General features: G+C 60.1%; 57 protein-coding genes (2 of these 57 running past the window's edge). 29 read left to right on the top strand and 28 right to left on the bottom strand.

All coding sequences use genetic code 11. The annotated features are described in order from the left end of the window. The 7 genes from N1078_RS01355 to N1078_RS01325 form a co-directional block, all read right to left on the bottom strand. Nucleotides 1-65, bottom strand: the 5' portion of a protein-coding gene (locus N1078_RS01355) for a peptide ABC transporter ATP-binding protein (RefSeq protein WP_274086408.1). Its footprint begins 907 nt before the window's first position; 65 of the gene's 972 nt are visible here — the first part of the coding sequence; its start codon is at nt 63-65; the stop codon falls past the left edge of the window. After that, entirely contained in the window at nt 65-1,039 is a 975-nt protein-coding gene (locus N1078_RS01350; RefSeq protein WP_274086407.1) for an ABC transporter ATP-binding protein, read from the bottom strand. Before N1078_RS01350 ends, N1078_RS01355 begins: the two co-directional genes overlap by 1 nt. Beyond that, nucleotides 1,036-1,176, bottom strand: coding sequence for a hypothetical protein (locus tag N1078_RS01345; RefSeq protein WP_274086406.1), 141 nt, complete (start codon nt 1,174-1,176; stop codon nt 1,036-1,038). Before N1078_RS01345 ends, N1078_RS01350 begins: the two co-directional genes overlap by 4 nt. Nucleotides 1,177-1,186: 10 nt before the next feature. Further along, nucleotides 1,187-2,098, bottom strand: a complete 912-nt coding sequence (locus N1078_RS01340; protein WP_274086405.1) for an ABC transporter permease subunit — start codon at nt 2,096-2,098, stop codon at nt 1,187-1,189. A 152-nt stretch (nt 2,099-2,250) separates the two neighbouring features. After that, nucleotides 2,251-3,261, bottom strand: coding sequence for an ABC transporter permease subunit (locus N1078_RS01335; RefSeq protein WP_274086404.1), 1,011 nt, complete (start codon nt 3,259-3,261; stop codon nt 2,251-2,253). 120 nt (nt 3,262-3,381) lie between these two features. Then, nucleotides 3,382-4,980, bottom strand: a complete 1,599-nt coding sequence (locus N1078_RS01330; RefSeq protein ID WP_274086403.1) for an ABC transporter substrate-binding protein — start codon at nt 4,978-4,980, stop codon at nt 3,382-3,384. Nucleotides 4,981-5,203: 223 nt separating this feature from the next. Then, entirely contained in the window at nt 5,204-5,932 is a 729-nt protein-coding gene (locus N1078_RS01325; RefSeq protein WP_274086402.1) for an SIMPL domain-containing protein, read from the bottom strand. 274 nt (nt 5,933-6,206) lie between these two features. On the opposite strand from N1078_RS01325, the gene N1078_RS01320 reads away from it, so the two are divergent. From N1078_RS01320 to N1078_RS01310, 3 genes are all read left to right on the top strand, one after another. Further along, a complete protein-coding gene (locus N1078_RS01320) occupies nt 6,207-7,460 on the top strand; it encodes an ATP-binding protein (protein ID WP_274086401.1) in 1,254 nt (417 codons plus the stop codon). A 12-nt stretch (nt 7,461-7,472) separates the two neighbouring features. Further along, complete coding sequence (locus N1078_RS01315; RefSeq protein WP_090243369.1) at nt 7,473-8,033, top strand: response regulator transcription factor; 561 nt, start codon at nt 7,473-7,475, stop codon at nt 8,031-8,033. Nucleotides 8,034-8,137: 104 nt separating this feature from the next. Beyond that, nucleotides 8,138-9,079 carry an AEC family transporter gene (locus tag N1078_RS01310; protein WP_274086400.1) on the top strand — a complete coding sequence of 314 codons (942 nt, stop codon included), beginning with the start codon at nt 8,138-8,140 and terminating at the stop codon, nt 9,077-9,079. Nucleotides 9,080-9,148: 69 nt separating this feature from the next. On the opposite strand, the gene pcaC is transcribed toward N1078_RS01310, so the two are convergent. The 6 genes from pcaC to gatC all read right to left on the bottom strand — a co-directional run bounded on the left by pcaC (nt 9,149) and on the right by gatC (nt 14,452). Then, nucleotides 9,149-9,526: a 4-carboxymuconolactone decarboxylase gene (gene pcaC, locus N1078_RS01305; protein ID WP_274086399.1), complete on the bottom strand. Its 378-nt coding sequence runs from the start codon at nt 9,524-9,526 to the stop codon at nt 9,149-9,151. A 23-nt stretch (nt 9,527-9,549) separates the two neighbouring features. Further along, nucleotides 9,550-10,641 carry a calcium/sodium antiporter gene (locus N1078_RS01300; protein WP_274086398.1) on the bottom strand — a complete coding sequence of 364 codons (1,092 nt, stop codon included), beginning with the start codon at nt 10,639-10,641 and terminating at the stop codon, nt 9,550-9,552. A gap of 100 nt (nt 10,642-10,741) precedes the next feature. Beyond that, nucleotides 10,742-11,113, bottom strand: a complete 372-nt coding sequence (locus tag N1078_RS01295; RefSeq protein WP_274086397.1) for a septal ring lytic transglycosylase RlpA family protein — start codon at nt 11,111-11,113, stop codon at nt 10,742-10,744. Between the two features lie 127 nt (nt 11,114-11,240). Next, on the bottom strand, nt 11,241-12,686 hold the full coding sequence (gene gatB / locus N1078_RS01290) for an Asp-tRNA(Asn)/Glu-tRNA(Gln) amidotransferase subunit GatB (protein WP_274086396.1): 1,446 nt from the start codon (nt 12,684-12,686) through the stop codon (nt 11,241-11,243). A gap of 11 nt (nt 12,687-12,697) precedes the next feature. Further along, nucleotides 12,698-14,149: an Asp-tRNA(Asn)/Glu-tRNA(Gln) amidotransferase subunit GatA gene (gatA, locus tag N1078_RS01285; RefSeq protein ID WP_274086395.1), complete on the bottom strand. Its 1,452-nt coding sequence runs from the start codon at nt 14,147-14,149 to the stop codon at nt 12,698-12,700. Between the two features lie 15 nt (nt 14,150-14,164). Then, a complete protein-coding gene (gene gatC, locus N1078_RS01280; RefSeq protein ID WP_274086394.1) occupies nt 14,165-14,452 on the bottom strand; it encodes an Asp-tRNA(Asn)/Glu-tRNA(Gln) amidotransferase subunit GatC in 288 nt (95 codons plus the stop codon). Nucleotides 14,453-14,690: 238 nt separating this feature from the next. Between gatC and mreB the strand changes: the two genes are divergently transcribed. From mreB to tldD, 8 genes are all read left to right on the top strand, one after another. Next, nucleotides 14,691-15,731, top strand: coding sequence for a rod shape-determining protein MreB (gene mreB, locus N1078_RS01275; protein ID WP_274086393.1), 1,041 nt, complete (start codon nt 14,691-14,693; stop codon nt 15,729-15,731). A gap of 183 nt (nt 15,732-15,914) precedes the next feature. Further along, the gene (mreC, locus tag N1078_RS01270; protein WP_411912090.1) at nt 15,915-16,811 is read left to right on the top strand and encodes a rod shape-determining protein MreC; all 897 of its coding nucleotides are present in this window, start codon (nt 15,915-15,917) and stop codon (nt 16,809-16,811) included. Next, nucleotides 16,811-17,296, top strand: coding sequence for a rod shape-determining protein MreD (gene mreD, locus N1078_RS01265; protein WP_443218076.1), 486 nt, complete (start codon nt 16,811-16,813; stop codon nt 17,294-17,296). The genes mreC and mreD overlap by 1 nt, the downstream gene beginning before the upstream one ends. A 44-nt stretch (nt 17,297-17,340) precedes the next feature. Beyond that, entirely contained in the window at nt 17,341-17,943 is a 603-nt protein-coding gene (locus tag N1078_RS01260; protein ID WP_274086392.1) for a Maf family protein, read from the top strand. Nucleotides 17,944-18,022: 79 nt separating this feature from the next. Beyond that, the gene (gene rng / locus N1078_RS01255) at nt 18,023-19,480 is read left to right on the top strand and encodes a ribonuclease G (protein ID WP_274086391.1); all 1,458 of its coding nucleotides are present in this window, start codon (nt 18,023-18,025) and stop codon (nt 19,478-19,480) included. Between the two features lie 31 nt (nt 19,481-19,511). Beyond that, nucleotides 19,512-23,345 (top strand): YhdP family protein, encoded by a 3,834-nt coding sequence (locus tag N1078_RS01250; RefSeq protein ID WP_274086390.1) that lies wholly within the window; start codon nt 19,512-19,514, stop codon nt 23,343-23,345. Nucleotides 23,346-23,432: 87 nt separating this feature from the next. Then, entirely contained in the window at nt 23,433-24,281 is an 849-nt protein-coding gene (locus tag N1078_RS01245; protein WP_274086389.1) for a carbon-nitrogen hydrolase family protein, read from the top strand. Between the two features lie 2 nt (nt 24,282-24,283). After that, entirely contained in the window at nt 24,284-25,741 is a 1,458-nt protein-coding gene (gene tldD, locus N1078_RS01240; protein ID WP_274086388.1) for a metalloprotease TldD, read from the top strand. A 57-nt stretch (nt 25,742-25,798) separates the two neighbouring features. On the opposite strand, the gene yjgA is transcribed toward tldD, so the two are convergent. Further along, complete coding sequence (gene yjgA, locus N1078_RS01235) at nt 25,799-26,317, bottom strand: ribosome biogenesis factor YjgA (RefSeq protein WP_274086387.1); 519 nt, start codon at nt 26,315-26,317, stop codon at nt 25,799-25,801. A gap of 103 nt (nt 26,318-26,420) precedes the next feature. Here yjgA and pmbA point away from each other — a divergent pair, with 103 nt between their 5' ends. Beyond that, nucleotides 26,421-27,767 (top strand): metalloprotease PmbA, encoded by a 1,347-nt coding sequence (pmbA, locus tag N1078_RS01230; RefSeq protein WP_274086386.1) that lies wholly within the window; start codon nt 26,421-26,423, stop codon nt 27,765-27,767. Nucleotides 27,768-27,831: 64 nt separating this feature from the next. Here pmbA and N1078_RS01225 read toward each other — a convergent pair whose 3' ends face one another. The 10 genes from N1078_RS01225 to N1078_RS01180 all read right to left on the bottom strand — a co-directional run bounded on the left by N1078_RS01225 (nt 27,832) and on the right by N1078_RS01180 (nt 34,966). Beyond that, nucleotides 27,832-28,104, bottom strand: a complete 273-nt coding sequence (locus N1078_RS01225) for an HPr family phosphocarrier protein (RefSeq protein WP_274086385.1) — start codon at nt 28,102-28,104, stop codon at nt 27,832-27,834. Nucleotides 28,105-28,116: 12 nt separating this feature from the next. Further along, on the bottom strand, nt 28,117-28,974 hold the full coding sequence (gene rapZ / locus N1078_RS01220; RefSeq protein WP_274086384.1) for an RNase adapter RapZ: 858 nt from the start codon (nt 28,972-28,974) through the stop codon (nt 28,117-28,119). A 2-nt stretch (nt 28,975-28,976) separates the two neighbouring features. Next, nucleotides 28,977-29,450, bottom strand: coding sequence for a PTS IIA-like nitrogen regulatory protein PtsN (ptsN, locus tag N1078_RS01215; protein WP_108488228.1), 474 nt, complete (start codon nt 29,448-29,450; stop codon nt 28,977-28,979). Between the two features lie 15 nt (nt 29,451-29,465). Beyond that, nucleotides 29,466-29,774: a ribosome hibernation-promoting factor, HPF/YfiA family gene (hpf, locus tag N1078_RS01210; protein ID WP_274086383.1), complete on the bottom strand. Its 309-nt coding sequence runs from the start codon at nt 29,772-29,774 to the stop codon at nt 29,466-29,468. Nucleotides 29,775-29,965: 191 nt separating this feature from the next. Continuing rightward, nucleotides 29,966-31,480 (bottom strand): RNA polymerase factor sigma-54, encoded by a 1,515-nt coding sequence (locus tag N1078_RS01205; RefSeq protein WP_274086382.1) that lies wholly within the window; start codon nt 31,478-31,480, stop codon nt 29,966-29,968. A gap of 137 nt (nt 31,481-31,617) precedes the next feature. Next, the gene (gene lptB / locus N1078_RS01200; RefSeq protein WP_090243414.1) at nt 31,618-32,343 is read right to left on the bottom strand and encodes an LPS export ABC transporter ATP-binding protein; all 726 of its coding nucleotides are present in this window, start codon (nt 32,341-32,343) and stop codon (nt 31,618-31,620) included. Between the two features lie 2 nt (nt 32,344-32,345). After that, nucleotides 32,346-32,888, bottom strand: coding sequence for a lipopolysaccharide transport periplasmic protein LptA (gene lptA, locus N1078_RS01195; protein ID WP_274086381.1), 543 nt, complete (start codon nt 32,886-32,888; stop codon nt 32,346-32,348). Next, complete coding sequence (gene lptC / locus N1078_RS01190; RefSeq protein WP_274086380.1) at nt 32,875-33,444, bottom strand: LPS export ABC transporter periplasmic protein LptC; 570 nt, start codon at nt 33,442-33,444, stop codon at nt 32,875-32,877. The genes lptA and lptC overlap by 14 nt, the downstream gene beginning before the upstream one ends. Nucleotides 33,445-33,452: 8 nt before the next feature. After that, a complete protein-coding gene (locus N1078_RS01185) occupies nt 33,453-33,992 on the bottom strand; it encodes a KdsC family phosphatase (RefSeq protein WP_274086379.1) in 540 nt (179 codons plus the stop codon). Then, the gene (locus N1078_RS01180; RefSeq protein WP_274086378.1) at nt 33,992-34,966 is read right to left on the bottom strand and encodes a KpsF/GutQ family sugar-phosphate isomerase; all 975 of its coding nucleotides are present in this window, start codon (nt 34,964-34,966) and stop codon (nt 33,992-33,994) included. The genes N1078_RS01185 and N1078_RS01180 overlap by 1 nt, the downstream gene beginning before the upstream one ends. Before the next feature lie 236 nt (nt 34,967-35,202). On the opposite strand from N1078_RS01180, the gene N1078_RS01175 reads away from it, so the two are divergent. The 10 genes from N1078_RS01175 to hisC all read left to right on the top strand — a co-directional run bounded on the left by N1078_RS01175 (nt 35,203) and on the right by hisC (nt 43,090). Continuing rightward, the gene (locus N1078_RS01175) at nt 35,203-36,012 is read left to right on the top strand and encodes an ATP-binding cassette domain-containing protein (protein ID WP_274086377.1); all 810 of its coding nucleotides are present in this window, start codon (nt 35,203-35,205) and stop codon (nt 36,010-36,012) included. Then, nucleotides 36,012-36,809 (top strand): lipid asymmetry maintenance ABC transporter permease subunit MlaE, encoded by a 798-nt coding sequence (mlaE, locus tag N1078_RS01170; RefSeq protein WP_274086376.1) that lies wholly within the window; start codon nt 36,012-36,014, stop codon nt 36,807-36,809. The genes N1078_RS01175 and mlaE overlap by 1 nt, the downstream gene beginning before the upstream one ends. Next, nucleotides 36,809-37,279: an outer membrane lipid asymmetry maintenance protein MlaD gene (gene mlaD, locus N1078_RS01165; RefSeq protein WP_274086375.1), complete on the top strand. Its 471-nt coding sequence runs from the start codon at nt 36,809-36,811 to the stop codon at nt 37,277-37,279. Before mlaE ends, mlaD begins: the two co-directional genes overlap by 1 nt. Before the next feature lie 14 nt (nt 37,280-37,293). Then, complete coding sequence (locus N1078_RS01160; RefSeq protein WP_274086374.1) at nt 37,294-37,926, top strand: MlaC/ttg2D family ABC transporter substrate-binding protein; 633 nt, start codon at nt 37,294-37,296, stop codon at nt 37,924-37,926. Beyond that, nucleotides 37,923-38,231, top strand: a complete 309-nt coding sequence (locus tag N1078_RS01155; protein ID WP_274086373.1) for an STAS domain-containing protein — start codon at nt 37,923-37,925, stop codon at nt 38,229-38,231. Before N1078_RS01160 ends, N1078_RS01155 begins: the two co-directional genes overlap by 4 nt. 131 nt (nt 38,232-38,362) lie before the next feature. Continuing rightward, the gene (locus tag N1078_RS01150; protein WP_274086372.1) at nt 38,363-38,602 is read left to right on the top strand and encodes a BolA family protein; all 240 of its coding nucleotides are present in this window, start codon (nt 38,363-38,365) and stop codon (nt 38,600-38,602) included. A 12-nt stretch (nt 38,603-38,614) separates the two neighbouring features. Continuing rightward, a complete protein-coding gene (gene murA, locus N1078_RS01145; protein WP_274086371.1) occupies nt 38,615-39,880 on the top strand; it encodes a UDP-N-acetylglucosamine 1-carboxyvinyltransferase in 1,266 nt (421 codons plus the stop codon). A 4-nt stretch (nt 39,881-39,884) separates the two neighbouring features. After that, nucleotides 39,885-40,520: an ATP phosphoribosyltransferase gene (hisG, locus tag N1078_RS01140; protein ID WP_274086370.1), complete on the top strand. Its 636-nt coding sequence runs from the start codon at nt 39,885-39,887 to the stop codon at nt 40,518-40,520. 123 nt (nt 40,521-40,643) lie between these two features. Continuing rightward, nucleotides 40,644-41,954, top strand: coding sequence for a histidinol dehydrogenase (hisD, locus tag N1078_RS01135; RefSeq protein WP_274086369.1), 1,311 nt, complete (start codon nt 40,644-40,646; stop codon nt 41,952-41,954). An 83-nt stretch (nt 41,955-42,037) separates the two neighbouring features. Beyond that, nucleotides 42,038-43,090, top strand: a complete 1,053-nt coding sequence (gene hisC, locus N1078_RS01130) for a histidinol-phosphate transaminase (RefSeq protein ID WP_274086368.1) — start codon at nt 42,038-42,040, stop codon at nt 43,088-43,090. Nucleotides 43,091-43,198: 108 nt separating this feature from the next. Here the strand turns inward: hisC and algW are convergent, their stop codons facing one another. Beyond that, nucleotides 43,199-44,341: a Do family serine endopeptidase AlgW gene (algW, locus tag N1078_RS01125; protein ID WP_274086367.1), complete on the bottom strand. Its 1,143-nt coding sequence runs from the start codon at nt 44,339-44,341 to the stop codon at nt 43,199-43,201. Between the two features lie 112 nt (nt 44,342-44,453). Here algW and N1078_RS01120 point away from each other — a divergent pair, with 112 nt between their 5' ends. From N1078_RS01120 to cysN, 3 genes are all read left to right on the top strand, one after another. Beyond that, nucleotides 44,454-45,212, top strand: coding sequence for a Nif3-like dinuclear metal center hexameric protein (locus tag N1078_RS01120; RefSeq protein WP_274086366.1), 759 nt, complete (start codon nt 44,454-44,456; stop codon nt 45,210-45,212). 256 nt (nt 45,213-45,468) lie between these two features. Continuing rightward, nucleotides 45,469-46,386: a sulfate adenylyltransferase subunit CysD gene (gene cysD / locus N1078_RS01115; RefSeq protein ID WP_274086365.1), complete on the top strand. Its 918-nt coding sequence runs from the start codon at nt 45,469-45,471 to the stop codon at nt 46,384-46,386. 1 nt (nt 46,387) lies between these two features. Beyond that, a complete protein-coding gene (gene cysN, locus N1078_RS01110) occupies nt 46,388-48,283 on the top strand; it encodes a sulfate adenylyltransferase subunit CysN (protein WP_274086364.1) in 1,896 nt (631 codons plus the stop codon). 84 nt (nt 48,284-48,367) lie between these two features. Here cysN and N1078_RS01105 read toward each other — a convergent pair whose 3' ends face one another. After that, nucleotides 48,368-48,805 (bottom strand): YhcB family protein, encoded by a 438-nt coding sequence (locus tag N1078_RS01105; protein WP_274086363.1) that lies wholly within the window; start codon nt 48,803-48,805, stop codon nt 48,368-48,370. 129 nt (nt 48,806-48,934) lie between these two features. Here N1078_RS01105 and N1078_RS01100 point away from each other — a divergent pair, with 129 nt between their 5' ends. The 4 genes from N1078_RS01100 (at nt 48,935) to N1078_RS01085 (ending at nt 53,863) form a co-directional block, all read left to right on the top strand. After that, a complete protein-coding gene (locus tag N1078_RS01100) occupies nt 48,935-49,564 on the top strand; it encodes an alpha/beta hydrolase (RefSeq protein ID WP_274086362.1) in 630 nt (209 codons plus the stop codon). A 40-nt stretch (nt 49,565-49,604) separates the two neighbouring features. Further along, complete coding sequence (locus N1078_RS01095) at nt 49,605-50,951, top strand: tryptophan--tRNA ligase (protein WP_274086361.1); 1,347 nt, start codon at nt 49,605-49,607, stop codon at nt 50,949-50,951. A 185-nt stretch (nt 50,952-51,136) separates the two neighbouring features. After that, nucleotides 51,137-52,231 (top strand): cell division protein ZapE, encoded by a 1,095-nt coding sequence (zapE, locus tag N1078_RS01090; RefSeq protein ID WP_274086360.1) that lies wholly within the window; start codon nt 51,137-51,139, stop codon nt 52,229-52,231. Between the two features lie 282 nt (nt 52,232-52,513). Continuing rightward, the gene (locus N1078_RS01085) at nt 52,514-53,863 is read left to right on the top strand and encodes a DEAD/DEAH box helicase (protein WP_274086359.1); all 1,350 of its coding nucleotides are present in this window, start codon (nt 52,514-52,516) and stop codon (nt 53,861-53,863) included. A 2-nt stretch (nt 53,864-53,865) separates the two neighbouring features. Here the strand turns inward: N1078_RS01085 and N1078_RS01080 are convergent, their stop codons facing one another. Together N1078_RS01080 and N1078_RS01075 are read right to left on the bottom strand one after the other, a co-directional pair. Then, nucleotides 53,866-54,327, bottom strand: a complete 462-nt coding sequence (locus tag N1078_RS01080; RefSeq protein WP_274086358.1) for a PAS domain-containing protein — start codon at nt 54,325-54,327, stop codon at nt 53,866-53,868. 11 nt (nt 54,328-54,338) lie between these two features. Continuing rightward, on the bottom strand, nt 54,339-54,900 hold the 3' portion of the coding sequence (locus tag N1078_RS01075) for a response regulator (RefSeq protein ID WP_274086357.1). It continues 440 nt past the right edge of the window; 562 of the gene's 1,002 nt are visible here — the last part of the coding sequence; its start codon lies beyond the right edge, outside the window — the gene reads right to left on this strand; its stop codon occupies nt 54,339-54,341.

The following is a 54,900-nucleotide window of genomic DNA, read 5'->3' as shown; positions in this document are numbered from 1 at the left end:
TGGAACAACCCGCGGGAAATGTCGTAGTGGCGGGTGAGGTCGCGAGCAGTCAGAACGGCGCTCATCAGGCCACCTCCGCAGTCAGGTTGAGCGGGTAGAAGCAGCGCGCCGCGCCGCGTGCATGCGTATCCAGGCTTGGCCGCTGGTCGTGACAGCGAGGTTCGGCATAAGGGCAGCGCGGTGACAGCAGGCAGCCGGTTGGCCGGTCATAGCGGCCAGGGACAATGCCGGGCAGGGTGGTCAGGCGGCGCTGGCCCTGGCTGTGCTCAGGAATCGCCTTGAGCAGCGCTTCGGTATAGGGGTGCGTCGGGGTATCGAACAGCTGCGGCACGCTGCCGATTTCCACCGCTTGCCCGGCATACATCACGCAGACCCGTTGTGCGGTTTCGGCTACTACGGCGAGGTCATGGGTGATCAGGATCAGGCCCATGTCCTGTTCGCGTTGCAGCCCGACCAGCAGCTCCATGATCTGCGCTTGGATGGTCACATCCAGCGCCGTGGTCGGCTCGTCGGCAATCAGCAGTTTCGGTTCGGCGGCAATCGCCATGGCAATCGCCACGCGTTGGCTCATACCGCCGGAGAGTTGATGCGGGTAAGCATTCAGGCGGCTGGCGGCGGCGGGGATTTCCACCCGGTCGAGCAGTTGCAGCGCGCGCTGGCGAGCGGCCTGGCCTTTGAGGTGTAGGTGCTGACGCAGCACTTCCTCGATCTGATAACCCACGGTAAAACTGGGGTTGAGGGCGGTCATGGGGTCCTGGAAAACCATCGATAGGTCTTTGCCGACGATATGCCGTCGCTGCCGTCCTTTGAGGCGCAGCATGTCGGTGCCATCGAATTGCAGGCTGTCTGCCGTGACGATGCCGGGCGCGTCAACCAGGCCCATCAGCGCCAGCATGGTCACTGATTTACCCGAACCGGATTCACCGACAATCGCCAGCACTTCACCCTTGGCCACGCTCAGGTCGAGGCCGTCGACTACGGGTGCCGCGCCAGCGCCGCCGAAGCGCACGGACAGGTTCTTGATATCCAGTAAGCTCATGCGGCGGTCTCCGGGCGTGCATTCGGACGCCGGTAGGATGGGTTGAGTCGTGCGATACCCATGCTGTTGGTCGAGCGGCGATGATGGGTGTCGCTGTGCTCTACCCATCCTACGAAATGTTCTGCAGGGTGGCTCATGCTCGTCTCCTCACTGCGCATTTTTCAGCTTAGGGTCGAGTGCATCACGCAGCCCGTCGCCCATCAGATTGATTGCCAGCACGCTGAGCAGAATGGTCAAGCCGGGCAGGCTGACCACCCACCAGGCGCGTTCGATGTAGTCGCGCGCTGAGGCCAGCATGGTGCCCCACTCAGGCGTTGGCGGTTGTACGCCGAGGCCGAGAAAGCCCAGGGCTGCGGCATCGAGAATGGCCGAAGAGAAACTCAGGGTGGCCTGCACAATCAGCGGTGCCATGCAGTTGGGCAGCACGGTGATAAACATCAGCCGCGGCAGGCTGGCACCGGCCAGGCGCGAGGCGGTGACGTAATCGCGGTTCAGCTCGCCCATCACTGCGGCGCGGGTCAGGCGGACGTAGGAAGGCAGCGAGACGATGGCGATGGCGAAGATGGTATTGATCAGCCCCGGGCCGAGGATGGCGACGATGGCCACCGCCAGCAGCAAGGATGGCAGGGCCAGCATGATGTCCATCAGGCGCATGATCGACGGGCCAAGCAGTCGCGGAAAGAAGCCAGCAACCAGGCCCATGAGAATGCCGGGGATCAGCGACATCAGCACCGAGGCCAGACCAATCAGCAACGACAGCCGCGCACCATGGATTAGCCGCGAGAGCAGGTCGCGGCCGACTTCATCGGTGCCCAGTAGGAATTGCACTTGACCGCCCTCCAGCCAGGCCGGCGGGGTCAACATAAAGTCGCGGTATTGCTCGCTGGGGTCGTGCGGGGCGATCCACGGCGCAAACAGCGCGCAGATCACCAGCAAAATCATAAACAGCAGGCCGGCGACCGCGCCTTTGTTGTGGGCAAAGGCTTGCCAGAACTCTTTGAGTGGCGAGGGGTAGAGCAGGCTCTGGTCGAGAGTGGTGCTTAGGGTTTCAGTTGTCATAGTGGGCTCCGTAGAACCTGTACATGGCCTCGCGAGCTAGCGCGAGACAAGGAAAAAGCGGCTGAGGAAGCGGAGTGTGCTGTTGCACATGAGCATTCCGAAGCTGGTTTTGACGCGGTATCGCCGACGCGTAGCAGGCCATGGGTAGGTTCTTAGCGCTGATGGCGAATGCGTGGGTTGGCCAATCCATAAAGGATGTCCACCACGAAGTTGACCAAGATCACCAGGCAAGCGATCAGCAGAATGCCGTTCTGCACCACTGGATAATCGCGCGCGCCGATCGATTCGATCAGCCATTTGCCGATGCCCGGCCAGGAGAAAATGGTTTCGGTCAGCACCGCGCCGGCCAGCAATGCGCCGACTTGCAGGCCGAAGACCGTTAGCACTGGGATCAGTGCGTTACGCAGGCCATGGACAAACACCACGCGGGCTGGCGATAGGCCCTTGGCGCGGGCCGTGCGCACATAGTCCTCGCGCAGCACTTCGAGCATCGCCGAGCGGGTCATGCGGGCGATCACCGCGAGCGGGATGGTGCCGAGCACAATGGCCGGCAGAATCAGGTGGTGCAGGGCATCGGCAAAGGCACCGGGTTCATCGGCCAACAGGGTATCGATCAGCATAAAGCCGGTGACCGGCGGGATGTCGTACAGCAGGTCGATGCGCCCGGATACTGGCGTCCAGCCCAGCCAGACCGAGAAAAACATGATCAACAGCAGGCCCCACCAGAAAATCGGCATGGAGTAGCCGGCGAGCGAAATGCCCATCACTCCGTGGTCAAATAATGAGCCGCGCTTGAGGGCGGCGATCACCCCGGCGATCAGGCCCAGGGTGCCGGCAAATAACAGGGCGGCCAGGGCCAGCTCCACGGTGGCGGGGAACAGTGTGGTGAATTCATCCCAGACACTGGTGCGGGTGCGCAGCGATTCGCCCAGATCACCCTGGGCCAGTTGGCCGATGTAGTCGAAATACTGGGCATACAGCGGTTTGTTCAGGCCCAAGCGTTCCATGGCCTCGGCGTGCAGCACCGGGTCGACGCGGCGCTCACCCATCATCACTTCCACCGGGTCGCCGGGAATCATGCGGATCAGCGCGAAGGTCAGCAGGGTGACGCCGAAAAAGGTGGGGATCAGCAGCCCCAAACGTCGGGCAATAAAAGACAGCATGCGAATGGGTGCTCCAGTGCGCGCCTGGCTGCAATGGCTGGGCGCTGTTATGCGGTATTTACAGGTGGTGCTCGGTTGGCGAGGGGCTAAACCGCCCGCCAACCGACGTGTTGCGTGTACTTACTTAACGCCGACGCCGTAGAACGAGTTCAACGCAAACGGGCTGATCCTGAAGTCCACAACCTTGTTGCTCATTGGCTGGTAGACCGTGGAGTGGGCGATCGGTGTGATCGGCACTTCACGTTTGAGGATCACCTGGGCTTGCTTGTACAGCTCGGTGCGCTCGGCGGTGTCGGTCACGCGCTTGGCGGCTTTCACCAGCTTGTCGTAGTCGGCATCACACCACTTGGAGAAGTTGTTGCCGTCTACCGCATCACAGCCATACAGGGTGCCCAACCAGTTGTCCGGGTCACCGTTGTCGCCGCTCCAGCCGATCAGCATGGCGTCGTGTTCGCCGGCCTTGGCGCGTTTGAGGTATTCGCCCCATTCGTAGGTGACGATCTTGGCCTTGATGCCCACTTTGGCCCAGTCGCTTTGCAGCATCTCGGCCATTAGTTTGGCGTTGGGATTATACGGACGCTGCACCGGCATGGCCCACAGGGTGATCTCGGTGCCTTCCTTGACGCCGGCGGCCTTGAGCAGCGCCTTGGCTTTTTCCGGGTCGTAGGCCGGGTCTTTGATGCTGTCGTTGTACGACCACTGGGTCGGCGGCATGCCGCTGACGGCCAGCTGACCGGCGCTCTGGTAAACCGCGTCGATGATCCCTTGTTTGTTCACCGCCATGTCCAGCGCCTGGCGCACTTCGAGTTTGTCGAACGGTGGGTGGGTGACGTTATAAGCGATATAGCCGACGTTGAACCCGGCCTGCTCTGGCATGACCAGGTTCGGGTCTTTTTTCAGGGCGTCCAGATCTGCCGGGCGTGGGAATAGGGTGACCTGGCATTCGCCGGCCTTGAGCTTTTGCATGCGCACTGAGGCGTCGGTGTTGATGGCGAAGATCAGGTTGTCGATCTTCACCTCATCCGGCTGCCAGTATTCCTTGTTGCCCTTGAAGCGAATCACCGCGTCTTTCTGGTAACGGCTGAACACGAAAGGGCCGGTGCCGATGGGCTTCTGGTTGATGTCGGCGGCCTTGCCGGCCTTGAGCAGCTGGTCGGCGTACTCGGCGGATTGGATCGAAGCAAAACTCATCGCCAGGTTCTGGATAAAGGCGGCGTCCACTTCGTTGAGGCTGAACCGGACTGTCATGTCGTCGAGTTTTTCGATCTTGGCGATATTGGCGTCCATGCCCATGTCGGTGAAGTAGGGAAACTCCGACGGGTAGGCTTTGCGGAAGGGATGGTCGGTGTTGAGCATGCGCTGGAAGGTGAATAGCACGTCATCGGCGTTGAAGGTGCGGCTCGGCGTGAAGTATTCGGTGGTATGGAATTTCACGTTCGGGCGCAGGTGGAAGGTGTAGCTCAGGCCGTCTTCACTGATGTCCCACTTCTCGGCCAGGCCGGGGATCACTGCGGTGCCGCCACGCTCGAACTGGCTCAGGCGGTTGAACACGGTTTCCGCTGCAGCATCGAAGTCGGTGCCGGTGGTGTACAGGCCAGGATCGAACCCGGCGGGGCTGCCTTCGGAGCAGAACACCAGGTTGCCGGCAGCGCTGGCAAGCGGGGTGCTGGCGATCAGCCCAGCGGCGAGTAGAGCCTGGATGACGGCATTCTTACGCATAGTGACCTCATGGTTATTGTGGTTGTGATCCTGAGGGGGCTCTTGTGGAGACCTTGGGTGAAGCTATGCAGGCCACATGCCGACGGCAAGCGGCATGTGGTTGTTAGAGCAGGAATGGCGGTGCAGCACTATGTGGGTGTCGCATTTTTATAAGTGTGGGCTGAAAACATTGCAAAGCGCCGCTATCGTCGGGTAACGGCGCTGCTTCTGTTTGTAGCAGATGTCAGGGCATCTGCACCTCGATCACCCCATCGGCATTAATGTTCACCTGGCTGGTGCCGGCTTCGATCTCTGGCGTAACCGCGGCATCCATCATGGCGGCGCCTTTCATCATTTCCATGCGCATCGGCATCGGGCGTTGGAAACCGCCCGTGTTCAGGTTCAGGCTGACCAGTTTGTAGCCGCTGCCGCCCAGGGCTTTGGTGGCCAGTTGAGCGCGTGCTTTAAACGCTGCGACGGCATCTTTGAGCAGCGCATCTTCGCGGGTTTTGCGGGTGTCGTCGGCAATGCTGAAATTCATCCCCCCCATCTTCAGGGTTTGCAGCATTTCTCCGGTGAGTGTGGACAGAGTGCTGAAGTCCGCACTTTCCAGGCGCAGTTCGGCGCGTTCGCGCCAGGCAGTGATTTTCTGGCCCTTATCATCGCCCTTGTTTTCAGAATAAATCGGATAACTGTTGCGGCTGCCCGAGGCGACGCTGACGCCTTTGACCTTGCGCGCCTGAGCGATGCTGGCATTCAGGGTCTTGCTGATCTGTGCGGCAAGGGCGGCTGGGTCGCTGTCTTGGGCTTCCGTGTAGAGGGTGACGTGCATCAGGTCGTGGGCGATTTCCTGATTAACCTCGGCGCGCAGCGCGACCTGGTTATAACGTGCGTCTTCGGCCATGGCGGTGGTACTCAGTAAGGTGGCGGCGCTTAGCAGAAAGGCGGTGGCGATGCGGGATAACGGCAGCATGACGATTCCTTTAAATGATGGGCGCATGGGCTATGCGCAGCTTTCCAGAGGGTAGACGTAGCTATCTGACTAGGCGGGTTAAGCCAGGTTCCACTTTTTAGAGTCTGCCTAAGATCTGCTGCGCGTAGGCGGTACTGCGTTAGAAGTGGCCCTAGCTCGCGCTCGCTGAAACAGCTGCTCGCGCGTGCATGTGCTGCGGCGCGTTGCCGCAGTTGGGCGGGTAGCGGCTTGGTTATACTTTCGCGGCTCGCTGAATGAGCATCTTGGAGATTCTATGCTCGCACCTGTGCAGCTACTGTCGGCGAGCCGGCAAAACCTCTGGCGCCTGACCCTGATCCGCATTCTAGTGCTGGCGGCGCAGGCGGGTTCCGTGGGACTGGCTTACAAATCTGGCGCATTACCGCTGCCCTGGCTGGAGCTGAGCGTCACTCTGGGCGTCTCTCTGGTGCTGTGTCTGCTCACGGCGTTGCGTCTGCGCGGGCCGTGGCCGGTGACTGAGCAGGAATACGCCGCGCAACTGGCTTGCGACCTGATTATCCACAGCGTGTTGCTGTACTACTCCGGTGGCTCGACCAACCCTTTTGTCTCCTATTACCTTGTGCCGCTGACTATCGCCGCGGCCACCTTGCCCTGGCTCTACACCATTACCTTGTCTGGCCTGGCGCTGGGCGGTTACACCTTTCTGCTGGTGTGGTCGCACCCGCTGGCGTTGCCGACAGGCCCACGGGAAAGCTTGCTGATCTACGGCATGTGGCTGAGCTTTGCCTTGGCCGCCGGGTTGATCACCTTTTTTGTGGCGAAGATGGCCGAAGAGCTGCGTCAGCAGGAAGAACTGCGCGCTGATCGTCGTGAGGAAGGCCTGCGTGATCAGCAGTTACTGGCGGTGGCCACCCAGGCCGCCGGTGCGGCGCACGAGCTGGGCACACCATTGGCGACCATGAGCGTGCTGATTAAAGAGCTGCGCCGCGAACATCAAGAACCGATGCTGCAAGAAGACCTCGCCGTGCTGCAGGAGCAGGTCAAGCTGTGCAAGGAAACCCTGCAGCAGCTGGTGCGCGCCGCTGAGGCGGATCGGCGTCAGGCGGTGGTCGAGTTGTCCTCGGTGGAGTGGTTGGAAACCACCCTCAACCGTTGGCACCTGATGCGGCCCGAAGCCAGCTATCGCTATCAATGCCTGGGCCGCGGCACGCCACCTAAGATGATGCCGCCGGCCGACCTGACCCAGGCGCTACTCAACTTGCTGAACAACGCCGCCGATGCCTGCCCGGACAAGCTGGATATCCGCCTGGACTGGGACCACCAATGGCTGCGCCTGAGCATCCGCGACTTCGGTGCTGGTGTGCCGCTGGCGATTGCCGAGCAACTGGGGCGACCGTTCTTTACTACCAAAGGCAAGGGCTTCGGTTTGGGCTTGTTCCTTAGTCAGGCCAGCGTCACCCGTGCCGGCGGTACGGTTAAACTGTATAACCACGAAGAAGGCGGCACGCTCACCGAGCTGAAGTTGCCGCGCGCCTATGGCCGAGCTTAAGGAAATATCCGAATGAGCGATGAAGTGCTGTTCGAAGGTGAAGAACAACCGCACCTGCTGTTGGTTGATGATGACCCCACCTTCACCCGCGTGATGGCGCGCGCCATGAGCCGGCGTGGTCTGCGGGTTTCCACCGCCGGTTCGGCCGAAGAAGGCTTGGCCCTGGCCGAGCAAGATCTACCGGATTACGCCGTGGTCGACCTGAAAATGGAAGGCGACTCTGGCCTGGTGCTGCTGCCCAAGCTGCTGGAACTGGATGCCGAGATGCGCGTGGTCATCCTCACCGGCTATTCGAGCATTGCCACGGCGGTGGAGGCAATCAAGCGCGGTGCTTGCAACTACCTGTGCAAGCCGGCCGATGCCGATGATGTGCTGGCGGCGCTGCTCACCCAGCATGCCGACCTGGACACCCTGGTGCCGGAAAACCCGATGTCGGTGGACCGCCTGCAGTGGGAGCATATCCAGCGCGTGCTCAGCGAGCATGAAGGCAATATCTCCGCCACCGCCCGTGCTCTGGGCATGCACCGGCGCACCTTGCAACGCAAGTTGCAGAAGCGCCCGGTTCGGCGCTAAGCGTTGCGGGCGTATTTTTACGGCATGAAAGGCTGTTGAAAGCTTTCTGCTAAGCGACCTTGCTATCATTAGCCCCCTAACTAAGTGGCTCGTCAGGGGCGGTCATGCTTGCCATCGTTCAGCAAACTATTGGCGTTACCGCGCCGGTCTTCTCCATGCTCTTTCTCGGCGTGGCACTCAAGCGCTTCGGGTTGATTGATGCGGCGTTTATTAACACCGCCTCGACGTTGGTGTTTCGCGGCACCCTGCCGGCGCTGTTGTTTCTTGGCATCATCAAGGCGGACCTAAGCACCGCGTTGCAGCCGGCACTGCTGCTGTACTTTGTGGTGGCCACCCTGGGTTGCTTCCTGTTGGCGTGGGGCTGGTCGATCTTGCGTTGCCCCGAGGCGGATCGCGGTATCTACACCCAGGGCGCCTTTCGCGGCAATAACGGCATTGTCGGGCTGGCGCTGGCCACAAGTATGTATGGCGATTACGGGCTGTCGGTCGGTGCCGTGCTCGGCGGCGTGGTGATCCTCAGTTACAACGTCTTGTCGGCCATCATCCTGGCGATTTACAGCCCACAGGCGAAGACCGATGTCTGGAGCCTGAGCAAGAGCATTGCCAGCAATCCGCTGATCATCGGTGTGCTGCTGGCGATTCCTATTGCCGCGTGGCACATCCCGCTGCCGGCCTGGCTGCTGACCTCCGGCGGTTACTTTGCGCAAATGAGCCTGCCGCTGGCGTTGATCTGTATTGGCGGCACGCTGACCCTGGATTCCTTGCGACAAGGCAGTGGTATGGCCGTCAGTTCGAGCTTGATGAAAGTGCTCTGGCTGCCGTTCCTAGCGACGCTGGGTGCGGTGCTGTGCGGTTTTCGCGGCGCTGACCTGGGCATTTTGTTTTTATATTTTGTCAGTCCGACGGCTGCGGCCAGTTTTGTCATGGCCAAGGCGGTTGGCGGTAACTATCAGTTGGCCGCCGCGATTATTGTGATTACCACGCTGGCGTCGGTGATCAGTACCAACCTGGGGTTGTTGGCCTTGCAGTGGGTGGGCTGGATCTAGCGCTGTTGGCGGGCCTAGCGCAGGCACAAAAAAGCCGACGTTCGCGTCGGCTTTTTGTTGTTCAGGCGTTCAGGCGCTCTGGAAGTCGTCGATCACTTCCTGCGCTGCGCGGAAGGCGTCGATGGCGGCGGGGACGCCGGCATACACCGCGCAGTGCAGCAGGGTTTCGCGGATTTCTGCCACGGTGCAGCCGTTGTTCAGTGCGCCACGCACATGGCCCTTGAGCTCCTGCGGGCACTTCAGCGCCGTCAGTGCCGACAGAGTGATCAGGCTACGGGTCTTGCGGTCCAGGCCTTCGCGGGTCCAGACGCCACCCCAGGCGTGCTGGTTAACGAAGTGCTGCAGCGGCTGGGTAAAGTCGCTGGCGTTGCTCAGGGCGCGGTCGACGAAGGCGTCGCCCATTACTTCGCGGCGTACTTTCAGGCCCTGTTCGTGGCTGTCACTCATGCGGCTCTTCTCCTAATGGGCTCTCAGGCTTTCTGCTTGTGCCAGGCGCGCCCGGCAATGATCACCAGAGTCACGGCGGTCAGTGGCAAGGCATAACCCAGCATGGCCTCACCGAAGACCTCGGCGAACGGCTTGCCAGTCGACGACAGCACCAGGTAAACCGTGTACGCCACGTAGTAGGCCAGGAACAGCAAGCCTTCCCAGCGGTTGATGCGGTAACCGGCGAAGAAGATCGGCAAGCAGGCCACCGCCACGGCGATCATCACCGGGAAGTCGAAGGCCAGGGCGTTGGCCGCCACATTGATCGCCTGCGGTGAGACCATCGAGGCCAGGCCGAGCACGCACAGCAGGTTGAAGATATTGCTGCCCACGATATTGCCCACGGCGATGTCGCGCTCGCCTTTGATGGCCGCCATGATCGAGGTCGCCAACTCCGGCAGTGAGGTGCCTATAGCCACCACGGTCAGGCCGATCACCAGCTCCGAGATGCCCAGGGCGCGGGCCATGGTGACGGCGCTCTCGACCAGGAAGTTCGAGCCTGTGACCAGCAGCACCAGGCCGGCAATGATCAGGCCCAGGTTGATCGCCCAGGCATAGGGCTTGGCCGGCTCATCAAGGCCGAATTCCTTGGCAAACTCGTCATCCTCGGCGACAGCGCTCTTGTCGCGGCGCGAACTGATGATCAGGAAGCCGGTGTAAGCCAGCACGCCAGCAAACAGCAGGGCGCCATCGAGGCGGCTGAGGCTGCCATCCCACGCCAGGGCGTACACCACCAGGCTGGCGCCGATCATGATCGGGACGTCCAGGCGGATCAGCTGGCGCGAGACGATCAGCGGTGCAACCACTGCGGTCAGGCCAAGAATCAGCAGGACGTTGGCGATATTGCTGCCAATCACGTTACCAATCGCCAGGTCGCCGCTGCTATTGAAGGCGGCTTGCACGCTGACGGCGGTTTCCGGCGCGCTGGTACCAAATGCCACCACAGTGAGGCCGATGATCAGCGGCGGAATGCCGAATTGTGCGGCCAGTTTGGCAGCGCCGCGTACCAGCACTTCAGCGCCGGCCACCAGCAGCACCAGGCCGGCGATCAGGTAAACAAAGGTCATCAAGGTCATTGCAGGGGGCTCCATAAAAGTGGCGCTAGTTTAATCATCGGCTTGCGTTGCGCCAGAGGCTAAACAGGGCTGTCCATGGCTTCTTTGTAAACAGCTGTGTTCAGTCGGACAATTGTTCTACGCGCACCGGCACCACGCCGTCACGCAGCATATCCAGCTGTTCGGCAGCTTTTTGCGAGAGGTCGATAATGCGCTTTTTGGCGTAAGGGCCGCGGTCGTTGATGCGCACCACCACGGTTTTGTCATTGCGCAAGTTAGTGACCTGTACGCGGCTACCAAACGGCAGGCTGCGATGCGCGGCGGTTAGCGCGTGCTGGTCGAAACGCTCGCCGCTGGCGGTTTTGTTGCCGTGATGGCGTGCGCCGTAGTAGGACGCCTGGCCTTCGGCGCGATAACCGTTCGGATCAATTGTGCCCTGACTGGCGCAGGCACTGAGCAGCAAGCTGGCGATGGCAATCAAGATCAGGCGCATAGGGTCTCCGCTGGATGGGGGTTAGGGGGCGCTGCGCTCTACCCGCCTTACGAACAAAACAACGCCGGGCGAACCCGGCGTTGTCGGTGCGGGCCGTCCATGGCCTGCGGTTTGGATGAGCGTCGGCTCAGCCTTCGAGCTTTTGCTTCAGCAGTTGGTTCACCTGGCCGGGGTTGGCCTTGCCTTTCGAGGCTTTCATCGCCTGGCCGACAAAGAAGCCGAACATCTTGCCGCGCTTGGCTTCATCGCTGGCGCGGTACTGTTCAACTTGTTCGGCGTTGGCCGCCAGTACGTCATCGAGCATGGCTTCGATGGCGCCGGAGTCGGTGACCTGTTTCAGGCCTTTGGCTTCGATAACCTGGTCAGCACTGCCTTCGCCGTTGGCCATGGCCTCGAAGACCATCTTGGCGATTTTGCCGCTGATGGTGTTGTCCTTGATGCGCAGGATCATCCCGCCCAACTGCTCGGCAGAAACCGGCGACTGCTCGATGTCCAGGTTGTCCTTGTTGAGCAGGCTGGACAGCTCGCCCATCACCCAGTTAGCGGCCAGCTTGGCATCGCCGCACACGGCGTTGACGGCTTCGAAGTAGTCGGCCAGTTCGCGGCTGGCGGCCAGTACGTCGGCGTCGTAGGCGGATAGGCCGAACTCGCTCTCAAAGCGTGCGCGTTTTTCGACTGGCAGTTCCGGCAGGGTCGCGCGTACTTCGTCGAGGAAGCTTTGCTCGATCACCACCGGCAGCAGGTCAGGGCAGGGGAAGTAACGGTAGTCGTTGGCTTCTTCCTTGCTGCGCATGGAGCGCGTCTGGTCTTTGTTCGGGTCGTACAGGCGGGTTTCCTGCACCACTTTGCCGCCGTCTTCGATTAGCTCGATCTGGCGCTGCACTTCATGGTTGATGGCTTTTTCGATAAAGCGGAACGAGTTGACGTTCTTGATCTCGGCGCGGGTGCCGAACTCGGCTTGGCCTTTGGGGCGTACCGAGACGTTGCAGTCGCAGCGCAGCGAGCCTTCGGCCATATTGCCGTCGCAGATGCCGAGGTAGCGCACCAGGGCGTGGATGGCTTTGACATAGGCCACGGCTTCTTTGGCCGAGCGGATATCCGGTTCGGAAACGATCTCCAGCAGCGGCGTGCCGGCACGGTTGAGGTCGATGCCGCTCATGCCGTGGAAGTCTTCGTGCAGGCTTTTGCCGGCGTCTTCTTCCAGGTGCGCACGGGTGATGCCGATGCGCTTCTGGCTGCCGTCTTCCAGGGTGATATCAAGGAAGCCCTTGCCAACGATGGGGTGATCCATCTGGCTGGTTTGATAGCCCTTGGGCAGGTCTGGGTAGAAGTAGTTTTTACGGGCGAAGATGTTAGTGCCGGCGATTTCAGCGTCGATCGCCAGGCCGAACTTGCAGGCCATGCGCACCGCTTCGGCGTTGAGCACCGGTAACGTGCCGGGCATGCCCAGGTCAATCAGGCTGGCCTGGGTGTTGGGCTCGGCACCAAAAGTGATGGCGCTGGCGGAGAAAATCTTCGATTGGGTGCTGAGCTGGGCGTGAATTTCCAGCCCGATTACGGTTTCCCATTGCATCTGTTTATTCCTCAGAAGCCAGTCGGCGCTTGGGTGTGCCAGTCAGTGACCTGTTGGTACTGGTGGGCGACGTTGAGCAAGCGGCCTTCCTGGAAGTAAGGGGCGAGCAGTTGCACACCGACCGGCAAGCCATCGACGAAGCCTGCAGGCATCGACAAACCGGGGATGCCGGCCAGGTTGGCGGTGATGGTGTAGATATCTTCCAAGTAAGCCGCGACCGGATCGTTGTTCTTCTCGCCGAGCTTCCAGGCCAGGTTTGGCGTGGTTGGGCCGAGGATCACGTCGACGTCATTGAAGGCGGCGACAAAATCATTCTTGATCAGGCGGCGGATCTTCTGTGCTTTCAAGTAGTAGGCATCGTAGTAACCGGCGGACAGCGCGTAGGTGCCGACCATGATGCGGCGCTTCACTTCCGCGCCGAAGCCTTCACCGCGCGAGCGCTTGTACAGGTCTTCCAGGTTCACCGGGTTTTCGCAGCGATAGCCGAAACGCACACCGTCGAAGCGCGAGAGGTTGCTGCTGGCTTCGGCTGGGGCGATCACGTAGTAGGCCGGAATGGCGTGCTGCATGTTCGGCAGGCTGATGTCTTTAACGGTTGCACCGAGCTTCTTCAGCTCTTCGACCACCGTCATGACCTTCTCGCCGATGCGTGCATCGAGGCCCGCGCCGAAGTACTCCTTCGGCAGGCCGATGCGCAGGCCGGCGAGTGGCTGAGTCAGTGCTGCCAGGTAGTCGTCGACCGGCTGGTCGACGCTGGTGCTGTCCTTGGCATCGAAACCGGCCATGGCTTGCAGCATCAAGGCGCAGTCTTCAGCGGTGCGCGCCAGTGGGCCGCCTTGGTCGAGGCTGGAAGCGTAAGCGATCATGCCCCAGCGCGATACGCGGCCGTAGGTCGGTTTGATTCCGGTCAGGTTGGTCAGCGCCGCCGGCTGGCGGATCGAACCGCCGGTGTCGGTGCCGGTCGCCGCGGGGAGCAGGCGCGCCGCCACGGCAGCGGCCGAGCCACCGCTGGAGCCACCCGGTACGCGGCTCAGATCCCAAGGGTTGTTCACCGCGCCATAGTGGCTGGACTCGTTGGCCGAGCCCATGGCGAATTCGTCCATGTTCAGCTTGCCCAGGGTCACGCTACCGGCTGTCGCTAACTTCTCAACCACAGTGGCGTTATACGGGGCTTTGAAACCCGTGAGGATCTTCGAGGCGCAGCTGGTCAGCACGTCTTGGGTGCAGAACAGGTCTTTGTGGCCGATTGGGGCGCCGAGCAGCGCGCCGTTTTCGCCCGCGGCGCGGCGCGCGTCTGAAGCCTTGGCCTGGTTCAGCGCCAGTTCTTCGGTCACGGTAATAAAGCTGTTGAGCTGTGGGTCAAGGTGCTGAATACGCGCCAGCAGGCTGCGGGTCAGCTCTTCGGATGAAAATTGCTTGTCGGCGAGTGCGCGGGCGATCTCGGCCAGGGTCAGTTGATGCATGGCTAGGCGTTTCCCTTACTCGATGACTTGCGGGACCAGGTACAGACCGTTTTCTACGGCCGGAGCGATGGCCTGATAGGCGTCGCGCTGGTTGCGTTCGGTGACCTGGTCGGCGCGTAGGCGCTGAGTGGCTTCCAGTGGGTGAGCCAGTGGCTCGATGTCATCGGTATTGACGGCCTGCATCTGATCAATCAGGCCGAGAATGTTATTCAGCGTCTCGGTGGTACCCGGAATATCGGCTTCATTCAGGCCCAGTCGGGCCAGATGAGCGATTTTCTCCACGTCGGAGCGTTCAAGCGCCATCAGGTTTCTCCCTATATAAGGCCGCGCAGTGTTGGCTGCCTTTGGAAATGTGAGCGGGTCGCCATGCGCAAAAAACGCAGGGAACAGACAGTGACAGGTGGTGGTCAAAGGCCGCGATGATGGGCCGTAATGCCCGGAAAAGCGGCAATCTAACATATTGGTGCCTTGCTCAAAATCCCTGCCGTTGTTAGAGTTTGCCGCACTTTTTTACCCACGCGTTGCCTAGGGTCCCTATCCCATGTTCAAAAAACTGCGTGGCATGTTTTCCAGCGATCTTTCTATTGACCTGGGCACTGCCAATACCCTGATTTATGTCCGCGAGCGCGGCATCGTTTTGAACGAGCCGTCGGTCGTGGCTATTCGTACCAGCGCCAACAACCAGAAAAGCGTTGTGGCGGTCGGTACTGAAGCCAAGCGCATGCTCGGCCGTACGCCCGGTAACATCGCGGCCATCCGTCCGATGAAAGACGGTGTGATTGCCGATTTCAGCGTCTGCGAGAAGATGCTGCAGTACTTCATCAACAAGGTTCACGAAAACAGCTTCCTGCAGCCTTCGCCGCGCGTGCTGATCTGTGTGCCGTGCAAATCCACCCAGGTTGAGCGTCGCGCGATCCGTGAGTCGGCCCTCGGCGCCGGTGCCCGCGAAGTGTTCCTGATCGAAGAGCCAATGGCTGCGGCCATTGGTGCCGGCCTGCCGGTGGACGAAGCCCGCGGTTCGATGGTTGTCGACATCGGTGGCGGCACCACGGAAATCGCCCTGATCTCGCTCAATGGCGTGGTTTACGCCGAGTCCGTACGGGTCGGTGGTGACCGTTTCGACGAAGCCATCATTACCTATGTGCGCCGTAACTACGGTTCGCTGATCGGTGAATCCACCGCTGAGCGCATTAAGCAAGAAATCGGCACGGCCTACCCGGGCGGCGAGCTGCGTGAAGTCGATGTGCGCGGCCGTAACCTGGCTGAAGGCGTACCGCGCAGCTTCACCCTGAACTCCAATGAAGTGCTTGAGGCGTTGCAGGAATCCCTGGCGACCATCGTGCAGGCAGTCAAAAGCGCCCTGGAGCAATCGCCGCCGGAGCTGGCCTCTGACATCGCCGAGCGCGGCCTGGTCTTGACCGGTGGTGGCGCATTGCTGCGTGACCTGGACAAGCTGCTGGCACAGGAAACTGGCTTGCCGGTGATCGTCGCCGAAGACCCGCTGACCTGCGTGGCACGCGGTGGCGGCAAGGCGCTGGAAATGATGGACCGCCACACCATGGACCTGCTGTCCTCGGAGTAAGGTGGCCGGTTAAACGCCCCGTACAGCCCACACAGGTGCTGCACGCGTCGACCTTTCCTATTGAACCTAAGCTGCAACCGGGTATCTTCCCGCTTGCAGCTTTTGTTTGCTGCCTGATGCCGTGAGGAGCTGCCGATTAAACCGCTATTTGCCAAAGGACCTTCGCTGGGTGTGCGCCTGTTGGTGTTCACCGTGTTGTCGGCTGCGCTGATGGTGGTCGATGCGCGGTTCACCTGGCTGCAGCCGCTGCGTGCGCAACTGGGGCTGATTGTTGAGCCGATCTATTGGGCAGGTAGCTTGCCGGTAAGGGCGTGGGAGGGGGCAACGCAGGAGTTGAGCACGCGCAGTGAGTTGACGGCCGAGAACGAGCAACTCAAAGCCGAGCAGCTGATCATGCAGCGTCGCCTGCAAAAGCTGGCAGCCCTGACTGAGCAAAACGTGCGCCTGCGTGAGTTGCTCAACTCGGCCGCCTTGGTCGATGACGAAGTGCTGGCCACCGAGCTGATCGGCATCGACCCGAATCCTTTTACCCACCGCATCCTGATTGATAAAGGTGAGAAGGACGGCGTGGTCCTGGGCCAGCCAGTGCTCGATGCGCGCGGCCTGATGGGCCAGGTGGTCGAGGTGATGCCCTATACCTCGCGCGTGTTGTTGCTCACGGACACCACCCACAGCATCCCCGTGCAGGTTAATCGCAACGGCCTGCGCGCTATCGCCAGCGGCACCGGTAACCCCGAGCGCCTGGAGCTGCGCCATGTGGCTGATACGGCGGACATCAAGGAAGGCGATTTGTTGGTCAGCTCCGGCATGGGCCAGCGATTCCCGGCCGGTTATCCGGTGGCCACGGTCAGTGAAGTGATTCATGACTCCGGCCAGCCCTTTGCGATTGTGCGGGCGGTGCCTACGGCGTCGCTCAACCGCAGCCGCTATATGCTGCTGGTGTTTACCGATCCGCGTAGCGCCGAGCAGCGCGCCACAGAATCGGCGCAGGCACAGGAAGCCCTGGACCGTGAAATTCTGCAGCAGGCACTACCTGCGCAGCCTGCCGTACCCGCTAACCCGCCGGAGGCTGCGCAATAATGGTCGTGCGTGCAAATAATACCTGGGTCATCTGGCTGACCTTCTCCCTGGCGCTGCTGCTCAGTGTGTCGAGCATGCCGAAGTTTATGGAGCTGGGACGGCCGCTCTGGCTGGCGCTGTTTTTGACCTATTGGGTGCTGGCTTTGCCGCACCGTGTGGGCATGACCACGGCCTGGTGCATTGGCTTATTGGCGGATGTGCTGAACGGCAGCCTGCTCGGCCAGAATGCGTTAATTCTGACCCTGATTACCTTTTTGGTGCTGACCCTGCATCAGCGCTTGCGCATGTTCCCCATGTGGCAGCAAAGCACCGTGCTGCTAGTGGTGTTTGGCCTTGCGCAGCTGGTGCAGCTGTGGTTGAACGCCCTGACGGGCAGCCGCCCACCGACCCTGGCGTTTGTCTTGCCGGCGCTGGTCAGTGCGTTGCTCTGGCCGTGGGTGTGCACGCTCCTGCGCGGCCTGCATAGACGTCTGGGCGTCAACTAAGCAGGCCATTCGGCCTTGCCTTTATCCGACAAGGAGATGTCTGCATGGCCACCCTCTATCTCGCCTCAGGATCACCGCGTCGACGTGAACTGCTGACGCAAATCGGCGTGTCCTACCTCACGTTAAGCGCTCCGGTGGATGAAAATACATTGCCAGACGAGCCGCCAATCGCCTATGTAGAGCGTCTGGCGCGAGCCAAGGCGCAAGCCGGGCTGGCCACCTTGGGCGATACGCACGAGGCGGTTGTGCTCGGCGCTGATACGGCGGTGGTGCTCGATGGGCGGGTTCTCGGTAAACCCGCGGATCGTGACGAGGCCCTAGCAACCCTCAGCGCGTTGTCCGGTCGTAGCCATGACGTGCTGACCGCAGTGGCGCTGGTCAGCCCTGGGCGGGTGGTGGCGCGGGTGGTTACCAGTCAGGTTACGTTCCGCGCGTTGAGTCAGGCTGAAATCGACGCCTATTGGGCCAGCGGTGAGCCGCAGGACAAGGCGGGGTGTTACGGTATTCAAGGGCTGGCGGCGGTGTTCGTCAGCCAGTTGCACGGCAGTTATTCAGCGGTAGTGGGTTTACCCTTGTGTGAGACGGCTGGATTGCTCGCAGAATTTGCTATTCCGTGCTGGCAGTCGCTGCCAGATCACAGTCAATAGGTTGCGGGTCGCGGGTGAGTGAGCGTGTTTATCGGCACTGATTCCGGGCTTTCAGCTTTATCTCAGAAGAGATGAGCGCATGAGTGAAGAGATCCTGATCAACATCACGCCAATGGAATCGCGCGTGGCGGTGGTAGAAAACGGCGTGCTGCAGGAAGTGCACGTTGAGCGCACGCAGAAGCGCGGTATCGTCGGCAATATCTACAAAGGTAAGGTAGTGCGCGTACTGCCGGGCATGCAGGCGGCCTTTGTCGATATCGGCCTGGAGCGTGCCGCGTTTATCCATGCCGCGGAAATCTCCAGCCGTGAAGGCCCAGCGGTGGAAAGCATCAGCGCCCTGGTGCATGAAGGCCAAAGCCTGGTGGTGCAGGTCACCAAGGACCCGATTGGCAGCAAGGGCGCGCGCCTGACCACCCAGCTGTCGATCCCCTCGCGTTACCTGGTGTACATGCCGCGCACCGCGCATGTGGGCATCTCGCTGAAAATCGAAGATGAAGCCGAGCGTGAGCGCCTCAAGCAGGTGGTGACCGATTGTGTGGCGGCCGAAGGTATTGAGGAGGCCGGTGGTTTTATCCTGCGTACCGCCGCCGATGGCGCCGGCGCCGATGAGATTCTCGCGGACATCCGTTACCTGCGCCGTCTGTGGGGGCAAATCGCCACGCAGATGAAGGTCGCTCCGACACCGCTGGTGATTTATGAGGACTTGAGCCTGGCGCTGCGTACCCTGCGCGACCTGGTTAATCCAAAAATCGAGAAAATTCGCGTCGACTCGCGTGAGACCTTCCAGAAAATCACCCAGTTCGTTGCCGAGCTAATGCCGGAAATTGCTGACCGCCTGGAGCATTACCCGGGCGAGCGGCCAATTTTTGATCTGTATGGCGTCGAAGGCGAAGTCCAGAAAGCCCTGGAACGTAAGGTGCCACTCAAGTCCGGCGGTTACCTGATCATTGATCCGGCCGAAGCAATGAGCACCATCGATGTGAACACCGGCGCGTTCGTCGGCCATCGCACGCTGGAAGAAACCATCTTCAAGACCAACCTGGAAGCCGCCACGGCGATTGCCCGGCAGCTGCGCCTGCGCAATCTGGGTGGGATCATCATCATCGACTTCATCGACATGGAAGATGAAGAACACCAGCGTCAGGTGTTGCGCACCCTGGAGAAACAACTGGAGCGTGACCACGCCAAGACCAACATCATTGGCATCACCGAGCTGGGCCTGGTGCAGATGACGCGCAAACGCACCCGCGAAAGCCTCGAACAGGTGCTGTGTGAGCCATGCAGCTGCTGCCAGGGGCGCGGCAAGCTGAAAACCGCAGAGACCACGTGTTACGAAATCTTCCGCGAGATTTTGCGCGAGGCGCGGGCCTATCAACCCGAAGGCTACCGCGTGCTGGCCAACCAGAAAGTGGTCGACCGCCTGCTCGATGAGGAGTCGGGGAATGTGGCTGATCTCGAGGCCTTTATCGGTCGCACCATCAAGTTTCAGGTCGAGACCATGTATTCCCAGGAGCAGTACGATGTGGTGTTGCTCTGATATGCGTGCCGACTGCTCAGGCGTGAACTGAATGCAGGCATTGGCGCGCGGACTCGCCCTGCTGCTGCGCACGGCATTGGGGCTGTGCGCCTTGGCGCTGGTGCTCGCCGCCTTTTACGTCAGCCTCGGTCGCGAGTTGGTGCCACTGGTCGCCGAATACCGTCTGGAGGCTGAAGACAAAGCCCGCGAAGCATTGGCCATGCCGGTGCGGATCGGCGCGCTGGAAGGTCTTTGGCAAGGCTTCTCACCGCTGCTAACCGCCCACGATGTGGCGATTGGCGAGGGGCCGGGCGCCTTGCAGTTGGATCAAGTGCGCGTGGTGCCCGATGTGCTGGCCAGTCTGTTGGCGCGGCAGATACGGATTGCCCGCCTTGAACTCGATGGCGTGCAGCTGGTGGTGGCGCAGAGCGAAGACGGTACCTGGTCGCTCAAGGGCTTGGCGCCACGCAGCGAGCCCGCGCCGCTGGACCTGGGCCAACTGCTGGCCCAGTCGCAGGCGGTTAAGCGCCTGACGCTGGTTAATAGCCAGGTAACCGTGCAGGCGTTCGATCAGCCGGTGCGTACGCTGACTTATGTCAACCTCACCTTGTACAACGGCAGCACGCGGCAGCGTTTGGACGGGCGTTTGCGCTTGCCGGACGGGCAGCCGCTGGCCCTGCAGTTGCGCACGCGTCTAAGTGCCGAACACTGGCAGGATGCTGAAGCCGATCTTTATCTCAGCTTGCCGCAGAGCGACTGGGCGGCCTGGGTGCCGGCGAGTCTGCTGGCGCAGTGGCGGCTTGAGCAGTTACAGCTCGGCGGCGAGCTCTGGTTGCGCTGGGCCAAGGGCGGTGTGCAGCGTGCCGTCAGCCGCCTGCATGTGCCGCAGTTTGCGGCTGGCTATGCCGAGCGCGAATCGGTTGTGCTGAGTAACCTGGCGCTGAATGCTTATTTCACCCGCACCGATTCGGGTTTCCAGCTGTTGCTCGATGACCTGGCCTTCAGCCGGGGTGAGCAGCGCTGGGGCGACGTGCGTCTGGCGTTGACCCAGCTGGCGGAAAGCAGCGAAGTGCAGGAGCAGTGGTTGCTCAGTGCCGACCAGCTTGATGTGGCCCCGTTACAGCCGCTGGTGGCGGCCCTTGCGCCATTGCCGGACAACGCCCTGGCGTTGCTGGAGCAGCTTAAACCGCGGGGTGTATTGCGCAATATCCAGCTCGACTACCGGCCGCGGTTGAGTGATAGCAAGCGCTTGCAGTTCTCGGCCAACCTGGAGCACGTCGGCTTTGCTGCATGGCATGGGTCGCCAGCGGCGGAGAATGTCAGCGGTAGCATCAGCGGTGATTTGGGCCAGGGAGAGCTGCGGCTCGATAGCGAAGACTTCTCCCTGCATTTTGACACCTTGTTTGCCAACCCCTGGCACTACAAAACTGCCAATGCGCTGCTGACCTGGCAGATTGATGAGCAGGCCTTCACCCTGCGCAGCCCGTATTTACAGGTGGTCGGGGACGAAGGCCCGGCTGCCGGGGATTTTCTCATCCGCCTGCGCTTCGATCCCGCCGAAGAAGACTATATGGACCTACGTGTTGGCCTGCGTAACGGCGATGCGCGCTTTACCGAGAAGTATCTGCCGAGCCGCTCGCCGGGCTTCAGCCATGAGCTGGATGCATGGCTGAAAAGCGCGATCCGTGGCGGGACGGTCGATGAAGGCTATTTCCAGTACCAGGGTTCGCTGAATAAAGGCGCGGAAAGTGCAGCGCGCAGCATCAGCCTATTCTTTGCCGTGCATGATGCGGAGCTGGCCTTTCAGCCAGGCTGGCCGGCACTGCGCGAGGCGCGTGGCACGGTGTCAATTGAACACACCGGCGTGCGTGTGGCGCTTGCCGAGGGTCGCTTGCGTGATAGCCAGGTGCATAATGCCGAGGCTCTAATCGCTACCTCATTACCGGGCCAACCCGCGCGCTTGCTGTTAACCAGTGAGTTGAGCAGCTCGGTTGATGACGCCCTGCACATCCTGCAGGAAACGCCTATCGGCACCGCAGATACCTTTGCTGGCTGGAGTGGTGAGGGGGCGTTGACCGGCAAGCTCAAGCTCGACTTACCCTTGCGCAAGGGCCTGGCCCCGGCCGTGGTGGTGGATTTCGCCAGCGTAGGCGCGCAGCTCAGTCTGCCTAATCCGCCACTGCAATTCAGCCAGTTGCAGGGTGCATTCCGCTACAACACCGCCAGTGGCCTCAGTGCCCCGGATATTCGTGCTCAGGTGCTCGGCCATGCCGTGCGGGGCAAGGCCGTGGCCGAGGGTTCACCGGGTAAAGCGCGTAGCCGTATCGACGCCAGCGGGCAAATTGCAGTCAGCGCGTTGAGTGCCTGGTTGGGCGTGACTCAGCCTCTGCCCGTTGGCGGCAATCTACCCTACCGCTTGCGCCTGACCCTGGACGGCGCCGACAGCCAGCTCCGCGTGAACTCCTCCCTCAAGGGGGCGACGATTGCGCTGCCGGCACCTTTCGGCAAAGCGGCCAGTGAGGCGCGCGACACCCAGTGGCGTATGAGCCTGGGTGGGCGCGAGCAGCGTTACTGGTTGGATTATGCCGACTTACTGAGCCTGTCTTTTGCGGCGAGTCCCGGCCAGTTTAATCAAGGGCGGGGTGAGATCCGCTTAGCCGACGGCCCGGCACGCCTACCCACCAGCCAGGGCCTGCGCGTGCGTGGGCGCGTGGCGGAGCTGGATTGGTCGGCCTGGCAACAGGTGTTGGCACCTTATTCCAGCTTGCCAGTCAATGAGGCGCAGCGATTGTTCAAAGACGCACAGTTGCGTATTGCTCGCTTCACCGGCTTTGGCGTCAGCCTGGAGGCACTGGAAGTGGGTGTTAAGCGCGACGCTGCGACCTGGGCGGTCAGCCTCGACAGCCCGCAGGTGAAAGGCCGGGTGGGCTTGCCGGATGCTGCCGGTGTACCGATCGCGCTGGCGCTCGACTACTTACGTTTACCCGCAGCGCAGCTCAAGGATAAAGACGCACCTGTGGTGAATACACCCGATCCGCTGGCAGCGGTTGATCCGAGCGGCTTCCCGGCGCTGGATGTGCGCATCGACGAAGTCTTTCAAGGTATCGAGCCGTTGGGCAGTTGGTCGCTCAAGGCGCGTCCGGTAGAAGCGGGTGTGCACTTCAGCGAGCTGGATCTCAACCTCAAAGGCTTAAAAGTGGCGGGGCGGGCGACCTGGCTGCAAACGGCCAGTGGCATGCGTACGACCTATGCCGGTCGCCTCGGTGGTGCGGATCTGGCCGACGTGCTGATTGCCTGGGGCTATGCCCCCACCGCCAGCAGCCGAGACTTTCATGTGGATGTGGATGCTGATTGGCCCGGCTCACCGGCCTGGTTCAGCATGAAGCGCCTCAGCGGCACGCTGGATGCGTCCCTGCGCAAAGGGCAGTTCTCCGAGGTGGAAGGGCCGGCTTCGGCGCTGCGAGTATTTGGGCTGCTGAACTTTAATTCGATTGGCCGGCGCCTGCGGTTGGACTTCTCCGATCTGCTGGGTAAAGGCCTGAGCTATGACCGGGTCAAAGGCGTGTTGGAGGCTAAAAACGGGGTGTTTGTCACCCGTGAGCCGATCACCCTGGAAGGGCCATCGAGCAACCTGGAGTTGAAGGGCACGCTGGACATGGCCAATGACCGCATTGATGCCAAGTTGCTGGTGACCTTGCCGGTGACCAACAACCTGCCGTTGGCGGCGCTGATTGTTGGTGCGCCGGCCATCGGGGGGGCGCTGTTTGTCGCCGATAAGCTGCTGGGTGATCGTGTTGCGCGCTTTGCCAGTGTGCAATACGACGTTACCGGGCCTTGGCAGAGCCCGGATATCAGCTTCGATAAGCCCTTTGAAAAGCCTCAGTAAACCCTGCGCGGCGGATAGACAGCCGTGCAGTCTGCCGGCATGGCTTGTAAGCTGAAGGCTGATTTCCGCGATTGAGATAAAACCGCTATGACCCTCGCCGTCATCCAAATGGTCAGCCAGGCCGACGTTACAGCCAACTTGCACCAGGCGCGCCAGTTGCTCGAGCAGGCTGCCGCGCAGGGCGCGCGGCTGGTGGTGCTGCCGGAAAATTTCGCCGCCATGGGGCGGCAGGATCTCGCCGCGCTGGGGCGTGCCGAAGCGCAGGGTGACGGGCCGATTTTGCCCTGGCTACGGCAAACCGCCCGTGAACTGGGGCTGTGGATCGTTGCAGGCACCTTGCCTTTTCCGCCAGAGGGCCAACCAGCAGCCAAAGCCCATGCGTGCTCCCTGCTGATCGATGACTGTGGTCAGCAGGTGGCGCGTTACGACAAGCTGCACCTGTTCGACGTGGATGTCAGCGACAGTCACGGTCGCTACCGTGAATCCGATGACTACGCCTTCGGCAATCAAGTGGTGGTGGCGGACACGCCATTCGGCCGTTTAGGCCTGACGGTTTGTTATGACCTGCGTTTCCCCGAGCTGTACAGCGCGTTGCGCGCCGCCGGGGCAGAGTTGATCAGTGTGCCAGCTGCATTCACCGCCGTGACCGGCGCAGCGCATTGGCAGGTATTGACCCGTGCACGGGCGATTGAAACCCAGTGTTATGTGCTAGCGGCCGGGCAAGGCGGCACGCATCCGGGCGACCGCGAGACCTTTGGTCATTCGGTGATTATCGACCCGTGGGGGCAGGTACTTGGCGAGCTGGCGCAAGGCCCTGGTGTGGTGCTGGCTGAGCGCAATACCAATGAGCAAGCGGCGATTCGCCAGCGGATGCCGGTGGTGCGACATAAACGATTTTTTGCAGCGGCCGAACCGCGGCTGCCAGGTTTGGAGTAGTTATGAGCGATATGTTGGTATCCGTCAGCGAGCATTTGCTCGGGCCAGGCGGTTTGACCCTTGACCACCTGCCAGGTGTTTTGGCCGAGTTGGCCGGGCCGGGAGTGGATGCGGCTGACCTGTACTTCCAGAGCCAAGTTTCGGAAACCTGGGCGCTGGAAGATGGCATCGTCAAGGAAGGCAGCTTCAACCTCGACCAGGGCGTTGGCGTACGCGCGCAGTCCGGGGAAAAAACCGGTTTCGCCTACAGCAATGCGATCACCGCTGATGCCCTGAGTCAGGCCGCACGTGCGGCTCGCTCGATTGCCCGAGCTGGGCAAAGTGCCCGCGTGCAGGCGTTCAGCAGCCCGCTGGTGAAGCCCTTGTATGCCCAGAACAACCCGCTGGATGTGTTGGACCGGGCGGAAAAGGTCGAGCTGCTCAAGCGCATTGATGTTGCCACCCGCGCCCTCGATCCACGTATTCAGCAGGTCTCAGTCAGCCTGGCGGGTGTCTGGGATCGTATCTTGGTCGCCGCGGCTGACGGCAGCTTAGGGGCTGATATCCGCCCGCTGGTCCGCTTCAACGTCAGCGTAATCGTCGAGCAGAACGGTCGGCGCGAGCGTGGCGGTCATGGCGGCGGCGGGCGCACCGATTACCGCTATTTCCTTGAGCAAACCAGCAATAACGAAGAGCGCGCCATGGGCTATGCCCGTGAGGCGTTGCGCCAGGCGCTGGTTAACCTCGAAGCGATTCCCGCACCCGCTGGCAGCATGCCGGTGGTGATGGGCGCGGGCTGGTCCGGTGTGCTGCTGCACGAGGCGGTCGGCCATGGTTTGGAAGGTGACTTCAATCGCAAGGGCAGTTCAGCCTACAGCGGCAAAATGGGCGAGAAAGTCGCCTCCAGCCTGTGCACCATCGTCGATGACGGCACTTTATTTGAGCGCCGGGGCTCGCTGAGCATGGACGATGAAGGCACGCCAACCCAGTGCACCACGCTGATCGAAAACGGTGTGCTCAAGGGCTATATGCAGGACAAACTGAATGCCCGCCTGATGGGCGTGGCAGCGACCGGTAACGGCCGGCGCGAATCCTACGCGCACTTAACGATGCCGCGCATGACCAACACCTACATGCTCGCCGGTGAAAGCGACCCGGAAGAAATCATCCGTTCGGTGAAGAAAGGTATCTATTGCGCCAACCTCGGCGGCGGCCAGGTCGACATCACCAGTGGCAAGTTCGTGTTCTCCACCAGCGAGGCCTACTTGATCGAGGACGGCAAGATCACTGCGCCGGTCAAAGGCGCCACGCTGATCGGTAATGGCCCAGAAGCTATGAGCCGGGTGTCGATGGTCGGTAACGATCTGGCATTGGACAGCGGCGTAGGCACCTGCGGTAAGGATGGTCAATCTGTGCCGGTCGGCGTTGGCCAGCCGACGCTGAAGATTGATGCGATTACCGTCGGGGGAACAGGGTCGTAGGTTGTGTTGAGAAGGGCGTAGGGTGGGTTAGCCGAAGGCGTAACCCACCATCGCGGCTTAGCGCAAACCGCGTTGTGCTTCATCCAGTTCGCGGATGTATTTGAAGATTTTGCGTGAAGCTGCTGGCGCTTTGTTTTGTGCCAGTTCGTGTTGAGCCTGGCGGATCAATTGGCGCAGGTGTTGGCGGTCAGCCTCGGCATACTCGCCGACAAAGGCCTCCAGGGTGTCATCGTTACCGTTGATTAGGCGGTCGCGCCAACGCTCGAGGTTATGGAAGCGTTCGTTGTACTGGCGTGTGGAGGCGTCCAGTTGGTCAAGCAGGGTCAGGATGGATTCGACATCCTGGTCGCGCATCAACCGGCCGATAAACTGCACATGGCGTTTTTTCGCCGCATTGGCGGTGTGCTTGGGCGCTTCGGCGAGCGCGCGGCGCAGCTCATCGGTCAGCGGTAGCTTGTTCAGCAGATCGAGCTTCAGGGTAGTCAGGCGTTGCCCCAGATCTTGTAGCGCATGCAGCTCGCGTTTGATCTGGGTTTTGCTCTTCTCGCCGGAGAAGTCGTCAAGGTATTCAGACATGGTGGCGGTCCAGTGGAAAACGCCGCCATGATAGCAGCAAGTTTCCAGCTGTAAGCGTCTGGCCTGTGTGGTCGCGCTTGCCGCTTATCGTTCAGGAGTTTTTATGAGTGCAGTAGACATCGTCGGGCCCCAGGCCGTGCCGCAATTGCAGGCGCAGGTGGAGCAGATTATTGCCGAAGCGAAAAAGCAGGGGGCCAGCGCCTGTGAGGTGGCCGTGTCGGTGGAGCAGGGCTTGTCCACCACGGTGCGTCAGCGCGAAGTGGAGACGGTCGAGTTCAACCGTGATCAAGGTTTTGGCATCACGTTATATGTTGGCCAGCGCAAGGGCTCGGCCAGCACGTCCGCCAGCGGTGAGGCGGCCATTCGTGAAACCGTCGCGGCAGCGTTGGCGATTGCTAAGCATGCCTCCGAGGATGAGTGCGCCGGCTTGGCCGATGCTGCACTGATGGCGCGTGAACTGCCGCAGCTGGATCTGTATCACGCCTGGTCAATCACCCCAGAGCAGGCCATTGAGCAGGCGTTGAGTTGTGAGGCAGCGGCTTTTGCCGCTGATCAGCGGATCAAGAATGCAGATGGCACCACGCTCAATACCCATCAGGGGTGCCGGGTTTACGGTAATAGCCATGGCTTTGTCAGTGGTTATGCCAGTACACGGCACAGCCTCAGCTGCGTAATGATTGCCGAAGCGGCCGGGCAGATGCAGCGCGACTACTGGTATGACGTTAACCGCCAGGGCGAGTTGCTGGCCGATGCGAGCAGCATTGGGCGCCTGGCTGCCGAGCGAGCTGTGAGCCGTTTGGGCGCGCGTCCGGTGCCGACCTGTGAAGTGCCGGTGCTGTTTGCCGCCGAGCTGGCAGGCGGGCTGTTTGGCAGCTTTCTAGCGGCTATTTCGGGAGGCAACCTGTATCGCAAGTCGTCATTTCTTGAGGGGACTTTGGGGCAGCAGCTGTTTCCCGAATGGCTGACCATCGATGAGCGGCCGCATATTCCGCGGGCACTCGGCAGTGCTGCCTTCGATGGTGATGGTCTGGCGACCTATGCCAAGTCGTTTGTCGAGCGCGGCGAGCTGTTGTCCTATGTGCTCAGTACCTATTCCGGTCGCAAGCTGGGCATGCCCAGTACGGCCAACGCTGGCGGCGTGCATAACCTGTTCGTCAGCCATGGCGATGAAGACCAGAAAGCCCTGCTGAAGCGCATGGGTCGCGGGCTGTTGGTCACCGAGCTGATGGGCCAGGGGCTGAACATGGTCACCGGTGATTATTCGCGCGGTGCTGGCGGCTACTGGGTGGAAAACGGGGAAATTCAGTTCCCCGTGCAGGAGGTCACCATCGCCGGCAACCTGCGTGACATGTTTAAGCAGATTGTCGCAGTCGGTAATGATCTGGAGCTGCGCAGTAACATTCGTACCGGTTCGGTGCTCATCGAGCGGATGACGGTAGCCGGTAGCTAAGTAATACGGCACAAAAAAAGGGCTACTCATTTGCGTGAGCAGCCCTTTTTTATGGTCGGCGGCTTTACTCGCCTTCATCGAAGTAGTTGTTGATCAACTCACTCAGTGCCTGCAGGGCTTCGGCATCTTGCTCACCTTCTGTATGCAGGTGCACGTCAGTGCCTTTGCCGGCGGCGAGCATCATCACCGCCATGATGCTTTTGCCATCCACCAGGCTGTCGGGACTGCGACCGACTTTGACCTGACAAGGAAAGCGCCCGGCAACGCCAACAAATTTGGCAGCCGCACGGGCGTGCAGGCCAAGCTTGTTGATAATGGTGATTTCGCAGGCGGGCATCGCGGCAATTCCTTAGCTGAGGTCGCGGTGGCGAATCTGGACATTTTTTAGAATGGGCTTGAGTGTTTCGCCCAGGCGGTTGGCCAGGTATACCGAGCGATGATGCCCGCCAGTGCAGCCGATCGCCACCGTGACATAGGCGCGGTTGCTGGCGGCAAAGCGTGGCAGCCATTTGCTTAGGTAGGCAAGGATGTCTTGGTACATCTCCTCGACATCGGCCTGGGCGGTGAGGTAATCGACAACCGGCTGGTCGAGGCCCGAGTAGTCGCGCAGGTCTGGCTTCCAGTAGGGATTGGGCAAGCAGCGCACGTCGAATACCAGGTCGGCATCCACCGGCATGCCGCGTTTGAAGCCAAACGATTCGAGCAGGAATGCCGTGCCCGGTTCGGGCTGGCTAAGCAGGCGTAGTTTGATGCTGTCACGCAACTGGTACAGGTTGAGGTGGGTGGTATCGATCTTCAGGTCGGCCAGGTCGGTGATCGGGCCTAGCAGCAGGCTTTCATCGGCGATGGCTTCAGCCAGCGAGCGATTCTCGTTGGTCAGCGGGTGGCGCCGGCGGGTTTCCGAGAAACGCTTGAGTAGGGTTTCTTCGTCGGCGTCCAGGTAGAGCACATCGCATTTGATGTGGCGTGCGCGAACCTCGTCGAGCAGCTCGGGGAAACGCTTGAGGTGGCTCGGCAGGTTGCGCGCATCGATGGATACTGCGACCTGCGGATGCAGCAGTTCAGTATGCAGCAGGGCGCGCTCGGCCAGTTCTGGCAGCAGCCCCGCGGGTAGGTTGTCGATGCAGTAGAAACCGTTGTCCTCGAGCACATCAAGGGCCGTGCTCTTCCCCGAGCCAGAACGACCGCTAACGATGATCAGGCGCATGTTCAGGCTCGATTGAGTTGGCTTTGTACGTCAACGACCACTTGATACAAGGCTTCGCTACTTTCGGCTTGGCGCAGGCTGGCGCGCACGTCGCTGCGGTCGAGCATGCTCGCGATCTGCCGAAGCAATTCCAGGTGAGCGTCAGTGGCGGCTTCTGGCACCAGCAGGACAAACAGCAGGTCGACGGGGGCGCCGTCGATGGCGTCGAAGTCGACTGCAGCGTCCAAACGCAGTAAAGCGCTGATTGGCGCAGTACAACCCGGCAGGCGGCAGTGCGGTATGGCAATGCCATTACCGAAACCGGTTGAGCCGAGTTTTTCACGGGCAATCAGGCTTTCGAAGATGTCTTGGCCATCCAAGTCAGGCAGCTCACGCGCCACTAGGTTGGCAATCTGTTCGAGAACACGTTTTTTGCTGCCGCCCGGCACGTTCACGAGGGAACGGCCGGGGGTCAGGATAGTTTCAAGTCGGATCATAGGAGATAGACGACGTCAGCGGGCCATAGCGCCTTGTTGACGATCGAGCTGTTTTTCCTTGTGTTTGATGAGTTGTCGATCGAGTTTGTCGGTCAGTAAATCGATGGCGGCGTACATGTCGTCATGCTCGGCATTCGCGACGACTTCACCGCCTGCAATATGCAGGGTCGCTTCGATTTTCTGCTTGAGTTTCTCGACCTCCATGATGACTTGCACATTGGTGATCTTGTCGAAGTGGCGTTCTAATCGGCCGAGTTTTTCGCCGATATAGTCGCGCAGGGCGTCGGTCACATCCAGCTGGTGTCCACTGATGTTGACTTGCATACCGCTTTCTCCTTGTTACCGTGTGTAAGAGGCAGGCAAGAGGCCTGCCGCCGGAACACTGTGGCATGGAAGACTCTGGCAGAACGGATTTGGCATTGGCGCTTATGGCTTTGAGCTGTATAGCTGCGTAGCGAAAAGCCTTGCCTGAAAGGTTCTGTGCAGTGTGACGGGTCTTCCTTCTTGGTGCCGCCTTAGATCAATCGTTTGCGCTCACTAGAGGGCGCTATTCCGAGGGACTCACGGTATTTTGCGACCGTACGGCGAGCGACTTGAATGCCTTGTGCCTCCAGTAGACCAGCGATCTTGCTGTCACTCAACGGCTTTTTCGCATTTTCCGCCGCGACCAGTTTTTTGATGATGGCGCGGATCGCCGTCGACGAACATTCGCCCCCTTCAGAGGTGCTGACGTGGCTGGAGAAGAAGTACTTCAGCTCGTAAATACCGCGCGGGGTGTGCATGAATTTCTGCGTGGTCACCCGTGAAATAGTCGACTCGTGCATCCCTACGGCTTCAGCAATGTCGTGCAGCACGAGGGGCTTCATGGCCTCGTCGCCGTAATCAAGGAAGCCGCGCTGGTGCTCGACGATTTGTGTGGCCACCTTCATCAGAGTTTCGTTGCGGCTTTGCAGGCTTTTGATAAACCAGCGCGCTTCCTGCAACTGGTTACGCATAAAGGTGTTGTCGGCACTGGAGTCGGCGCGCTTCACGAAGCCGGCGTATTGTGCGTTGACCCGCAGGCGGGGCATGGCTTCCTGGTTCAGTTCCACCAGCCAGCGCTCGTTGTGTTTGCGCACGATCACGTCGGGCACCACGTATTCCGGCTCGCTGGATTCTATCTGCGAGCCGGGGCGCGGGTTGAGGGTCTGGATCAGGTCGATGACCTGGCGCAGCTCGTCTTCCTTGAGCTTCATGCGACGCATCAGCTGGCTGTAGTCGCGGCTGCCGAGCAGGTCGAGATAATCGCTGGTCAGGCGCTGGGCTTCGCTCAGCCACGGGGTTTTAGTCGGCAGCTGACGCAGTTGCAGCAGTAGGCATTCACCCAGGTTGCGCGCGGCAATGCCGGTGGGCTCGAACTGCTGAATGCGGTGTAGCACGGCTTCGACTTCGTCGAGCTCGATGTCCAGCTCGGGATCAAATGCGTCGACTACTTCATCCAGGGTTTCTTCCAGGTAGCCTTGGTCGTTGATGCAATCGATCAGGGTTACAGCAATCAGGCGGTCCTTGTCCGACATCGGCGCCAGGTTGAGCTGCCACAGCAAATGGCTTTGCAGGCTCTCACCGCTGGAGGTGCGGGTGGTGAAATCCCACTCGTCATCATCGTTGCTGTTGCTGGGAAGGCTGCTGGCACTGGTCTGGTAAATGTCTTCCCAGACGGTGTCGACGGGCAGCTCATTAGGGATGCGCTCACCCCAGTCGCCTTCTTCCAGGTTGTCCACAGTCTGCGTGGTTTCCTGATAGCTGGTTTCTTGAAAGGGGGCTTCAGCCTGCTCGCTGGTGTTGGCGCTTTCTGCACCATCGGCCATGGGGTCCGAGTTGTCGAAGTCATCGCCTTCTTCTTGGCGTTCGAGCATCGGGTTGGACTCCAAGGCTTCCTGGATCTCTTGTTGCAGATCCAAGGTCGACAGTTGGAGCAGACGGATGGCTTGTTGCAGCTGCGGTGTCATCGTCAGCTGCTGGCCCATTCTCAGGACGAGCGATGGTTTCATTGCAGACCTTATTTACCGGCGTCTTTGCGCAATCCACTACAGGGCGTTTTTAAAAACGCCGCCAGGAAGCAAATTATATGCCTGACTCTAAAGCTTTTGCCTAGCCTTGGCTGCAACAGGCTTGAGAAAAGCCGTAGTTACAGTCGGAACTCATGCCCCAGGTAAACTTCTTTTACTGTCTGGTTGGCCAGAATGGTCTCGGCATCACCTTCGGCGATCAGTTGGCCGTCGCTGACAATGTAAGCCGTTTCGCAAATATCCAAAGTCTCGCGCACGTTGTGATCGGTGATCAATACGCCGATGCCCTTGGCCTTGAGGTGATGGATGATCTGCTTGATGTCGCCCACGGAAATCGGGTCAACCCCTGCGAAGGGTTCGTCGAGCAGAATGAACTTGGGGTTGGTCGCCAGGGCGCGGGCAATTTCCACGCGGCGGCGCTCACCGCCAGACAAACTCATGCCAAGGTTGTCGCGGATATGGCTGATATGGAACTCCTGCAGCAGGCCCTCAAGCTCCTTGCGGCGTGATGCGCCGTCGAGGTCTTTGCGGGTTTCCAGAATGGCCATGATGTTGTCGGCCACGCTGAGCTTGCGGAAGATCGAGGCTTCCTGCGGCAGGTAGCCGATACCGGCGCGCGCGCGGCCATGCATCGGTTGATGGCTGACGTCGAGGTCGTCGATCATCACGCGGCCCTGATCGGCTTGCACCAGGCCGACGATCATGTAGAAGCAGGTGGTCTTGCCGGCACCGTTGGGGCCGAGCAATCCGACGATCTGCCCGCTGTCGATGCTCAGGCTGACGTCGCGTACGACCTGGCGGCCTTTGTAGCTTTTGGCCAGGTGTTGGGCTTTCAATGTGGCCATTATTACTGCGCCTGCTGGTCGGCTGGTTTGTTCTTCGGCTGGATCACCATGTCAATGCGCGGACGTGGCGCTGTGATATTGGTGCCTGTGGCGCGGCCGGCGTTGACGATCTGGCGCTGGGTGTCATAGACGATTTTCTCGCCTTCGAAGGTGTTGCCTTCTTGGATCACCTTGGCCTGGTCAATCAATACCACGCGATCATTGGCCATAAAGTACTGGATGGTCAGGCCGTAGGCCTTGACGACCTGCTTGTCGGCAGATGGCAGTTGTTCGTAGTAGGCCGGCTTGCCGACTGAAGTAAAGACTTCGACATCACCCTGGGCGTTCTGGGTGATGGTCACGGTGTTGCCGGTGATTTTCAGTGTGCCTTGAGTAATCACCACGTCGCCGCGGTAGACCGCCACGCCTTGTTTGTCATCAAGCTCTGCACTGTCGGCCTGGATGCGGATCGGTTGATCACGGTCGGACGGCAGGGCCCAGGCGCTAGCACTTCCGAGTGCGGCACTGAGGCTGAGTAGTAGGGGGAGGGTGTTAACGAGCCTCATGCTGACCTCTTACGTTGGACAGCAGGAGCATCCTGCCGTCATTCATGTACGCTTTCATTCCTTTTGCCGTGGTCACCCCGTTGGCCGCGACGATTCTAACGGCTTGCTGGGTCTGCGCATATTCCTTCTCGGGGAACACGGTCAGGCGGCTGGTGGTGAGAATAGTTGGGCGGCCTTTGGCGTCAGTACGATCGACGCGCACGTTCTCGATCAATTCAACTTCCGTGCCGCCTGGAGAGACTTCGCCGCGCTCACTGCGGATTTTCCAGGGCAGCGCTGTGCCGCGGAATAGATCCATGTTCGGGCTGGTCATCAGGGTGATGTCGCTGGCCTTGATGTGCTCGACCTTGTCTGCAGTCAGCTCATAGTGCAGTTTGCCGTCGACTTGGTATTGCACGGTATAGGTATTAGTGGCGTAAAAGTCGATGGCATTGTCAGTCACGGCGCTGTCAGGCTGCTGATTAAAGCCGTCGGGGCTGAGGTTCCAGTAGCCAAGTGCTGCCACCAGCGCGATGACGCCGGCAAGCAGAGCAATATTAAATAATTTGCGGGGCATGGTAGGCCTTATAGGTAAGCGGCTTGAGCTGCTTCAAGTGTGCCTTGGGCGTGCATGATCAGCTCGCAGAACTCACGTGCAGCACCTTCGCCGCCGCGCGCATGAGTAATGCCGTGAGCATGTTGGCGAACAAAACCGTCAGCGCTGGCGACCGCCATGCCTAAGCCTACGCGGCGCATCACTGGCAGGTCGGGCAGGTCGTCACCCAGGTAAGCGACCTGTGAGTAGTCTAGGCCCAGTTCGCCGAGTAGCTCATCGAGTACCACTAGCTTGTCTTCGCGGCCCTGGTACAGGTGTTGAATTCCCAGGTTCTGCGCGCGGCGTTCAACCACCGGGGTCTTGCGGCCGCTGATGATTGCAGTGCGTACGCCGGAGTTGATCAGCATTTTGATGCCGTGGCCGTCGAGGGTGTTGAAGGTCTTGAATTCGCTGCCGTCGACGAGGAAATACAGTTTGCCGTCGGTGAGTACGCCGTCCACATCGAAAATCGCCAGTTTGACGGCCTTGGCGCGTTGCAGCAGGTCTTGGGTGTTCACGTCAGTACTCATTACATGACTCCGGCGCGCAGCAGGTCGTGCATATTCAATGCGCCAACCGGTTGCTGGTTGTCGTCGATCACGACTAGTGAGCTGATCTTATGGTCTTCCATGATTTTCAGTGCCTCTGCTGCAAGCATCTCCGCGCGGGCAGTCTTGCCGTGCGCAGTCATGACCTCGTCGATAATGGTCTGGCGAACGTCGATATTGCGATCTAGGGTGCGGCGCAGGTCGCCATCGGTGAATACCCCGGCGAGGCGGCCATCGTCTTCGGTCACGACCGTCATGCCCAGGCCTTTCTGGGTCATTTCCAGCAGCGCGTCGCGCAGTGAGGTGCCACGTTTGACGCGCGGAAGGCTGGCGCCGGCGTGCATGACGTTTTCAACCTTGAGCAGCAAGCGTCGGCCCAATGCGCCGCCCGGATGGGAGAAGGCGAAGTCTTCGGCGGTAAAGCCGCGGGCCTCCAGCAAAGCGATGGCCAGTGCGTCACCCAGTACCAGGGATACGGTTGTGGAGGAGGTTGGGGCCAGGTTCAGTGGGCAGGCTTCTTGCGCTACGCGGGCGTCGAGGTTGACTTCGGCAGCCTTGGCCAGCGGCGATTCGGGGTTGCCGGTCATGCTGATAAGGGTGATGCCGAGGCGCTTGATCAGCGGCAGCAGGGTAACAATTTCCACAGTGGAGCCAGAGTTAGACAGTGCCAACACCACGTCATCGCGGGTGATCATGCCCATATCGCCGTGGCTGGCTTCGGCCGGGTGCACAAAGAACGCAGTGGTGCCGGTGCTGGCCAGGGTGGCGGCAATCTTGTTGCCGACATGGCCGGATTTACCCATGCCGACCACAACCACGCGGCCTTTGCTGGCAAGAATCAGCCCGCAAGCACGCACGAAATCGCCGTTGATTCGTTGCAGCAGGTCTTGAATGGCTTCTAGTTCCAAGCGAATGGTGCGCTGCGCTGACTCAATCAGATCGGTGGATTGGCTCATGACTTCTCTGCGGCGTGCGGGCTAAAAGCTGCTGATTATAACGGTAAAGGTGCGCCTGCCCAGTGTTTCCAGTTTCAAGCTGGGCACTGGCGCGTTTCTATGGCGACAAGATCAATCTTGGGCGAAGGGGCTCGCGATGCTATAGTTCGCGCCCATTTTCGGCACGTTAGGCGATCAGAAGTGCCCTTTTTATGGGGCTGTACGTCAGTCAGGCAAGCGTTTAGCAAGGAGTCCAGATGAACGCCGAGAACCCGTATGCAGTTGAGCTCAAACGCCTGAGCTTTAAACGCGGCGAGCGGGATATTTTCAAAAACATCGATATCCGTATTCCGCGTGGCAAGGTCACCGGGATTATGGGGCCGTCCGGCTGTGGCAAAACCACGCTGTTGCGTTTGATTGCTGCCGAACTCAAACCGAGCCAGGGCGAGGTGTGGGTTAATGGCGTAAATCTACCGACGCTGTCGCGCAGTGATCTGTTCGATATGCGTAAGCAGATGGGCGTGTTGTTCCAGAGTGGTGCGTTGTTTACCGACTTGGATGTGTTTGAAAACGTCGCCTTTCCGTTGCGGGTGCATACCCAGCTACCCGAAGAGATGATTCGCGACATCGTGCTGATGAAGCTGCAGGCGGTGGGCCTGCGCGGTGCCTTGGATTTGATGCCCGATGAATTGTCAGGCGGGATGAAGCGTCGCGTGGCATTGGCGCGGGCGATTGCCCTGGATCCGCAAATACTCATGTATGACGAGCCCTTCGTGGGGCAAGACCCCATTGCCATGGGCGTGCTGGTGCGACTGATTCGTCTGCTCAGTGATGCGCTGGGGATCACCAGTATTGTGGTTTCCCATGACCTGGCGGAAACCGCCAGCATTGCCGACTACATCTATATCGTCGGTGATACCCAGGTATTGGGGCAGGGCACACCAGAGGAGTTGAAAGCCTCGGAAGACCCCCGCGTACGTCAGTTTATGCAGGGCATCCCTGATGGCCCCGTGCCGTTCCACTTTCCTGCGGCCAACTACCGCGACGATCTGCTGGGGGAGCGCTGATGCGTAAGACGTCTGTGCTTGAACGGGTGCGCCTGTTCGGGCGCGCCGGTATTGATGTAGTGGCCACGCTGGGGCGTTCGGGACTGTTTCTGCTGCGCGCGCTGTTTGGTCGTGGTTCGACGGGCAATGGTTTTCAATTGCTGGTCAAGCAGCTGTACTCGGTTGGGGTGATGTCGCTGGCCATCATTGTCGTGTCCGGCATTTTTATCGGTATGGTGCTGTCACTGCAGGGCTTCAGTATTTTGGCTCAATATGGCTCTGAGCAGGCAGTGGGGCAGATGGTTGCTCTGACCTTGCTGCGTGAGCTCGGGCCGGTGGTTACGGCCTTGTTGTTTGCCGGGCGCGCCGGGTCAGCGTTGACCGCGGAAATTGGCAATATGAAATCCACCGAGCAGCTGTCGAGCTTGGCGATGATTGGCGTTGACCCGCTCAAATATATTGTCGCTCCGCGCTTGTGGGCCGGGTTTATCTCAATGCCGCTGCTGGCGATGATCTTCAGTGTGGTCGGTATCTGGGGCGGCGCTATGGTCGCCATCGACTGGCTGGGGGTTTATGAAGGCTCGTTCTGGGCCAACATGCAAAGCAGTGTTTCGTTTCGCGAAGACGTGCTCAATGGCGTGATCAAGAGTGTGGTCTTTGCGTTTGTGGTGACCTGGATTGCCGTGTTTCAGGGTTATGACTGTGAGCCGACGTCGGAAGGGATTAGTCGTGCCACCACGAAAACCGTGGTGTACGCCTCGCTCGCCGTATTGGGGCTGGACTTTATTCTGACCGCTTTGATGTTTGGAGATTTCTGATGCAGAACCGCACGCTGGAAGTGGGTGTCGGCTTGTTCTTGTTGGCTGGGTTATTGGCTTTGCTGCTCTTGGCTTTGCGCGTCAGTGGACTGACTGTGGGCAGTACTGACAACACTTATAAGGTCTATGCGCACTTTGAGAATATCGCCGGTTTGACGGTCAGATCTAAAGTCACTATGGCCGGTGTGGCAATCGGCAAGGTCACTGCAATCGATCTGGACCGTAGCAGTTACATGGGGCGCGTCACCATGCTGTTGGATGATGCCGTGGATAACTTGCCTGTCGACTCCACCGCTTCGATTCTTACCGCCGGCTTGCTGGGCGAGAAGTACATTGGCATCAGTGTGGGTGGCGAAGAAGACGTGTTGCGCGATGGCGGCACCATCTATGACACGCAGTCATCCCTGGTGTTGGAAGACTTGATTGGTAAGTTTTTGCTCAACTCGGTCAACAAAGACCAGGCTAATTGATAAGGGGCCTAACGATGATCAAAGCACTGCGTAACAGTCTTTTTGTTTGCTTAGCGTTCATCTCATGTTCGCTGCTGGCCGCTCCGGCGGCCCATGATGTCGTGCAGCAGACGACCACTACGCTGCTGGCGGATCTTAAGGCCAACAAAGAGCTATACCGTACCGATCCGGGTGCATTCTACGACGCGCTGAACACTATTCTCGGCCCGGTTGTGGATGTTGATGGGATTTCCCGTGGCGTGATGACTGTGCGCTATTCGCGCCAGGCCACGCCTGAGCAAATGCAGCGGTTTCAGGAAAACTTCAAGCGCAGCCTGATGCAGTTTTATGGCAACGCACTACTGGAATACAACAATCAGGACATCCGTGTGCTGCCGGTAAGTGGTCAGCAGGATCCGCAGCGCACTGCGGTCAACATGGAAATCAAGGACGGTAATGGCACGGTCTATCCGCTGTCTTACACCATGGTCAGCCAGGATGGCACCTGGAAGATGCGCAACGTGATTATCAATGGGATTAACGTCGGCAAGCTTTTCCGCGATCAGTTCGCCCAAGCCATGCAAGACAATCGCCATGACCTGGACAAGGTCATCGATAACTGGACTGAAACAGTCGCCAAGGCCCGTCAAGGGGCGGATGCGTCGTGATTTCGGCCCGCATCAGCGAAACCTCGCCCGGTGTTTTCATTCTGGCTGGCGGGCTGGATTACCAGAGCGCTCCGGCGCTGCGTGAGCAGGGTGCGCGTTTGCTAAAGGCCAGTCAGGCGTCTGCGTTCGTGCTCGATTGCAGCGCAGTGGAGAAATCCAGCAGCGTCGGGCTGTCCTTGTTGCTGGCCTTTATGCGTGACGCCAGTGCTGCAGGCAAAACCCTAACCGTGCGCAGTCTGCCCAAAGATATGCATGAAATTGCCGGTGTTTGCGGGTTGTTGGACATTCTGCCGCTGCAATCTTGAGCAACTGTCGCCCTGGCTTCGGTCGGTTGGCAGGAATGCGGGGTTCGCAGGCGGGGGGCTTTTTTGTATGATGCCCGACCCGCGAGCATCTGCTCGGCTGTCGTTAATTTATGCGTTGATCGAGGTTGAGCATGCAGGCCTTAGAAGTAAAAAGTCTCCTTGAGGCTAAATTGCCGGATACCCAGGTGGAAGTTGAAGGCGAAGGCTGCAACTTTCAGCTGAACCTGATCAGTGACGAGCTGGCTTCACTTAGCCCAGTCAAGCGTCAGCAGCAGATCTATGCTCACCTCAACGCTTGGATTGCCGATGGCAGTATCCACGCCGTGAGTATGAAATTCTTTAGCCGTGCCGATTGGGCCGCGCGCTCCTAAACCGAGAGCATCATGGACAAACTGATTATTACCGGCGGTGTGCGCCTTGATGGCGAAATCCGCATTTCCGGGGCGAAGAACTCTGCCCTGCCGATTCTCGCCGCTACCCTGCTCGGTGACGCCCCCGTTACCATCTGCAACCTGCCGCATTTGCACGACATCACCACCATGATCGAGCTGTTCGGTCGCATGGGTATTGAGCCAATCATTGATGAAAAGCTCAGCGTAGAAGTCGACGCGCGGGCAATCAAGACCTTGGTTGCACCCTATGAGCTGGTGAAAACCATGCGCGCCTCGATCCTCGTGCTCGGTCCGATGGTCGCGCGTTTTGGCTATGCCGAAGTGGCCCTGCCGGGTGGTTGTGCCATTGGTTCGCGTCCGGTTGATCTGCACATCCGTGGCCTCGAAGCCATGGGCGCGATCATCGATGTCGAGGCCGGCTACATCAAGGCCAAAGCGCCTGAAGGCGGCTTGCGTGGCGCGCACTTCTTCTTCGATACCGTCAGCGTGACCGGTACCGAGAACATCATGATGGCCGCCACTCTGGCCAAGGGCCGCAGCGTGTTGGAAAACGCCGCACGTGAGCCGGAAGTGGTCGACCTGGCTAATTGCCTGATCGCCATGGGTGCGAAAATCACCGGTGCCGGCACTGACACCATCATCATCGATGGTGTTGAGCGTCTGCATGGTGCGCGTTTCAGCGTGATGCCTGACCGTATCGAAACCGGCACCTACCTGGTGGCGGCGGCAATCACTGGTGGCCGCGTCAAGGTCAAGGATACTGATCCGACCACCCTCGAGGCGGTATTGTCCAAGCTTCAGGAAGCGGGTGCCGAAGTCACCTGTGGTAACGACTGGATCGAGCTGAACATGCATGGCAAACGGCCGAAAGCGGTAAACCTGCGTACGGCTCCGTACCCTGCTTTCCCGACCGACATGCAGGCGCAGTTCGTCGCGCTTAATGCGGTTGCCGAGGGCACCGGTACGGTGATCGAAACCGTGTTTGAGAATCGCTTTATGCACGTGCATGAAATGATCCGCATGGGCGCGCAGATTCAGGTTGAGGGCAACACCGCCATCGTCACCGGCACCGAGAAACTCAAGGGCGCGCCAGTTATGGCGACTGACCTGCGTGCATCGGCCAGCCTGGTGATCTCTGCGCTGGTGGCCGAGGGTGACACCCTGATCGACCGTATCTATCACATCGACCGCGGTTACGAGTGTATCGAAGAGAAGCTGCAGCTCTTGGGTGCCAAGATTCGCCGCGTACCGGGTTGAGATCATGCTGACTATTGCTCTGTCCAAAGGCCGGATTCTTGACGACACCCTGCCGCTGCTCGCGGCAGCCGGCATCGAACCGACGGAAAATCCGGATAAAAGCCGCAAGCTGATTATCCCGACCACGCTGGATGACGTTCGCCTGTTGATCGTACGTGCCACCGACGTGCCGACTTATGTTGAGCACGGCGCGGCCGACCTCGGTGTGGCGGGTAAGGATGTGCTGATGGAGTACGGCGGCCAGGGTTTGTATGAGCCACTGGACCTGCGTATTGCCCAGTGCAAACTGATGACCGCCGGTGCCGTCGGCGCGCCTGAGCCGAAAGGCCGGCTGCGTGTGGCGACCAAGTTCGTCAACGTGGCCAAGCGTTATTACGCCGAGCAGGGCCGTCAGGTCGACATCATCAAGCTGTACGGTTCGATGGAACTGGCGCCGCTGGTGGGTTTGGCGGACAAGATCATCGATGTGGTCGACACCGGCAACACCTTGCGCGCCAACGGTCTGGAAGCTCAGGAGCTGATCGCCACGATCAGCTCGCGCCTGGTGGTCAATAAGGCGTCGATGAAGATGCAGCATGCGCGCATTCAGCTGTTGATCGACACCCTGCGTGAAGCGGTCGAAGCGCGACACCCACGCTAATACCCTCTGCGCGGCATTACGCCGCGCTTGCCTATCCGTGTCATAGCCAATTTTCTCGGGCGTCCATGCGGTGGGCTTGGTAGCCTAGCGACGCCCGAGCATTTGCCAATTAAGAGGCCCGCTATGACCGCTCCTATCGCTATCCGCCGACTCAATGCCGCTGACCAGGACTTTGCCCAGCATCTGGATCATCTGCTGAGCTGGGAAAGTGTCTCGGACGATGCGGTCAACCATCGCGTGCTGGATATCATCAAAGCTGTGCGTGAGCGTGGCGATGCCGCATTGGTCGAGTTCACCAAGCAGTTCGATGGCCTGGATGTCGCCTCGATGGCCGACCTGATCCTGCCGCGCGAGCGCCTGGAACTGGCCCTGACCCGCATCACCGACGAGCAGCGCCGTGCGCTGGAAAAGGCTGCCGAACGTGTGCGGATTTACCACGAGCGGCAGAAGCAGGAGTCCTGGACTTACACCGAAGCCGACGGCACGGTGCTGGGGCAGAAGGTCACACCACTGGATCGCGCTGGCTTGTATGTGCCAGGCGGTAAGGCTTCCTATCCGTCCTCAGTGCTGATGAACGCCATTCCGGCCAAGGTCGCCGGCGTGCCGGAAGTTGTGATGGTGGTGCCGACGCCGCGTGGCGAGATCAATGAAATTGTGCTGGCTGCCGCCTGCATTGCTGGCGTTGACCGCGTGTTCACCATCGGTGGTGCCCAGGCCGTCGCCGCGCTGGCGTACGGCACTGAAAGCGTGCCGTCGGTGGACAAGATTGTTGGCCCCGGCAATATCTATGTCGCCACCGCCAAGCGCCACGTATTCGGCAAGGTCGGCATCGATATGATCGCTGGCCCTTCGGAAATTCTCGTGGTGTGCGACGGCCAGACCGATCCTGATTGGATCGCCATGGACCTGTTCTCCCAGGCCGAGCACGACGAGGACGCCCAGTCGATTCTGGTCAGCCCGGATGTGGCCTTCCTCGACCGCGTCGCCGAAAGCATCGCCAAGCTGCTGCCTACCCTGGAGCGCGAGACGATTGCCCGCACCTCGCTTGAAGGCCGTGGAGCACTGATCCAGGTTGCTGATATGACGCAGGCCATTGAAGTGGCCAACCGCATCGCGCCAGAGCACCTGGAGCTGTCGGTGGAAAACCCCGAGCAGTACCTGCCGTTGATCCGTCATGCTGGCGCGATCTTTATGGGCCGTTACACCGCCGAAGCCTTGGGTGATTACTGCGCAGGTCCCAATCACGTGCTGCCAACCTCCGGCACGGCGCGCTATTCCTCGCCGCTGGGGGTGTATGACTTCCAGAAGCGCTCGTCGATCATCCATTGCTCGGCAGAAGGTGCTTCTGAGTTGGGCAAGGTCGCCAGTGTACTGGCCCGTGGCGAGTCGCTGACTGCCCACGCCCGCAGCGCCGAGTACCGCATCAAGAACTAACGAGCGAATGTAGGATGGGTTGAGCGAAGCGATACCCATCAGCGCCGCCAATGACCGCAACGAATTCGAGGAGAGAAGGGCAGATGAGCAAATTCTGGAGCCCCTTCGTCAAAGACCTGGTGCCTTATGTACCGGGTGAGCAGCCGAAACTGGCCAAGCTGGTCAAACTCAACACCAATGAAAATCCCTATGGCCCGTCGCCCAAGGCGATTGCCGCCATGCAGGCCGAGGTAAACGACAACCTGCGCCTGTACCCGGACCCGAATAGCGACCGGCTCAAGCAAGCGGTGGCCGATTATTACGGGGTGCAGACGGCTCAGGTCTTCGTCGGCAATGGTTCCGATGAGGTGTTGGCGCACGCCTTCCACGGCCTGTTCCAACACGGCCAGCCGCTGCTGTTTCCGGACATCAGCTACAGCTTCTATCCAGTGTACTGCGGCCTGTATGGCATCGACTCCGTACAGGTGCCGCTGGATGAGCAGTTTCAGATTCGCGTGGAAGATTACGTGCGGCCCAACGGCGGCATCATCTTCCCTAATCCGAATGCGCCGACTGGTTGCGCCTTGGGCCTAGATGCCATTGAGCGGCTGCTCAAGGCCAACAGCGATACCGTGGTGCTGGTCGATGAGGCCTATATCGATTTTGGCGGCGAGACGGCGATCAGCCTGGTGGATAAATATCCGAACCTGCTGGTTAGCCAAACGTTGTCCAAGTCGCGCTCCCTGGCTGGGCTGCGGGTTGGGATTGCGGTCGGTCACCCGGACCTGATCGAGGCGCTGGAGCGGATCAAAAACAGCTTCAACTCTTATCCGCTGGATCGCATGGCAATTGCAGGTGCGGCGGCGGCGTTTGCGGACAAGGCGTATTTCCAGCAAACCTGTCAGCAGGTGATCGACAACCGTGAGGTTGTGGTGGCTGGGCTGGAGAAGCTCGGCTTTACGGTGTTGCCTTCGGCGGCGAACTTTGTCTTTGCTCGTCACCCGGAGAAAGATGCCGCGACCCTAGCAGCGGGCTTGCGTGAACAGGGCGTGATCGTGCGCCACTTCAAGCAGCAGCGCATTGCCCAGTTCCTGCGCATCACCATTGGTACGCCAGAGCAGAATCAAGCACTGCTGGAGGCCCTGCAAAGCCTCTAATCTGAAGTGTTTAAAAAAGCCGGAGCGCTATAACGCTCCGGCTTTTTTATGCCGCCTTATTAGATATGCAGCCACTCTACGGCCGGGTGCGACAGGACGCAGAGCGGATTATTTTTCGTTGACGGGTGGTCGAACGCCAATTTCGGCGGTCAATTGCATGGGCTCGCCGTTGCGCAGGATGTCGATGCGGATCCGCTCGCCTGGCTTGGCGCGTGCGACCTGGTTCATTGAACTGCGGCCGTCACTGGCCGCTTCACCGGCGATCCTGAGGATTAGATCACCTGGTTGCAGGCCGGCTTTTTGTGCCGGTCCGTCACGGTAGATGCCGGCCACGATGATGCCGGGACGACCCTCCAGTCCGAAGGACTCGGCCAGCTCTGGGGTTAGCGGTTGCACCTCGATACCCAGCCAGCCACGAATCACCTGGCCGTGCTCGATAATCGCCTGCATCACTTCCATCGCCAGTTTCACCGGGATGGCAAAGCCAATGCCCTGGGAACCACCGGATTTGGAAAAAATCGCGGTGTTAATGCCAATCAGGTTGCCGTAGGCATCCACCAGTGCGCCGCCCGAGTTGCCCGGGTTGATCGCCGCATCGGTCTGGATGAAATCTTCGTAGGTGTTGAGGCCCAGCTGGTTGCGCCCGGTGGCGCTGATGATGCCCATGGTCACGGTCTGGCCGACGCCGAAGGGGTTGCCGATGGCCAGGCTGACATCGCCAATACGGATGTTGTCCGAGCGGCCGAGAATGATAAACGGCAGGTCCGGCAGGTCAATTTTCAATACCGCGAGATCGGTTTCCGGATCACTGCCAATCAGTCGTGCCAGGGTTTCGCGGCCATCTTTTAGCGCCACCACGATCTGATCGGCATCGGCGACCACGTGGTTGTTGGTCAGCAGGTAGCCTTCCGGGCTCATGATCACAGCCGAGCCCAGGCTCGACTCCATGCGCCGTTGTTTGGGCAGGTTGTCACCGAAGAACTTGCGGAACTGCGGGTCCTCGAATAGCGGGTGGGGCGGCTTGTTGACGAACTTGGTGGTGTACAGGTTGGCGACCGCCGGGGACGCGGTGGTGACCGCCTCGGCATAGGACACCGGCCCTTCCTGCATGCGGCTGTAGAACGGGGCCTGGCGCACATGCACGTCCTGTCCCGGCAAGCCGACCCATTGCGGGAAATACTGCATGATCAGCAGTGCCAGGAGCACACCGACCAGTAGGGGCCAGCCGAAGGGACGCAGGGCCTTGAGCATTGAAACAATCCTGAGGGTTGCAGGGCAGCAAGTGCGGCCCTTAAGGTGCGCCATTATAGAGAGGCGACTGATAATAAAGCAGCGTCTCATAACGCTTGATTAAGGACATCCTATGGCTATTGCCCTGACGACCCTGGTGGACGAAGCCGATCGCTTTCTTAACGCCGCGCGTATCAGCGACTACTGCCCCAATGGCTTACAGGTAGAAGGACGGCCGCAGGTTCGGCGTATCGTCAGTGGCGTCACCGCCAGTCAGGCGTTACTCGACGCTGCCGTTGAGGCCGATGCTGACGTGGTACTGGTGCACCACGGCTACTTCTGGAAGGGCGAGAACGCCTGCGTCACCGGGATCAAACGCCGCCGCTTGCAAACCTTGCTGGGCAACGACATCAGCTTGCTGGCTTATCACCTGCCGCTGGATGTCCACCCTGAGGTGGGCAATAACGTGCAATTGGCGGCGCAACTGGGCATCACTGTTGAGGGCCCGCTGGAACCCGATAATCCGCGCACCGTAGGGCTGATCGGCTCATTGGCTGAAGCGATGACGGCGCAGGATTTTGCCGCGCATGTGCAGCGGGTGCTGGGGCGTGAGCCACTGTTGGTCGAGGGCGAGGGCATGATCCGTCGAGTGGGGTGGTGCACTGGCGGTGGTCAGGGCTATATCGACCAGGCCATCGCAGCCGGGGTTGATCTGTATTTAACCGGCGAGGCCTCAGAACAGACCTTCCACAGCGCGCGCGAAAATGGCGTCAGCTTTATTGCCGCCGGCCACCACGCCACCGAGCGTTACGGTGTGCAGGCGCTGGGCGATTACCTGGCCCGGCGCTTTGCGATTGAACATCTATTTATCGATTGCCCCAACCCCATCTGAGTATTCCTGCAGCCGCCCGCACCCTTCGGTCATTTGATTCCCTCGCGGGGGCTGCTCGGTTATTACTGTCGCCGGTCATTGTTCCGAGCCTGGCTCTGCTTCGTGAGGTCGTTAATGGGCGCGGAGCGTCTATTTTGCTGGCATAAAGCTAGATCGTTTCGATCTAACCAGGCTCCTGATTAGACAAAGGTGCTGTGCTAGAGTGCCGTCTCGTCCACGGCCATCGGCCTAAACACATCGCCATTCGTGAGTAGCCATGCTCGATAAACTGACCCATCTGAAACAGCTGGAGGCGGAAAGTATCCACATCATTCGTGAAGTGGCCGCCGAATTCGACAACCCGGTAATGCTCTATTCCATCGGTAAAGACTCCGCCGTGATGCTGCACCTGGCACGCAAGGCGTTCTTTCCGGGCAAGCTGCCGTTTCCGGTGATGCACGTTGATACGCGCTGGAAGTTTCAGGAGATGTACAGCTTCCGCGAGAAGATGGTTAACGAGTACGGCCTGGACCTGATCACCCACACCAACCCCGATGGCGTGGCGCAGGACATGAACCCCTTCACCTACGGCAGTGCCAAGCACACCGACGTGATGAAGACCGAGGGGCTCAAGCAGGCGCTGGACAAGTACGGCTTTGACGCGGCATTCGGTGGCGCGCGCCGCGACGAAGAGAAGTCGCGGGCTAAAGAGCGGGTGTACTCCTTCCGCGACAGCAAGCACCGCTGGGACCCGAAGAATCAGCGCCCTGAGCTGTGGAATGTGTACAACGGCAACGTCAAGAAGGGCGAGTCGATCCGCGTATTCCCGCTGTCCAACTGGACCGAGCTGGACATCTGGCAGTACATCTACCTGGAAAGCATCCCGATTGTGCCGCTGTATTTCGCCGCCGAGCGCGAAGTGATCGAGATGAACGGCGCGCTGATCATGATCGACGACGAGCGCATCCTTGAGCACCTTACCCCTGAGCAAAAAGCCAGCATCCACAAAAAGATGGTGCGCTTCCGTACCCTCGGCTGCTACCCGCTGACGGGTGCGGTGGAGTCCACGGCAACCAGCTTGCCGGAGATTATTCAGGAAATGCTGTTGGCCAAAACCTCTGAGCGCCAAGGCCGCGTCATCGACCATGACTCCGCCGGCTCGATGGAAGAGAAGAAACGTCAGGGGTACTTTTAATATGTCGCATCAATCCGATTTGATCAGCGAGGACATCCTCGCCTATCTGGGCCAGCACGAGCGTAAAGAGCTGCTGCGCTTTCTTACCTGCGGCAACGTCGATGACGGCAAAAGCACGCTGATCGGCCGCCTGCTGCATGACTCCAAGATGATCTACGAAGACCATCTGGACGCCATCACCAAAGACTCGAAGAAATCCGGCACCACGGGTGAAGAGGTCGACTTGGCGCTGCTGGTCGACGGCCTGCAGGCCGAGCGCGAGCAAGGCATCACCATCGATGTAGCCTACCGCTATTTCAGCACCACCAAGCGTAAGTTCATCATCGCCGACACCCCCGGCCATGAGCAGTACACCCGCAACATGGCCACCGGCGCATCCAACTGCGACCTGGCGATCATTCTGATCGACGCCCGTTACGGCGTGCAGACCCAGACCAAGCGTCACAGCTTTATTGCCTCCTTGCTGGGCATCAAGCACATCGTCATTGCGGTCAACAAGATGGACCTCAAAGGCTTCGATCAGGGCGTGTTTGAGCAGATCAAGGCCGATTACCTGGCGTTCGTCGAAGGCATTGCCTTCAAGCCAAGCTCGATGCACTTCGTGCCGATGTCGGCGCTGAAGGGCGACAACGTGGTCAACAAGAGCGAGCAATCGCCTTGGTACACCGGTCAGTCGCTGATGGAGATTCTTGAAACGGTAGAAGTGGCGGGCGACCGTAATTTCGACGACCTGCGCTTCCCGGTGCAGTACGTTAACCGCCCTAACCTGAACTTTCGTGGTTTCGCCGGCACCCTGGCCAGCGGCATCGTGCGCAAGGGCGACGAGGTTGTGGCGTTGCCATCGGGCAAGGGCAGTAAGGTCAAATCTATCGTCACCTTCGACGGTGAGCTGGAGCATGCCGGCCCTGACCAGGCCATCACCATCACCCTGGAAGACGAAATCGACGTCTCCCGTGGCGACATGCTGGTGCACAGCGACAACCGTCCACAGGTGGTCGACAGCTTCGACGCCATGCTGGTGTGGATGGCCGAAGAGCCGATGCTGCCGGGCAAGAAGTACGACATCAAGCGCGCGACCAGTTATGTGCCTGGCTCGATTGCCAGCATCGCTCACCGGGTGGATGTAAATACCCTGGAAGAGGGGGCGGCGAGCAGCCTGCAGCTCAACGAAATCGGCCAGGTGCGCATTGCCCTGGACGCGCCGATTGCGCTGGACGGCTATGCGCATAACCGCACCACTGGCGCGTTTATCGTTATTGATCGCCTGACTAACGGCACTGTCGGTGCCGGCATGATCATCGCCGAACCTGTGGGCGGTAACGGTGGGCATCACGGCCAGCTGGCTCATGTATCTACCGAGGAGCGTGCCACGCGTTTCGGTCAGCAGCCCGCGACCGTGCTGTTCAGTGGCCTGTCTGGAGCTGGCAAAAGCACTCTGGCCTATGCCGTAGAGCGCAAGCTGTTCGACTCTGGTCGTGCGGTGTATGTGCTGGATGGCCAGAACCTGCGTCACGACCTGAACAAGGGCCTGCCGCAGGACCGTGCTGGGCGTACCGAGAACTGGCGGCGTGCCGCCCACGTGGCGCGCCAATTCAACGAGGCTGGCTTGCTGACCCTGGCGGCCTTTGTCGCGCCGGATGCCGAAGGCCGTGAGCAGGCCAAGGCGCTGATTGGCGCTGAACGCCTGATCACCGTCTACGTGCAGGCCTCACCGCAAGTCTGCGCCGAGCGTGACCCGCAAGGCCTGTACGCGGCCGGCGGCGACAATATCCCGGGTGAGTCCTTCCCCTACGACGTGCCGCTGAATGCCGATCTGGTGATCGACACGCAGGCGCTGTCGGTGGAGGAGAGTGTCAAACAGGTATTGGCACTGCTGCGCGAGCGGGGCGCGATTTAAATCCGCTGCGCAATAAAAAGCCCCGCCAAGTGCGGGGCTTTTTATTGTCGGCTAAAGAACCAGAGGCGGCGGCCAGAGCGGCGCTTACTTTTTCTTTAAGCCGTAGCTTTCATCCAGCATGCCTGGCACGTCGGCGCTTTTCGGTGCGTAGTCCTTGGGCATTTCGTGGTGGGCTGGGGCTTTCAGGCGCTCACGTTTTTCACCGCTGTCTTCAGCATGCAGGGTGGCCAGCAGGCGTTGGCGGGTCAGCTCGTCCAGGGCTAGGCGGTTAGCCCCTTCGGACAGATGCTGCTGCACATCAAGCTGGGTTTGGCTGAGCTTCTTCACCAAATTGGCGGTGGTGTTGAAGTGGGTAACCACCTCGCTCTGGTAGGTGTCGAAGCGTTCTTGAATTTCGTCAAGTTGGCGTTGGGTACGGCTGGGGGCCGCATTGGGTGCCAGGCGCGCAATCAGGAAGCCAATGGCAATGCCAGCTACCAGGGTAATGGCGGGTAGCAACCAGGCGGTAAGCGTCTGTTCCACGAGTCCTTCCTCTCTAAACGGCTTTGCTTTACGTTAACGGCTCGAACCTGCGCTGTATAGCCGAATGATGTGTGCGGCGCAGGCTGTAGCTAGACGAGTCGACCCACTGTGAGGTCACGGAGTTCCCTGTTGCTCACCCGCGAAACCCCCACGATGATTGCCGGCCCCAGCGGCCAACTCGAAGCCCTGTGGCTGGACACCCCTGACGCCCGTGGTGTGGCGCTGATCTGTCACCCTAATCCAGTGCAAGGCGGCACCATGCTCAATAAGGTGGTTTCCACCTTGCAGCGCACCGCCCGTGACAGTGGCCTAGCCACCTTACGTTTTAATTACCGCGGCGTCGGTGCCAGCGCTGGCAGCCACGACATGGCCAGCGGCGAGGTGGATGATGCCGAGGCTGTGGCCCTGTGGCTGCGCCAGCAATATCCTGATTTGCCGCTGACCTTGCTCGGTTTCTCCTTTGGCGGCTTTGTCGCCGCCGCCCTGGGCGCGCGTTTGGAAGCTCAAGGGCTGACGGTTAATAAGCTCTTTATGGTCGCCCCAGCGGTGCACCGGCTGACCGCGGAGCATCCGCCGGCGAGCAACTGTCCACTGATCCTGATCCAGCCAGAAGACGACGAAGTGATCGACCCGCAGGTGGTTTACGCCTGGTCGGCGGCACTCGGGCGTGCCCATGAGCTGCTGAAAGTGGCAGAATGCGGGCACTTTTTTCACGGCAAGCTGACGGATCTGAAGGATCTCTTACTGCCGCGTCTCTGACCCTACAGGCCGTCTGCGCCTGAGTTGATAAGCGAACGTTATGACCACTCGTATCCTTACCGGCATCACCACCACCGGCACCCCGCATTTGGGTAACTATGCGGGGGCGATTCGTCCTGCGATCGTCGCCAGCCGCGCCGCCGATGCCGATTCGTTCTATTTTCTGGCCGACTACCATGCGCTGATCAAGTGCGACGACCCGGCGCGTATTCAGCGTTCACGCCTGGAAATCGCCGCCACCTGGCTGGCACTAGGGCTGGATGTCGACAAGGCGACCTTCTACCGCCAGTCAGATATTCCCGAGATTCCTGAGCTGTGCTGGCTGCTCACCTGCGTGGCCGGCAAAGGGTTGCTGAATCGCGCCCATGCCTACAAAGCCTCGGTGGACAAGAACGTCGAGCAGGGCGAAGACCCGGATGCGGGCATCACCATGGGTCTGTTCAGCTACCCGGTGCTGATGGCAGCGGACATTCTGATGTTCAACGCGCACAAAGTGCCGGTCGGCCGCGACCAGATCCAGCACGTGGAAATGGCCCGTGATATCGCTCAGCGCTTTAACCACCTGTTCGGTCAAGGCAAAGAGCTGTTCACCCTGCCTGAAGCGGTGATCGAAGAAGATGTGGCCACCTTGCCCGGCCTCGACGGCCGCAAGATGAGCAAAAGCTACGACAACACCATCCCGTTGTTCGGCAGTGCCAAGCAACTCAAGGAGGCCGTGGCGCGTATCGTCACCGACTCCAAGCTACCGGGTGAGGCCAAAGACCCCGACAACTCGCACCTGTTCACCCTCTATCAAGCCTTTGCCGCACCGACTCAGCAGGCGGATTTCCGTGCCGCGCTGGAAGGCGGTATGGCCTGGGGTGAAGCCAAGCAGGCGCTGTGTAACCTGCTGGAAACCGAGTTGGGTGAAGCCCGCGAGCGTTATCACGCGCTGATCAGCAAACCTGCGGATCTGGAAGACATCCTCCTGGCCGGTGCCGCCAAGGCGCGCAAGACCGCTACGCCGTTCCTAGGCGAGCTGCGTGAGGCCGTGGGCCTACGTTCTTTCCGCAGCCAGGCGACCAGCGGCGCCAGCGAGAAGAAAAAAGCCGGTAAAACTGCGCGTTTTGTCAGCTTCCGTGACGACGACGGCAGCTTCCGCTTCCGCCTGCTGGATGCTGCCGGCGAGCAGTTGCTGCTGTCCAAGTCCTTTGCCGACGGCAAGGCTGCCGGCATGGCCAATAAGCGCCTCCAGTCAGGCGAGGCATTGGATGTGCGCGAGCAGGACGGTGGTTTCGGTGTCTGGTTGGACGACGAGTGCGTGGCGCAGAGTCCGGCGTTTGCTGATAGTAGCGTCTGCCTGGCGGCGATCCAGCGCCTGCGTGAGGCGTTGGCGCCTCAGGAATAACGCAGAGATGGCTTTGTTGGAGGGGCTTTAGCCGCGACAGCTTTTCGGTATTGCTGTGCCGCGGCTAAAGCGGAGTGCCGCCCAGCCCTTTCTACTGGTCGCTACGCCGCCTATAAGCTGGTTGCCAAGTAACGGGGGCGTCGCTAAAGTGACGCCCCCGTTTTACTTGCCCGGCTAACGAATTTATGACGCCCTTAGAACGCTACCAGGCTGACCTCAAACGCCCCGATTTTTTCCATGATGCCGCCCAGGAAACAGCGGTGCGTCATCTGCAGCGCCTGTATGACGACCTGGTCGCCAGCGAAAGCGTATCGACAGGTTTGTTTGGCAAGCTGTTTGGCAAAAAGCCCCCGGTGCCTGTTAAGGGGCTGTATTTCTGGGGTGGCGTAGGGCGCGGTAAGACCTACCTGGTGGACACCTTCTTCGATGCGCTGCCGTTCGAGCGCAAGGTGCGCACCCACTTCCACCGCTTTATGAAGCGCGTGCACGAAGAAATGCGCACCCTTAAGGGCGAGAAGAACCCGCTGACCATCATTGGCAAGCGTTTCGCTGATGAGGCGCGGGTGATTTGCTTCGACGAGTTCTTCGTCTCCGACATTACCGATGCGATGATTCTGGCGACCCTGATGGAGGAGTTGTTCAAGAACGGCGTAAGTCTGGTGGCGACCTCCAACATCGTGCCAGACGGCCTGTACAGAGACGGCCTGCAGCGCGCGCGATTCCTGCCCGCAATTGCCCTGTTGAAGCAGCACACCGATATCGTCAACGTCGACAGCGGTATTGATTACCGCCTGCGCGCGTTGGAGCAAGCTGAGCTGTTCCACTGGCCGCTGGGTACGGCCGCTGAAGAAAGCCTGCAGAAGAGCTTTACCAGCCTGTTGCCCGAGCATTGCGTGGTGCAGGAAAACGAGCCGTTGATGATCGAGAGTCGGGCCATTACCGCGCGCAAGGTCGGTGACGACGTGGCCTGGTTTGAGTTCCGCGAACTGTGCGACGGCCCGCGTAGCCAGAATGACTACATCGAGCTGGGCAAGATTTTCCATGCGGTGATCCTGGCCAATGTCGAGCAGATGAGCGTGGCCAAGGAAGACATGGCGCGGCGTTTTATCAACTTGGTGGACGAGTTTTACGACCGTAACGTCAAGCTGATTATCTCTGCCGAGGTTGAGCTTAAAGACCTCTATACCGGCGGTCGCTTGACCTTCGAATTCCAGCGCACCCTCAGCCGTCTGCTGGAAATGCAGTCGCATGAGTTTCTCGCGCGTCCGCACAAGCCCTGAGAACCTGCATACGATCTGCTGCGCGTCGGCCCTGCTGCGTTAAAAACAAGCTTGGAATGCTCATTTACACCAGTAAACTCCGCTTCCTCGCCTGTTTTTGCCTTGCATGGCTCTAGCTCGCGAGATCGTAAACAGGTTCTGACCCAGCGCCCATACGTTTGCTTACAAAGCCCGGATTAATCCGGGCTTTGTAGTTGCTGGCCCGCTGAAGACAAACGGGTCGCCAGTGCCCAGGCAGGATAAACTCTGCACCATCGCCTTTTAGCTCTTTGTGGTAACCCTATGACCTTTGCCTCCCTCGGCCTGATCGAGCCTTTGCTGCGCACCCTCGACAGCCTTGATTACAAAACGCCCACTGCCGTCCAGGCGCAGGCCATTGTGCCTGTCCTGCAGGGCCGCGATCTGATGGCCGCTGCGCAAACCGGCACCGGCAAGACCGCCGGCTTTGCCTTGCCGGTGCTGCAGCGGCTGATGATGGAAGGGCCGCAGGTGGCGAGCAACTCGGTGCGCGCGCTGGTGCTGGTGCCAACCCGTGAGCTGGCCGAGCAAGTGCTGCAGAGCTTTATCACCTACGGGCAGGACCTGCCGCTGCGCAGTTATGCGGTGTATGGCGGGGTCAGCATCAACCCGCAGATGATGAAACTGCGTAAAGGCCTCGACGTGCTGGTGGCCACCCCAGGCCGCTTGCTCGACCTCTATCGGCAGAATGCGGTGAAGTTCAACCAGGTGCAGACCCTGGTGCTCGACGAAGCCGACCGCATGCTCGACCTGGGTTTTGCCAACGAGCTGGAGAGCGTGTTCCGCGCACTGCCGAAAAAACGCCAGACCCTGCTGTTTTCCGCAACCTTCTCCGAAGCCATCCGCAGCATGGCTGGCGAGATGCTCAATGACCCGCTGAGCATCGAGGTCAGCCCGCGCAACGCCGCCGCCAAGTCGGTTAAACAGTGGCTGATCCCGGTGGACAAGAAGCGCAAGAGTGAGCTGTTTTTGCACCTCTACCAGACTAAGCGCTGGAGCCAGGCGCTGGTCTTTGTGAAAACCCGCAAGGGCGTCGATGAGCTGGAGGGCGAGCTGCAGCGCCACGGCATCAGCGCCGACTCGATCCATGGCGACAAACCCCAGGCCACCCGCCAGCGTGCTCTGCAGCGCTTCAAGGATGGCGAGGTCAAGGTGCTGGTGGCCACCGATGTGGCGGCCCGTGGGCTGGATATCGACACCATGCCGCTGGTGGTGAATTTCGACCTGCCGATTGTGGCCGAGGATTATGTGCACCGCATCGGTCGTACCGGACGTGCGGGCTCCACTGGGCAGGCGGTGTCGCTGGTCTGCGCCGATGAGGTGCAATTGCTGTCAGCCATCGAAACCCTGACCCAGCAGGTGTTGCAGCGCATCGACGAGCCCGACTTTATCCCCGATCACCGCGTGCCGCAGACGCTGCCCGGTGGCCAGGTGGTGAAAAAGCCGAAGAAAGCCAAGAAGCCGAAAGTAGTCGGCGGCGGCAAGGGCGGTAGCCTGGGCCGCTGGATGGAAGCTGACGAACCGGTCGCGCCGGACGTTAAGGCGGTGCGCAAAGTGCCGAGCTTTGGCGGTAAAGCAGGCAAACCGGCCAAGCCCGGTAAATTCGTTAAGTAATCTCAGGCGCGGCTGGCGGCTTGGGCTGCTGCTAGCTGCTTCTTGTGGGTGGCGGCGGCGGTCATGTCGTAGATCACCACGCAGATGTGTTCGACCTCACCTGTGGCGCCTGCCAGCGGCAGCAGGGTGACATTCTGGTACATAAAGTCTTCCTGGCCGGTGATCGGCTGGTAGTTCTTGAAGTGCATCAGGTAGGGGTGTTGCTCCCACAAACTGAAGGCACGGGTGCCCAGTTGCACCACGGTGTCGACCTTACGTTTTAGCCAGGCCTCGTCGATCTCCTGAAACAGGCTAAACAGGGTTTTGCCGTGCACCTCATCTGGGCCCAGGCCCGAGTGGTTTTCCATAAAGCTGTTCCACACCTCGACCTGATACTGGCGGTCGAGGACGATGACGCCGACATCAATGCACTGCACGATGTCGAGCAGCCAGTGCACCTCTTTAATATCTATCTGTGCGGGCATTGGCGTACCGCCTAGTTCATCAGGTAGTTGATTTTGTTGGTCAGGCGCTTGATCGAGTCTTCGGTAAACAGCAGCAGGAGGTCGAAGTGGATGTTATGTGCTTCGAGGCTGTAGCTGACTTCCACTGCCAGGGTTTTCTTCCAGCGGCGCTGATTGAGCTGAATCAGTTGTTCGATGGAGGCGTGCTGGCCAAGCAGCTGCGGGTGGCCCTGGGAAAACCGTACATCGATCTGCTCGGCGATGCCTGAGAGGCAGGCGCCGATGATGATGCTGGACAGGTCCAGCAGCATCTCCGAGGTTTCCAAATCGTCTTTTGGCTGCCAGTTGAGTAGGCGCGCCATATCGGCGACTTCCGAATCATGAAACAGCAGCAGCGCTTCACCGGCAATGCCGTCACCGATAAAGCCCTGGCACACCGCGCTCATGCGTTCACCGTGCATGGCGTCGGTGAGGGTCATGTGCAGTTCGCTGACTTCAAAGATATTCACTTGCGGTACGGGTAGCCGCACGAATACCCCGAGTGCCTTGGCCAGTAACGCCGCGGCGCGGCCCATGGCGACGTTGGTGACCTCA

The sequence above is a fragment of the Pseudomonas sp. MIL19 genome (assembly GCF_028680365.1).
In the GTDB taxonomy this organism is placed as follows: domain Bacteria; phylum Pseudomonadota; class Gammaproteobacteria; order Pseudomonadales; family Pseudomonadaceae; genus Aquipseudomonas; species Aquipseudomonas spirodelae.
Note: the sequence above shows the minus strand (reverse complement) of the source record. Positions and strands in the feature narration are given on the sequence as shown.

Excerpts from the sequence above, each read along its gene's own strand:
- N1078_RS01350 (WP_274086407.1), bottom strand. The coding sequence starts at position 1,039 with ATGAGCTTACTGGATATCAAGAACCTGTCCGTGCGCTTCGGCGGCGCT.
- N1078_RS01345 (WP_274086406.1), bottom strand. The coding sequence starts at position 1,176 with ATGAGCCACCCTGCAGAACATTTCGTAGGATGGGTAGAGCACAGCGAC.
- N1078_RS01340 (WP_274086405.1), bottom strand. The coding sequence starts at position 2,098 with ATGACAACTGAAACCCTAAGCACCACTCTCGACCAGAGCCTGCTCTAC.
- N1078_RS01335 (WP_274086404.1), bottom strand. The coding sequence starts at position 3,261 with ATGCTGTCTTTTATTGCCCGACGTTTGGGGCTGCTGATCCCCACCTTT.
- N1078_RS01330 (WP_274086403.1), bottom strand. The coding sequence starts at position 4,980 with ATGCGTAAGAATGCCGTCATCCAGGCTCTACTCGCCGCTGGGCTGATC.
- N1078_RS01325 (WP_274086402.1), bottom strand. The coding sequence starts at position 5,932 with ATGCTGCCGTTATCCCGCATCGCCACCGCCTTTCTGCTAAGCGCCGCC.
- N1078_RS01320 (WP_274086401.1), top strand. The coding sequence starts at position 6,207 with ATGCTCGCACCTGTGCAGCTACTGTCGGCGAGCCGGCAAAACCTCTGG.
- N1078_RS01315 (WP_090243369.1), top strand. The coding sequence starts at position 7,473 with ATGAGCGATGAAGTGCTGTTCGAAGGTGAAGAACAACCGCACCTGCTG.
- N1078_RS01310 (WP_274086400.1), top strand. The coding sequence starts at position 8,138 with ATGCTTGCCATCGTTCAGCAAACTATTGGCGTTACCGCGCCGGTCTTC.
- pcaC (WP_274086399.1), bottom strand. The coding sequence starts at position 9,526 with ATGAGTGACAGCCACGAACAGGGCCTGAAAGTACGCCGCGAAGTAATG.
- N1078_RS01300 (WP_274086398.1), bottom strand. The coding sequence starts at position 10,641 with ATGACCTTGATGACCTTTGTTTACCTGATCGCCGGCCTGGTGCTGCTG.
- N1078_RS01295 (WP_274086397.1), bottom strand. The coding sequence starts at position 11,113 with ATGCGCCTGATCTTGATTGCCATCGCCAGCTTGCTGCTCAGTGCCTGC.
- gatB (WP_274086396.1), bottom strand. The coding sequence starts at position 12,686 with ATGCAATGGGAAACCGTAATCGGGCTGGAAATTCACGCCCAGCTCAGC.
- gatA (WP_274086395.1), bottom strand. The coding sequence starts at position 14,149 with ATGCATCAACTGACCCTGGCCGAGATCGCCCGCGCACTCGCCGACAAG.
- gatC (WP_274086394.1), bottom strand. The coding sequence starts at position 14,452 with ATGGCGCTTGAACGCTCCGACGTGGAGAAAATCGCTCATCTGGCCCGA.
- mreB (WP_274086393.1), top strand. The coding sequence starts at position 14,691 with ATGTTCAAAAAACTGCGTGGCATGTTTTCCAGCGATCTTTCTATTGAC.
- mreD (WP_443218076.1), top strand. The coding sequence starts at position 16,811 with ATGGTCGTGCGTGCAAATAATACCTGGGTCATCTGGCTGACCTTCTCC.
- N1078_RS01260 (WP_274086392.1), top strand. The coding sequence starts at position 17,341 with ATGGCCACCCTCTATCTCGCCTCAGGATCACCGCGTCGACGTGAACTG.
- rng (WP_274086391.1), top strand. The coding sequence starts at position 18,023 with ATGAGTGAAGAGATCCTGATCAACATCACGCCAATGGAATCGCGCGTG.
- N1078_RS01250 (WP_274086390.1), top strand. The coding sequence starts at position 19,512 with ATGCAGGCATTGGCGCGCGGACTCGCCCTGCTGCTGCGCACGGCATTG.
- N1078_RS01245 (WP_274086389.1), top strand. The coding sequence starts at position 23,433 with ATGACCCTCGCCGTCATCCAAATGGTCAGCCAGGCCGACGTTACAGCC.
- tldD (WP_274086388.1), top strand. The coding sequence starts at position 24,284 with ATGAGCGATATGTTGGTATCCGTCAGCGAGCATTTGCTCGGGCCAGGC.
- yjgA (WP_274086387.1), bottom strand. The coding sequence starts at position 26,317 with ATGTCTGAATACCTTGACGACTTCTCCGGCGAGAAGAGCAAAACCCAG.
- pmbA (WP_274086386.1), top strand. The coding sequence starts at position 26,421 with ATGAGTGCAGTAGACATCGTCGGGCCCCAGGCCGTGCCGCAATTGCAG.
- N1078_RS01225 (WP_274086385.1), bottom strand. The coding sequence starts at position 28,104 with ATGCCCGCCTGCGAAATCACCATTATCAACAAGCTTGGCCTGCACGCC.
- rapZ (WP_274086384.1), bottom strand. The coding sequence starts at position 28,974 with ATGCGCCTGATCATCGTTAGCGGTCGTTCTGGCTCGGGGAAGAGCACG.
- ptsN (WP_108488228.1), bottom strand. The coding sequence starts at position 29,450 with ATGATCCGACTTGAAACTATCCTGACCCCCGGCCGTTCCCTCGTGAAC.
- hpf (WP_274086383.1), bottom strand. The coding sequence starts at position 29,774 with ATGCAAGTCAACATCAGTGGACACCAGCTGGATGTGACCGACGCCCTG.
- N1078_RS01205 (WP_274086382.1), bottom strand. The coding sequence starts at position 31,480 with ATGAAACCATCGCTCGTCCTGAGAATGGGCCAGCAGCTGACGATGACA.
- lptB (WP_090243414.1), bottom strand. The coding sequence starts at position 32,343 with ATGGCCACATTGAAAGCCCAACACCTGGCCAAAAGCTACAAAGGCCGC.
- lptA (WP_274086381.1), bottom strand. The coding sequence starts at position 32,888 with ATGAGGCTCGTTAACACCCTCCCCCTACTACTCAGCCTCAGTGCCGCA.
- lptC (WP_274086380.1), bottom strand. The coding sequence starts at position 33,444 with ATGCCCCGCAAATTATTTAATATTGCTCTGCTTGCCGGCGTCATCGCG.
- N1078_RS01185 (WP_274086379.1), bottom strand. The coding sequence starts at position 33,992 with ATGAGTACTGACGTGAACACCCAAGACCTGCTGCAACGCGCCAAGGCC.
- N1078_RS01180 (WP_274086378.1), bottom strand. The coding sequence starts at position 34,966 with ATGAGCCAATCCACCGATCTGATTGAGTCAGCGCAGCGCACCATTCGC.
- N1078_RS01175 (WP_274086377.1), top strand. The coding sequence starts at position 35,203 with ATGAACGCCGAGAACCCGTATGCAGTTGAGCTCAAACGCCTGAGCTTT.
- mlaE (WP_274086376.1), top strand. The coding sequence starts at position 36,012 with ATGCGTAAGACGTCTGTGCTTGAACGGGTGCGCCTGTTCGGGCGCGCC.
- mlaD (WP_274086375.1), top strand. The coding sequence starts at position 36,809 with ATGCAGAACCGCACGCTGGAAGTGGGTGTCGGCTTGTTCTTGTTGGCT.
- N1078_RS01160 (WP_274086374.1), top strand. The coding sequence starts at position 37,294 with ATGATCAAAGCACTGCGTAACAGTCTTTTTGTTTGCTTAGCGTTCATC.
- N1078_RS01150 (WP_274086372.1), top strand. The coding sequence starts at position 38,363 with ATGCAGGCCTTAGAAGTAAAAAGTCTCCTTGAGGCTAAATTGCCGGAT.
- murA (WP_274086371.1), top strand. The coding sequence starts at position 38,615 with ATGGACAAACTGATTATTACCGGCGGTGTGCGCCTTGATGGCGAAATC.
- hisG (WP_274086370.1), top strand. The coding sequence starts at position 39,885 with ATGCTGACTATTGCTCTGTCCAAAGGCCGGATTCTTGACGACACCCTG.
- hisD (WP_274086369.1), top strand. The coding sequence starts at position 40,644 with ATGACCGCTCCTATCGCTATCCGCCGACTCAATGCCGCTGACCAGGAC.
- hisC (WP_274086368.1), top strand. The coding sequence starts at position 42,038 with ATGAGCAAATTCTGGAGCCCCTTCGTCAAAGACCTGGTGCCTTATGTA.
- algW (WP_274086367.1), bottom strand. The coding sequence starts at position 44,341 with ATGCTCAAGGCCCTGCGTCCCTTCGGCTGGCCCCTACTGGTCGGTGTG.
- N1078_RS01120 (WP_274086366.1), top strand. The coding sequence starts at position 44,454 with ATGGCTATTGCCCTGACGACCCTGGTGGACGAAGCCGATCGCTTTCTT.
- cysD (WP_274086365.1), top strand. The coding sequence starts at position 45,469 with ATGCTCGATAAACTGACCCATCTGAAACAGCTGGAGGCGGAAAGTATC.
- cysN (WP_274086364.1), top strand. The coding sequence starts at position 46,388 with ATGTCGCATCAATCCGATTTGATCAGCGAGGACATCCTCGCCTATCTG.
- N1078_RS01095 (WP_274086361.1), top strand. The coding sequence starts at position 49,605 with ATGACCACTCGTATCCTTACCGGCATCACCACCACCGGCACCCCGCAT.
- zapE (WP_274086360.1), top strand. The coding sequence starts at position 51,137 with ATGACGCCCTTAGAACGCTACCAGGCTGACCTCAAACGCCCCGATTTT.
- N1078_RS01085 (WP_274086359.1), top strand. The coding sequence starts at position 52,514 with ATGACCTTTGCCTCCCTCGGCCTGATCGAGCCTTTGCTGCGCACCCTC.
- N1078_RS01080 (WP_274086358.1), bottom strand. The coding sequence starts at position 54,327 with ATGCCCGCACAGATAGATATTAAAGAGGTGCACTGGCTGCTCGACATC.